This is a genomic window from Pseudobdellovibrionaceae bacterium, from assembly GCA_020635075.1.
Lineage (GTDB): Bacteria > Bdellovibrionota > Bdellovibrionia > Bdellovibrionales > UBA1609 > JADZEO01.
Window position 1 is genome coordinate 173,015 of sequence record JACKAM010000004.1, and the last position, 57,671, is coordinate 230,685.

Consider the following 57,671-nt stretch of genomic DNA (forward strand, 5'->3'; position numbering starts at 1 on the left):
GACTCCATCTTGGGGGATTCCAGTACGATAGATATGATCTTTGAGCTTTCGGCCACGCGGCTCAACGGGCAAAGGATCACATCATCTCTATTTCAACATCAGTTCAAACGGCTTTATGATTTCAAAAAACTGGGGGTACCAAAGTACAGTGGGACGATTTCGATGTATGGCTCCTACGCTCTCTATTCCTTGGTCAGGGAGGCGCAGAGAGAGTTTGCTGGTGACCCCTGGGCACCGCTGTGCAATGATGGAAGCAAGCCGTTTGGTGGAAGTTTTAGTCCGGATCATGCGGAGCATAGGGATGGGCTTCATTTGGATATGCGGTATTTTGGAGGTAGCCTTGCAGCCCGGAACAGCTATGATATCAGTCATGCAAATTTGAGGAGGTCGGATATTGATGCCTATCTTACTTGGGTGGGTGCCTGCAATGAAGCTGGCTTAGACCCCAAGCCCGAAAGTTGCCCAGGATACCCAGCTTCTGAGGTTACTCGGTTTTCGAACTGGGTTGTTAATCAACGAAACGGTTTGACCGCGTGGAACCAACTTGGGTGGTCTCACTCGATTCGTAACGTAATCATATCTCGTGGCGGATTTGGCAAAGGTAAATTGGCATCACCAGGCTTCGAAAACGCTCATTGGCAGTATATGAGTATAGTCGAGGGGAAGTGGCCAAATGGTGATCTAATTGAGAGTTCTGGAGCTCCAATTGGGATTTGTTTAGATGGTTTGATGGGAGAACTACCAGAAGTGGAGCCTGATGGAGGAGTCAATTATAGCTGCCATCCTCCAGCTTTTTCTTGGGGGATCAAGGATGTACATACCCATCACTTTCATCTTAGGAGTGTTGAGTGAAAAATCATGGTTTGGCGGTGCGGTCAATTTTAGGAATTTTGTGTTGGTTTTTGAGTACATCAAGTCTGGGAAAGACGGTACTTGGTATTTGTGATGGGGAGGCCCTAAAGGGGCGGATCGAGGATTTTAAGGAGGAGTGTCGTCACTGTCGTCCAGTCATGGTTGATGAAATCCCTAGGTGCTTGCCTCACTTCATGCCCGGTGACGTCACAAGTTTGACACAAGATCCGCTTTCCTCGTCTATCGGATTCACACTTGTCCGCGATACGAAACTATTTGGAGTCGAATGGCCGAAAGGGACTCAGTTCAAAACGTCTGTCTTAGGTGCAGACATTGGAATCGCTACCTTCAAAAGTCAATTCAAGCTAAAAGGGATACCTGTAAGCCAAGCCACCTTCTTTTCCTTCCAAGATGTGCATTTAGAGTATGCGGAAATAACTGAAGATTGTAAAATATCGGGGTATTTATGGCCTAAGGGTTTCGGGTTGAGCTTTTCTCCGGAATCGGTTGACCCGCCTAAGTTGTGGTATGTCAACCTGCTGCAGGACTTGGTGCTAGATGGGAAAAAGTATAGAAAGGGAGACTATGTCTGGTTTAATGCAAAGGGAAAGGTAGATCTGTCGGCTCCAAAACCAAAGCCGCTGCAATAGTCGGTCGAGGAAATTTGGATGGTCTCGTTCAATATTCGATGTGACTGTTTCTAGTGGCGGATCTGATTTGGGATCATTGAGCGCACCCTGTTTTGAGCACGCCCAATGGCAATACAAGAGTATTGTCGAAGGTACCTGGCCGAACGATGATTTAATTACTCGAGATGGAATTCCAATCGGGGTCTGCCTGGACGCCTGGATGGCGTCAACCAGAAGATGCGCCTGATGGCGGCATCGACTACAGTTGCCACCCTCCGAAAATAACATGGGATAACAGCGAGCCCCACACTCATCATTTTCATCTTTGGAGTTCAGAATGAGGAGTTCACTATTTTCATTGAGATTTCTATTGATCACAACCAGTATGGTCTTAAGTGGGTCGGCTTTTGGCAGGACAGTCCTAGGAACTTGTGATGGAGAAGATCTAAAACGACCGATTGGGGAGTATAAGGAGGAGTGTCGTCATTGTCGTCCAGTCATGGTTGAAAATATCTCGAGGTGCTTGCCTCACTTCATGCCCGGGGATGTCACGAACCTAACTCTTGATCCACTTTCCTCAACTATTGAATTCACGCTTGCCCGTGATACGAAACTATTTGGAGTCGATTGGCCAAAGGGAACTAAGTTTGAAACAGCAGTGTTAGGTGGTGATATTGGCAGAGCTAGCTTCCAGAGTTCACTCAAAATAAAGGGGGTTCCCGGTAAGAGATTTGAGTTCTCAAACTTTGGCAAGGTTCAGCTCGAATCAGTCAAGATCACCGATGATTTCTCCTATGGCGGATATACATGGCCAGAAGGCAGTGTGCTCGCTTTTGCTCCAGCGGTGGGTTCTGAAGACCAGAAGCTCTGGTATGTAGAGTTGAAGCAGGATCTGGTCTTGGATGGGAAAGAGTATCCTAAAAACTCATTTGTTTGGTTTAATACAAAAGGGAAGGTAGACCTTTCTGCTCCGATGCCGCGGCCACTACAGTAGGTATGGACACACTTTTGAAACCCGAGGCAGCTTAGTAAGGTGACCGGCTAGGTTCACAGTGCCAGTGCGACTTTTCTGTTAAAAAATACCTCGAAGGGTGTCCTAAATCCTAGGCACTTTCGAGGCCTGAAGTTGATCTTGTTCTCTATTATCTGTAGATCATTGGCTGTAAGCTTGTCTAGATCCGTGTTTCGTTTGATGTACTCTCTTAGCAATCCAATAGTGTTCTCCACAGTCCCTCGTTGTTGCGGCTTATAGGGTTCGCAGTGATAGGTCCGGAAGGGCAATGACGCGGAGTCGTTAAACTCAGTACCATTGTCATTGGTCATGGTAAAGACTCTCTTACCTAAGCCGCCCAAGGTATCTAGGGTTAGTCTAGATACTTCCTTGCTTGTGCGGATCTCTATTTTTCTGAGTTTTGTGTAACGGGTTTTTCTATCTGTGAGAACAAGCAGCTGTTTGCGGTTGGCTCCATACATTCCATCTCGCTCCCAGTCTCCGATGCGTCTTCTTTGTTCAACTATACTGGGGCGCTCATGAATGATGACTCTGTTTGTCCTGCGAGATTTCCTTTGAGTGGCACGTCCGCCGCTGCGACGCCGGTTTTTCCTAATGATCCGTTGCCTAAGGGTCTTTTCGCCAAAACTCCTGTATATCGTCTGACGACTTACGGCCGGGCTCTTCTCTTGTTTAAGACGTCCCGCGATCTGTTCTGGACTCCAGCCAAATTCGGCGTATACCAGGATCTTCTCAGCCAATTCTCTGGTCATCACCTTCCTCCGGCGACACCGCCGGAAGCGCTTAGCCGCCAGCACAGTGGCTCTCTCCGGGTCATAGCTAGAGCGATACTTGTTTCGTCGTATTTCCCTGTAAATGGTTGATGTATGGAAACCGAGAGCTATTGAGATTTCACGTACCGGAAAATTTGCTTGTAAAAATGCAGAGATATGGCACCTATCTTCGTAGGTCACCCTGCGGTAATTATGCATTATGCGACTCCTTTTTTTGGCGATTAAGGGGCTACCACAGGGTGGCTTTTTTCTTAATCACCGAGTCGCACTGGCTTTGGACACTCAGCCCGTCACTTTTTGGTATTGTACCGCAATACCAAAAAGTGACGGTCACTCTACTTAGTTGGGAGTGAAAAGCAAGGTTCCCTTCATTTGGGAGTCAGTTGATACTTGGGTTCATGCCCAAGACGATCTGGGGCGGACGATAGAGAGAAGATGGCTGTCCAATGTTGATCTTTATTCTCCCGTAGATGTCCTGCCGGATAAAGCGGAGCCCCTAGCTCAGCAGGTCTTTTTCAATCCCGGCCTCATTCAGAACCTGAATATCTCGTTGATTGAAAATGTTCAGGCCGAATACGTCATGCTTGAGTTTGTCCCAGTTGGCTCCATTCGGCATATTTCGGGTAATAATCTGCCAATTACGGGCACAGCGTTCAAAAAGAGGTTTGTTCCTTTTTACAATGGCAAGAAAACTCAGGCGCCGATGTACAGTCAAAATATCAGCATGTACGTGAAGAAGAGTCTTTATGAAATCCTGGATAAAACGACAAATCTGTTCCCGCATTTTCAGTTTAACGATGCGAGTTTACCCTTCGGTGGGGAATTTTCACTGTGTTGTGATGATGAAAACAAGCCTTTTGGAGTTCATGGCCAGCACCGAACGGGGATGGAAGTTGATGTTCGCGCTTTTGGATCTACAGATCCGGGGTATTATACAAGATGCACGGGAAATCATCATCCAAGTCCTTGTTCCGGAAACAAGCCTGGCGAAGTATTTAAGCCCGCTGATGGACCGCTTTTGGCAATTGATTTCAAGACGGTCGAAGGGGATGACGGTTCTTGTATCGACGATGCTTCGGGAGAGGTCGTTGCTACGCCTGATTGTGGAGAAGTCCTTCAAGCAGTTGATCGAATCTCTAGGTGGGTCCGGAAATTCCGAATGGAGGCGGATCGCTTTCGATTGTTTTCTGATCCGAGTTTAAAGATTCACGTCAGCTCAGGAGCAGATAATACCAATCAAGCTTATCTACCCTCAGCCATGAAGAGTAAACCTTGGGTTATGAACGCCCTTCTTTTTGGTGTTCTGCCCAACAATATTCCCATCAGGAACTCCTATGCGGCAGAGGGCGAACCAAGTAGCGAGGTTGGAATGTGCTGGGACGATGACCTTAGGTTTCTCGAAAGGGCTAGTCCGTTTGAGCTTACTCTGGAAAAGGCTTACAATTCAGTATTCAATTGTGACTTATCAAATGTGAGGTTTAAATCGGGATGGACAAATCATTACGGACATTATCACCTATGGTTGGTTCAATAGCTAAGGCCGTTGGCCTTGCCGTTTGTTTGATCTTAAATTTTTCTGCCGGTGCAGACACTATTCAAGAGATGGGCCCTCACCCTGTGGGTTTGACAGATTCGAAGGAAGAGGCAGAAGTGAAGCTATGTGGTCAAAGGCACGGCGTGCGCATTGATCGGCTTAAGTCATACCACTTTTGTTCGGATCAATGGCTGGACTTTGGGCCGGTAATTTTCACCATAGGAGACCGGGCGGTAACCAGAGGATTCTCAAAAAACAGCTCTCCAGTTGGGCGTTGGGAGTCGACTGCCTGGGCGGGTTTTTCCGCGGATTTTGGCGATGAAGGATTTCTCAATGGGGAGTTTCACTACTGGTACCATCCAGACCCCCAGCAGGAGCCAGACGGGCGAAGATTTGATTTGAAGCTTAGGTTTAATGATGGTCAGGGTCCATTGAAGCTGAAATGGGGAAAGCCAGTTGAAATCCTGCCTCCAACCAAAGGGAAGTCCTTGCTTAGTGAATCACTGACTGAGGAATCCCTTCATGGGTCATTTGAGAATTTAAACTTTTTCTGGAGATTCCCCGGGCCGTCGAGTCGGACAGGAGGTACTGAAAAAATAGTCCGCTATCAGCTCATTTATGAAGAGCCGAAGCTAGAGTCTCGGGTGATTGGTATTTATACGTCTCTTGGCTGGTGGTCAGCTGTTGGTGCCCTAGCTCCTGCGGGCCCTGGCCCCATGAAAAGGCCTGGTGCCTTTAATGTCATTGGAATGAGTGAAAAAGGAAATTTTCTTCGCGTTCAGTTTAAAGTAAGGGGTGGAGCAGGTTATTTGGTGGGATGGATGAAGTCCATGTACGATCGAATCGAATTTAAGGGGCAGTCCTACTGGGGCAGGGAGTTTGGTCCAGTTTCTTGTCCCTTTGCGGCCTATGAGTCGCCGGGGGGAAAGAAGGTGGAGTTTAAAATCTCTGGTGAGAAGGCCATAAGAATGGAGAGGCACAAGTCAAAAAGTTGGCGTGGCAAATTCCAGAAGGAAAAACAGTACAGTAGCAATGAAGTCATTTGCCACAGGGAGCCTCGTCCTGGATACACGGTGCGGCCTTCAGAGTCGAACTACTTTTTCTACCCCAAATATTCGACAACTCACAAGGGAAAGATCTGGCATTTTGGTAGTCTATTTTTGAGGCCCACCTGCCGCACGGAAAAATCGACCCACCCAATTGAAGAAGTGATTGCTCAGGATGTTTGGGTTCCTCATCTACGGGAGGATGGAGAAAGAACGATTGAGGTTAATTTTGAAAATGAAGATTGCAACATGTGATTTCCCAAAAGGTTTTTTTTGAGGAAGCTCTATTGGCTCGCTAGCCGAGGATGTTCGGTAAGAAGTCCTTGTCTACGTTTCAGTATGTGTGTCCGTTGACAGTGACCGAAACGGTCGACTGGCACGGCACCGTGAACGGGTAACGGGTTAGGTTGACCGAGAACTCTTATCGCTCGTAATCGGAGCTGAGCTTTTTGGCTTGGTTCTTTTCGTCGACAAAGACCAGGCGGGGTTTGTGGTGAGGGGCTTCGGACTCCTCGAACTCCGCGTAGCAAGCGATGATGACCAGGTCGCCGCGGTGGACGTGGCGGGCGGCCGCCCCGTTCAGGCAGATTTCACCTTCGCCACCATAGATGACATAGGTGGAAAAGCGGGCGCCGTTGTTGCAGTTGTAGATTTCGACTTTCTCAAACTGATGAAGGCGAGCCATTTCGCAAAGCTTGGGGTCGATGGAAATTGAGCCTTCATAGCTGAGGTCCGCGTCGGTGACCGTTGCCCGGTGAATTTTTGATTTAAGCATTGTAAGTCTCATAGCGATGTCTCCCTCAGATGTTCAGGTATTCATTTTCAGTGAAAGATTCAATCCGCGAAGCACCAAATCCGGTATCTCCACGTCAAATAGCTTTTCGTTGTCCAGCAGGCTGGAAAATCCCCCCGTGGCGATGACCTTGGGACGGCGGCCCTCAAAGGCCTCCTTGGTCAGCCGGGAGGTGATCTCTTTAATCATGCCGATCGCACCAAAGTAAAGGCCGGACTGGATGCTCTCGACTGTTGAGCGGCCCAGGCACTCCTTGGGTCTGAGAATTTCAACCGAAGGCAGCTTGGAGGTGCGACTCTCCAGGGATTCCATGGAAATTCTTAAACCGGCAAGGATGACGCCACCCAAATATTGGCGGGTGGCTGATATCGCACAAAAAGTTGTCGCCGTACCAAAATCGATGATCAGCAAATCTTGTCCCGGATAAAGATCAGAGGCGGCAATGGCGTTGGCAATGCGGTCAGCACCGACCTCTACTGGATTGCGGTAGTTGATCTTAAGCCCGGTCTTGACTCCTGCCTGCAAAATAAAGGGATTCTTGTGGAAGTATTTGAGGCAGCAGTTCTTGAGCGAGTGCAGGGTCTCGGGCACCACGGTACAGAGAGAGATGCGATCAATGGCATCGGGGTCCACTCCGTTTTCTCTGAGCACCGAGCGCAAAAACAACCCGTACTCATCGGATGAGCCTCCGCCCCTGGAGTTGCGGCGAAATTGAATCAACAATTTGTCGTCTTCAAAAACACCGCCATGAATTTGGCTATTGCCCACATCTAAACACAAGATCATAAAGTCACCTCCGGTCCAGGCTCCCGCCGTGATGGGGAAACAAAACTGGAACCTTCTTCAATTAATCGAATCAAAAAGCTGGCCATCTCAGACTTGGTTTTTCCAGATCCCACCAAAGAAGACGGGTTGTACACCTGAAAGGGATGCTGATGGTCGCTGATCTCACCCAAGTCGTTTGCCACCACGTAGTCGGGGCCGCTCTGGCTCAGCAGGCGCCGAACCGCCGCCTGGCGAGCGTCCTCAGATTTGGTATTGGTCAGTTTAAAGCCCACAACCTTAATCTCTTTGTTTGTGGACCAATCGCGCACCATGGAGATTAGCTTTGGATTAGGTACGAGCTTAATGTTGACGTCATGTCCGGACGGGATCTTGCCAGAAGTTTTGACAACAGTACCGTCAGGATTCTCCACATGATCGACAGAAAAATCGGACACTGCCGCCGCCTGAAGAATCACATCAAAAGATTTGGATTTCAAAAGATCGGCCATTTGCGATTTCAAGTCCGCAAAGGAGTCAAAGGTCCTGGAGGTCAGTCCGGCACTTGAGTGAGTCAGTGGAGACAGCCCACTCTTAAGCAGAGTCACCTGATGTCCCCTCTCGGCCAGTCTCTCAGCTAAATACACGCCAGTACGGCCGGTGCTGAAGTTGGTGAGAAAGCGCACGCCATCAATGGGCTCCCGGGTGCCGCCGGCGGTGATCAGAATACGCTGGGGAACAAAGCCGGCTTCCATCACTATTTCCCTTGTCTCGCCTTGGGTGGCCTTGAGGATTTCCCCGAGGATCACCTCTGGGTCTAAGAGTTTGCCCGCACCCACATCGCCACAGGCCAAAATCCCCGTGTCGGTGGGAAATACTTGGGCTCCCCAGTGTTCCAGTGTTTCCAGTGAGGACCGAGTGGCTGGATGGACAAGCATGGAGGAATTCATCGCCGGAAAGATCAAATAGGGCTTGGAAAAATTCTGCGCCAGAAACACCGAGCCGATGAGATCGTCACTCAAGCCGTTGGCTAAACGATTCAAAGTATTGGCGGTGGCGGGGCAGAGGACAAAGACATCGGCCCATCGGGCCCAATCAATGTGGCCCATCATTTCGCCGGTGGCAAAAATATCCGTGGCCACCGGGCGCCCGGTGAGGCCTTCCAGAGTGGCGTCGCCAATGAACTGTCTGGCGCCAGAGCTGGTGACCACCTGGACCTGATGACCTTGTTGCACCAACTGGGAAATCACCCCGCAGGCCTTATAGGCGGCAATCGAACCGGTGATTTGAAAGAGAATGTTTTTGCTAGTTTGTTGGGACATTGTCGATCAACCTCACTTTGCCAAGATTCACAGCCGCAAGTCTGCGGCCCCAAAGTTCTTCCACGTAGTCCACTTGAAAACCCGCCGCTGTGAGCATCTCCTTGGCCGAGGCAATCGAGTCCGCCATGGTGAGGATCTGCTGAAACTGAGGGGCCTTTTTTCGTTCACTTGCCGTCAGGCGTAAATTGCGCGAACTCATGGCCAGCCCATCGTCCTCGCGAACCAGCGGGCAGGCGATGATTTCAGTGTCCATAAAAAAGGCCTCGGCCATCCCCTGAATCAGTCGCAATTGTTGAAAGTCCTTCTCGCCAAAATAGGCTCTTTCAGCTTGAGCAATGTTGAGAAGCTTCATCACCACGGTTAAAACGCCATCAAAATGACCAGGGCGATGAGCACCGCAGAGGAGTTTGCTCTCTTCATTTTCTGAAACCTGGTAGCGGTACTTGTCTGGATAGATCATGTCGAAGTCGGGGAGAAGGACATATTGAACCCCAGCCATCTTGAGCTTGTCCATGTCCTCTTCAACCAGATTCGGATAGGCCTCAAGATCGGATTGATTGTCAAACTGGGTGGGGTTGACAAACAAACTCACCAAGGTTTTATCGTTTTCCTCAAGGGTCTTTTCCACCAAAGACAAATGGCCCTGATGAAGGGCTCCCATGGTGGGAACAAATCCCAGGCTGAGGTTGGCCTTACGGTCCTCCTGGCGCTGCTTTTTCCATGTGGGCAGGTGGCAGAATATTTCCATTACTCGTAACTCTCTTCAATATTGGGAAAGCTGACCTCTTTAACAGATTGGTCGTATTGATTGACGGCATTCAGAATCAGCTCGGCGCCATTTAAATATTCACGCAAGAATTTCGGCTTAAATCCCTGATTCAGGCCAAGCATGTCCTGAAGCACAAGCACCTGGCCGTCGGTGTTGGGGCCAGCACCAATGCCAATGGTCGGGATGATGAGTTCTCGCGAAATCCGCTCGGCCAAGGCCGAAGGCACACATTCGAGAACGAGTGAAAAGCAGCCATGATCCTGAAGAGCTTTGGCCTGTTGGAACAACAGTTCCGATGAGTCTGCATCACGGCCCTGGACGCGAAAGCCTCCGAGTTGGTGAATCGATTGGGGGGTGAGGCCTAAATGCCCCATCACCGGTACACCTGATTCTACAATGTGGGCCACGAGCTCCAGGTTTCCTGCCGCGCCCTCTAGCTTAACGGCATGGGCTCCGGTTTTCATCAAGGTCTCCACCGCATTCATGTTTTCCGACAAGGTCTTGCGATAGGACAAAAATGGGAGATCCGAAATAACAAATTTATCTGGCGCTCCGCGGACAACAGCGGCGGTGTGAGCCGCCATCAGATCTACCGAAGCGGGGAGTGTGGTGGGATGTCCGTGCATCACCATTGCCAGGCTGTCGCCAACCAAGATGCAGTCCACGGAAGACTGATTGAGAATGCGCGCCGACCAATAATCATAGCAGGTAATCATGGAGATTTTTTTGCCGGCCTTTTTCATCTTCTGAAAATCAAGCATGGACATCGGGACCTCCTGGGGAAGGTGAGCGAACCGCAGGGCTCATCTTGGGTGAGTGGAGTTGAACAAAGGCCTCATAGATGGGTCCAAGAGGCCTACCGCGAAGGGCGGAGAGGTTCTTTTGAATTGTTTGGCTGTCGCCCCGGGCAAGTGGGCCGGTCAGGGCGGACAGGGGATCTTTGACTAAATTCTCAGTTGTCTGCTGCAGATAGGGAATGAGGTTCTGCCAATCAATACCCAGACGAGAAAACTCAAGCAGGACCTGCTGCCAAAGAACGACAGTGAAGTTACTGCTGGCTACGCATAGAGCGTGATAAAGAGGCTTTAGCCTGGGCTCGATTTCCGCGTATGGGTTGGAGAGGTTTGGGCAGATGCAGTCTAAGCTTGGTTGACCCTCTTCGCCAACAAAGAGAATTCTTTCGTAAAACTCTTCCGTATAAAGCTCGCCGGCAAAAGTCATCAATGGGTGAAAGGACAAAGTGCCGGGAATCACCAAGCTACCGGAGCAATGGATCACCTGTCGGGTGGTCACCTCCGGATGGGTCTCAACAAAGGTTGCGATTTCTTTGTCTTGAATCAGGAGCCACACATACTGGCACTGCTTAAGACTTGTGAGGAGCCTCTCTTTATTGTTGGGAATCTCAGCGGGCGAAATGGAATTAAAATCAGGATCACGATTGCGCGACCAAGAAACTGTGGGAATGTTCTTAAGGTGAAAATAGTGTTTGAGGTGTCGGGCCAGGCGTCCGGAGCCTACAAGCAAATGGCAATGCTGCCCGTTCTGAATTTCAGGTACCCGTCCCATGGATCAAGTCCCGCCTTATCGGCATCAGGTTAGGAAAACGACTTTCACAAACAGTGGGTCACCATCAAATGAGTAAGTGCCCAACAGGCGGGAACATAGCAGAATTTGGGCGAGACACCAAGCTCTTCTCCGAGTTTGAAAAGCTCAAGAGGATCCTTCGATCGAAGGAGACTGCAGGTCTTTCGCCGACTTAACGTACAGCGTCGATCACAAATTCTGATGATCTTGTCTTCGAGCTAATAATTTTCGTTAGAAATCGGGCTGTGGGATAAGTGCCCCTGTCAGCGGGACTCACCCGCAAAAACTTAGGGGGAACCATGAAAAGACTCATTCAAAAAACAATTATCGCTGCAACCGTCGCCGTCGCTTTTGTCCAGGCCCATGCCTCGCAAATGCCATCTTGGACTCTGCATGCTCCGCTTGAAACCTTTAACCTTCACTCAGATCACGCCGCTGGCAACAAAGTCATTGGTGGAGACGTGGTGGTTAATCTCGAAAAGAAAGTGATCACCTTAACTGTTCAACAAACTATCGACTGTCCTCCGGGCATGGCCTGTATCGCCCTGGCTCCTGCCCCTCTTAGAGTTCACCTTCCACTGATTTCAGAGCAAGTCAGTGCCTGTGGCGATATCGTTTACATTGCTCAACGCAATGACCTTCCTGTCGATGGTGGTTTGGAAACTCTGACGGTTGTTGATCACACTCAAAACGAGTGCCCAACCCTGATCATCTTGCCAGCGACTTCAATTAGCTATGAGACCTATTATATGAGCCGAATTCCCGGACACCCGAACCACCAAGCGGTATCCACTTTTACTGCTGGACCACTCCAGGGGTTGAATTGGATCCTTCCTGTTGAGTAACCAGGATCGTGCATCAATTCGGGGAAACCACGGGTTTTGGGGGTTGCGAAAGCAGCCCCCATTTTTTTTGCCTCGGGTAGAATCAATCTTCCAGTTGCGGAGTGACTTCGTGAGGCATCAGGCGCTTGGCACTTCGGAAGTAAGTGCGCGGGCTTAATTCTAACAGATCGCGAACTTTGGCCATGTAGATACAGGCGTATCGCTCCATCTGGTAGGCAAAAAAGCTCTCTTCGATCCCCACCCTCATGACGTCTCCCCAGCGGGCGTTGAAAATTTCCTGCTGAGATTTGATGAGAGGAGCAATTTTTTTGTCGATCTCTGAGATCTGCCCAAGGTATCCGTTGATGGCCTCTTCCTTCTCGTTTTTGCCCGTCTCAATCTTGGTAGAAATCAACCGGTCTAACTCGATTTCAAGGGGAAGCTTCCTGGCCATTAAATCATTGATCTGTTCAATAAATGGTTGGGCACGAGTGATTTTGTCGATCTCGTCTTCCAGCTCCTCCACAACCAGAGCGGTTCTCCAGGCACAGTCCTTTTTCAAGCGCACCACATCGCCATAGATGTGGTCACCAATGTAGAGGATTTCATCGGCGCTTAGGTTCAGGTCTGAGGTAAAAATCGAGGCGCAGCCACCCTGATACACGCCCGGGCCAATCTTGCGCTCGAGGTTCGTCATCATGCCACTTTTAGGGTCTACCTTTAGAAATTTAAGATTGTCATAAAAGAACCGAGGCTTGTCGGCCGAGGTGATGACGATTTCAAAAAAGTCTTCCCAGGTCTGTCCCTGCAAAAAGGGATTGATAGAATAGTCGAGTAGCAATTTGGTGTAGTGAAAATCCGAGTTGGTAACAATGAAGACCTTTTTGCCATGGGCCTTGTAGCGTTCCAGACAGCGCACCACACTCTCATCTTTGAGGATATAGTCATCCAGGTTTTGCGCGACAACATCCTTTAGGCTGCCGTCGCGATGGGCTTTGTCCAGGCAGGAGTTGAGGTCGTCAGCAATCATGCCATAGTCCGGCAGAGTCTGATGTTCCGACTGATCTTTGAGGTCCACTAGCTGGGCAAACAAGCCACAGAAGGCGATGGAAAAAGTCGTATTGACGATGTCAAAGCCCGGATCACCCAAGTCCACATAGGCACTCTTATAGAGTTTCCTCTGTTGGGAATAAGTGATCGGGGTCAGACCGTGATAGCTTACGCGAATGGCGGCATGGCGACTTAGCTTTAGAATATTGCCCCGGTGGATGTCGATCACCAAGCCGCGAATGCTGCGGTCAAAATCAAATTTGAGGTGACGAATCAGATCCGGATAGCCCTTGTCAGCAATGAGCTTTTCAAGAAGAATTTTATGTGTCAGTTCTTCAAAAGCGCGGCTGTTGTAGCGGATCAGGGTGTGATCCATATCGAAGCCAATGTAGTTGATGCGTTTCAGATTTAAAGTGCGATTGACATAAACTCGACCAGTGTGTGCCTTCATTAGTCTTCACTTCTCCCTTCGGTGACGAGGCCGAGCTCATTCCAGAGAATCATGCCTCCCTTCATGTTGAACACAGAGGTAAACCCATTTTCGATCAAAAAGGCCGCGGCGTGGCCCGAGCGGTTGCCACTTCTGCAAATAAGAACAATGGTTTCATCTTTTGGCAATTGGCCGATCTGATTGGGCAGGTAATCCAAGGTCAAAAGTTCCGCTCCCGGGATGTGACCAAGCTCCCCCTCAAACTCATCTGGCCGCCGGACGTCAATGAGCATCACCCCATCTTTTTGTTGCAAAACCTCTTCTGGAGCCACGTCGTGGACGTCGCGGTGCTCTGGATTTAAGGTTTTGGACTGAAAATCAACAAATCCCTTCGGCATAGAGGTGTCCTTTCTGGTATGGTCGGAACTGCTGACCTTCGAGTCTATTACCTTCCATTGACAAAGTCGACGTCAATCAACTCAGGAGCAGAATGCGTGGAAAGTTTGACTGAATCCCAACAGCAAGCCTGGGATTTGCTGCAGGGAGAAAATCCTGTTTTTCTCACCGGTGAGGCCGGTAGCGGCAAAAGTTATTTGGTGCGAAAGTTCACCCGGGATCACGACCCGAAGGAGTTTCCGGTTCTCGCCAGTACAGGTGCCGCAGCCGTGTTGGTGGGAGGAAGGACCCTGCACAGTTTTTTGGGGTTGGGGATTTTGGAGGGCGGGTTGGATCGCGCCGTGGCCAAGGCTTTGGGAGATCGGCGGGTGGTCCGGCGAATCAAGAAAGCCAAAGGTCTCATCATTGATGAGATATCCATGATTTCAGGAGAGACTCTGAAGGCCGCAGAAATGGTGTGCCGCCTGGCCCGAGAGGAACAAATTCCCTGGGGTGGCCTCAAAGTCGTGGTGGTCGGAGATTTTGCCCAACTGCCTCCCGTCGAGCGGTTTCGCCAGGGAACCCCGGACTGGGCCTTTCGCAGTCGGACGTGGAGGGAGTCAGAGTTTAGCCCTGCACTTCTAAAGCAGAATTTGCGCACGGGGAATCCGGAGTTCTTGCAGGTTCTCAATTCAGTCCGCAAGGGTGAGGTGACTCCCTTGGTGCGCGATTTTTTGCGTGAGCGCAGCCAACCGGTGCCCGAGGATTTTGAAGGAACCCGATTGTATCCTCGGCGCATCCAGGCTGAAAAGCACAATGAGATGCGGTTGGGAAAATTGAAAGGGAAGCTTCATCACTTTCCCTCTGTCTACAGCGGAGAATCGCGCTATGTAACTGCCATGAAGAAGTACTCACCACTTCCGGAGGAGCTAAAGCTCAAAGAGGGCGCCTTGGTGATGCTTCGGCAGAATGATCCGCGCGGGCGTTGGGTCAATGGCAGCACGGGAACATTACGGGCTGTGGGAGATGAGACCTTGATTATTGATTTACTGTCGGGTCCAAGAATTGAGATCGAAAAGACCACCTTTAGTTTGTTGGATGCAGAAGGAAAGGTGCGGGCGGCAGTGACCAACTATCCAGTCATTTTGGCCTGGGCGGCGACGATTCACAAATCACAGGGAATGACTCTGGATCGGTTGGCCGTGGATCTGGGTGATTTGTGGGAGCCCGGTCAGGCCTACGTGGCCTTGAGCCGAATCACCAATCCCGATAATTTATGGTTGACCAGTTGGCAGGAAAAGTCTGTTCGTGCTGATCCAGTGGTGACTCAGTTCTATGAGGAGATGGGCTCCAGATAAAGAATCATTTCAATAGCCGTACACTGACAGGGTGGCTTTCCGCAGCGGGTGCAATCGTAATCCACTTCACTCCAAAACAGTGGGTGTTCGCCAATGGCCTTGAAGCCGAGCTTTTCCAAATACCGCATACTTGAGTTATTTGGAGATTCCTTCCAACTATGGGCAACGACCGCCTGGCAGCCCATGGCTCTCAGGTCTTGGAGAGAGGCCTGAGACAGCTTAGGTCCCCATCCCTTTCCTTGGAGCTGAGAGCTAATAAACAGACTTTTAAAGTAGGCCACGGATTCAGGAGGGACGTTCCATCGGTCGGTAAACAGAGGGGCCGTCTCCAGTTGGAGCCACCTTGATGGTGGATAGGTGACCCTCACGCCATAAATCTGACCATCGACTCGATTGACGAGGACATAGCAAAAAGAGTGACCGTGATGGCAGGAGAGATCATAGAGCTTGTGGAAATCTTCCGGCGAATAGTAGCGCGCACCGATGTTTTCATCGGTGAACTCCAGGAAGGCCTCCTGATGGCTCAAATTCAAAGGTTGTAGCACCAGCTCCATAACTCTATTGTAACTGATCGGAGTCTCTGCTCAAAATGGCCTCCCCCGTTATCTGGGTGATATGGAGAAATGTAAGAGTTTTCATGTGGTTATATGGATGTGTCGGCCTAGATGGGACTTGTCTATTAGACCAAAACGTGGTTTGTAGACTAGCAGGTCAGTGAAAAAGGAGGACTTATGAGTGCTACGGAAAACAATCCGATTGCTTTAAATGGAATGGAGTTTGTGGAATTTGCCTCTCCAGATCCAATGGCTATGGCCAACCTTTTCGAGGCTTTTGGCTTCAAGAAGATCGGCCAACACAGGCGCAAAAAAGTTTCTCTTTATCGGCAAAACGAATCGAACCTGATCTTGAACGAGGACCCGAACAGTTTTTCTGTGGCTTTTGCCAAGGAACACGGACCCTGTATTTCGGCAACTGGCTGGCGCGTGGATATAAATGGTAAAGAGGCCCAAGATGTGGCGGCCTCCCGTGGTGCGAAGCCCCTTGAGGGCGGAGATGCCTCGGGCCACAGTTTTCCGGGGATTTATGGAATTGGGAATTCAGCTGTGTATTTTGTGGATAAGTACGGTGGCGACAATATCTATGACGGTGACTTTGAGTACACGACTGACGACAAAGTTCCCTCGGGCTCCGGCCTTATGTATGTCGACCACATGACCAACAACGTCCCGTCTGGTGAAATGCAGAAGTGGTGCGATTTTTATGAACAGGTATTTGGCTTTCGCGATATTCGATTTTTTGACATCAAAGGTGAATCCACTGGGTTGATCTCAAAGGTGATGCGTTCACCTTGCGGCAAGATCACCATTCCGATTAATGAGCCAACAGATGGGAAGTCTCAGATCCAGGAGTACTTGGACGAGTACCATGGCTCTGGAATTCAGCATTTGGCCTTTCTAACGAATGACATTATTTCAACCATCAAGAGCCATCGTCAAAACGACATTCGCTTTTTGGATGTGCCAGATACTTACTATGAGGCGGTACCGGATCGATTGCCGAATGTGACTGAGGACCTGGGCGTGCTTCAAGACCTTAAGGTGTTAGTTGATGGTGACTCTGAGGGCTATTTGCTGCAGATGTTTACCGAGAACATCATTGGTCCAATCTTTTTTGAGATCATTCAGCGCAAGAACCATCAGGGATTTGGCGAAGGCAACTTTCAGGCTTTGTTTGATGCAATTGAAAGAGATCAGCGCCGTCGTGGATATTTGAAGTAGGGGGAGTTCATGTACCATTACAGTCAGGGTAAGGCGACCAGACAGGCCCACAAGGGAATTCCCGAGGGGCACTTTGAAGAAGAGCAGGGGACTAAGGGTTTTTTTGGTCCGGTCTCTCACTTGATTCGCAAGAACCCCAGCACCAACTGGGTTGAGATCGACGGCCCATTAAAGCCACGCATGTATGACCTGGTCGAACTGCCTCATCGGGCTGGAATGCAGAGAATGCTCTTTAATCAACACATGGGCATTTACAACATGTGGATGAAGCCGGGGGACGAAAAAGAGTTTGTCGCTCGACGTAACGCCGACGGGGATTTGCTCTACTTTTGCCATAAGGGCAAAGGAATCTTGTTCTCCGACTACGGCATGTTGGAGTTCGAGGCAGGCCACTACGTGGTCGTCCCCAAGTGTATCACTCATGCCTTTCACCCATTGGACGCCTGTCAGTTTTTCGTGGTTGAGAATCGATCGAGCCACTATGAGGAGCCGGATCGTGGGCCGGTAGGTCGGAATGCTCTTTACGATGCCAATGCTCTGGTGAAGCCGGACCTTGAAGGGCAGGAGAAAAAGTTGGCGGCTCTTAATTTGGATCCACGTATCATTGCTGTCAAACACCTCGATGAAATGACGACTTATAAATACAACACCAATGTCTTTGATGTGGTCGGGTGGAAGGGGGATTTGTACCCCTTTACTCTGCACGTGGATCACCTCATGCCTTTGATGAGCCACAAGGCTCACCTGCCGCCAAGTGCCCATATCACCTTTGTGGCCCGCGACTTTGTGGTGTGCACTTTTGTTCCCCGTCCATTGGAGACGGACAAGGACGCTCTTAAGGTGCCCTTTTACCACCAGAACATCGATTATGATGAGGTCCTCTTTTATCACGACGGTGATTTTTTCAGTCGTGATAACCTTCATCCGGGGATGATGAGCTTTCATCCTGCGGGCTTTGCCCACGGTCCTCATCCGAAAGCGATTAAGACCATCGATAACAAGACTGAAACCAACGAGTACGCGGTCATGGTTGATTCCCGCTGGCCTCTGCAAAGGGATCCTTCTTTAGATAGTGTTGAGCTCAGCGAATACTGGAAGTCCTGGCAGGGGTAAGTGTGGAGTATCGGCCTGGTGATATTTTAGACGATCAACAGGCCATGTCCCTGGCTCTTGACGAGGGCAAAAAGGGTTTGGGGCGGGTATCACCCAACCCTCCAGTTGGCTGTGTCATTGTCGATAAAGATCACAGGTTAATATCAGCGGGTCACCACCAGAGATGTGGCGGCCCTCATGCCGAAATCGAAGCGCTCAATCAGGTTGATGACCCGAACAGGTTGGAAGGAGCGCAGGTTTTTGTCACCCTTGAGCCCTGTTCTCACCACGGAAAAACTCCCCCCTGTGCAGACAAGCTAGCCAGTTTGCCGTTAGCCCGAGTCGTCTATGGTTTGCAGGACCCCAATCCTAAAGTTGCTGGTCGGGGAGCTGAAAGGCTTTCCAGGGCGGGAATCAAAACTCAGGTTTGGTCGGGTTCCCTTGGCGATGAGTTAGCCGAACTCATAGAAGTATTTCGCTGCAACATGGAGAAGGGGCGACCCTTTTTTGCTCTCAAAGTGGCCACCACTTTGGACGGTAACCTTGCTGAGAAGTCCGGAAAAAGCCGGTGGATTACAGGGGAAGAGTCACGCCAACATGTCCACATTTTGCGTTCTTACTACGATTCGGTTTTGGTTGGTTGCAACACAGTCATCGTTGATGACCCGAGGCTCAATATCCGTCTTGGTGACGATGTTCGCAAAAATAAGGTCGTTATTTTGGACCCACAAAATAAACTGGGTTTTCAGATGAGGACTTACGAGTTGTTTAAGTGCCGTGGCCCAGTCGATGTTTTTCAAATCGTTAGTCCAGGGTATGAGGGTGGCGCTGACACCGATTGGAACCAACTTTCGTTGCCACTTGGTCCTACAGGTCATTTTGACTCTCTGGCTCTGGCGCATTCGCTTTTTAAGGCCGGAATCAATTCTGTTTTTGTCGAGGGCGGTGCAGACACCTTTTCCCAACTGGTGGGTTCGGGGATCGTGGATCGCTTGTATTTGTTCATGGCTCCCAAACTACTTGGCGGGATTAATGGTAAGGGCTGGTTGAATGGCTTTGCCAGTCAGGGTCTCGACACCTGTCCCAAGATGAGTTCTCATCGCGTTACGACCTTCGGAGAGGATTTCCTGATTGAAGGGCTTCTGCAGATTGCAGACGAAGGCATGGCCTAGGGCTTGTCCATATCTGAGACGAGTTGTCGGGCAGTGAATCAATTTGTATCATTTAGACCTAGTGTCTCCATATTATTCGCGAAATTTTGCCGAGAAATTTCAATAAGTAGCCGATAAGATATGGCTTATAGAGGATATGTTAACTGGTTTTAGAAAACTCCAATCCCGGGGACGAGGCCTGCCTTGCCCAGGTGGTGTGTGCGGCCAACGGAAGTGCGACTGATGAGTGTTGATGATTTGATTCCAAAACAATGGCGAGATCGGGTAAAAGTGGTCGACCTAGCCTCGCCATCGACCTCTCCACAGGAGGGATCAGCAGTCCTTGGTTTGACTGACCAAACGGACGACTCATCAATTCTTGAGCATGCGATTGGTGGTCTGCAGCACATCTGCCAGGTTAACGGTGTCTTTTTTAACCAAGAGGTAAAGGCAGCGGCTCAAATCCTCGTCTCTCCTCAAGATTATTTGAACTTTCCGGTGACAGCCTTGTTGCGGCCGGGCTTCTGCAGTCAGGAAGTTGAAGACGAGATCTGTGTGTTTTCCAGGAGCTTTTCCGGGTCGGGAGAAAAGGATCAGGTATTGGCCGATTTTGTCGAGTGGTCGCAGACGATTTCCAAGTCTGGATCCTTTGTTGACGAGATCAAAAGTGTCGCAGACGAGTTGGTCATGAATGCCGTTTATAACGCTCCGTTTTTGGACTCCCAGGGAGTTCGCGAGGATGTCAGTCTGGAATCTGATGAAGTAAAGAGCGGCCGGGGTCGTCAGGCAACGTTGTTTGCCGGAGTATTTGAGAAGCAGCTTGTGATTGGTTGTCGGGACGATTGGGGTACCTTGAAGGTCGATAGGCTATTGCAAAGGATTAAAGGTACCTTAGATAAGGGAGTGGCTGAGAATATGAACATGGAGGGGCGAGGCGGTGCCGGTATTGGCTCCTACATGATCTACAACGCTGGTGTTTCGTATTACGCGGGAGTTGATATTGGTAAACGAACCGTTGTGTGTTGCAAGGTTCCCTTGGGAATGAGTAACCGAAAAAGGTCTGAGGAGCCTAAAAATCTTCATTTTTTTGAGATAGGCGAGTAACGCATTAGGAGGAACGTATGGGTGAATTTAACGTCAACAAAAAAGAAGATGGTGGGGCATTGGTGATGACCTTCGCCGGCCAAATAGACGAAGACGCCAATTTTTCGGGTGTCGATTTTGGCAGTGCTTCGTCCATTGTCCTCGATTTGGACAAGGTGGCTTCGATTAATTCTTGTGGCATCCGCGAGTGGATCAAATGGATTCGGACGGCGCCATCGGGAAGTGCCATTACCTACCGAAATTGTCCAAAGGTGATCGTTGACCAAATCAATATGGTCGCGGGCTTTCTGCCGGACAATGGTACTGTTGAAAGTTTTTATGTGCCCTACTATTGCGAAGAGTCTGGTAACGAAAAGATGATTCTCTTTAGAAAAGGCGTGGAATTTAAAGACGGTGGTGAAGTATTACCTCCGGGTGACGTCAAGTGTGACGAGTCTGGCGAAGAGATGGAAATGGATGTCATCGAAGCCAAGTATTTCAAGTTCCTCCAGAAGGGTTGATGGATTACAAGTTCTTCGATGCTCTCCTAGATGCGGTATTCATTGTCGATGAGCACCGCAAAATCGTTTACTGTAATGAGTCTGCAGCGACTTTCTGTGAGTCCTCCATTCGCCGGCTCACCAAAGGCGCAAAATTTGACAATGTATTGGATGTTGAGGATGCCTCGGTTTACAATTTCCCTCACCATACTGACGGAATAGGTGAGGCCACTCCCTACATAGAGACTCAGGTGACCCTGAAAGCCGGCAAATCGGGCCGGGTTCAAATTTCCGTCCAGCCCTATCCGAGCCCCAAGGATCAACCTCTTTGGGCCATCATCATTCGCGATGTTACATTGGAAGAAATGCTGGCCAGCAAGTACCGAGGGGAGCTGGAGCAAAAAGAGGAATTTATTTCTCAGCTTCAGGAAGCCAAAAAAGAGCTGGAAGCTTACTCCAAAAACTTGGAAGCCATGGTCGAAGAGAGAACGGCCGAGGTTAAGGCGGCCAACCAGATGCTCAATGCCATTATGAATAGCCTTGGCCAGGGCTTTTTGGTCTTCGATGAAAGCGGAACCTGTTCAGATGTATTTACCCGGGCCTGTATTGATATTCTGGAGACAGAACCTGGCGGCAAGTCGATTGAAGGTGTTCTTAAGCTTGAGGGGCCAGGCAAGGAACAATTTGAGATGTGGCGCAAGGCTGTGTTTTCAGAAACTCTGCCCTTTGATACCTTGATTGACCTGGCTCCGCGCCTGTTTAACCATAGCTCTGGTCGGCGCATCACTCTTGATTACTATCCCATTAAGAAAAACGGATCTGGGATTGATCAACTGGTACTAGTAGCGACTGATAAAACTAGTGAATACGAAACATCACAGGCCTTGGAAATTGAAAAAGAACATGCTCAGATGACTTTGAAAATATTCAAAGGCAGAGATCAGTTTGCCCAGTTTTTGAAGGCCACTCGAATAGCCATCAGCGCTCTTAAAAGACAGTTGGAGCGCTCAAGTCCGGAGAACTTTGACGCCGATGAGGCCTTTCGCCGTCTTCATACCATGGAGGGAGAGGCCGGGGCATTTTCTGCGGTGGAGCTGAGAAATGCGGCCCGAAGTTGCCAGGGTGATCTTGAGCCATTAAGAATGTTGGAGTCAGATGCGGATGCCCCGGCCCTGTTTGCCAAGTTTGTTAATAGTGTGGACGGCTTGTCGGGAGCACTTGATGAGTTCATGGGTCTTCATGGTGAAGTCCTAAAAGCTCTGTCTGTAGATGGAAAAACCAAGGTTGAGGTTGAGGAGCAGGAATTGCGCGATCTCCTTGCTCGGCTTCGTGAGCGGGGAGTGCCCCCGTCTGAGCTTGCACCCCTCCACGATAGGTACTTGAAAAAACCCATTCATCAAATCCTTGAGCACTACAATAACGTCATTCACCTGGTAGCAGAAAAACAGGGAAAGCATGTGGAGGCGATTGAATTTGACGGTGAAAATATCCGTCTCCAGTCTCAGTGCTATCAGAGCTTTTTTGCCTCTCTTGTACATGCCTTCAGAAATGCCGTTGATCACGGGATTGAAGAATCAGATGTGCGCTTGATGTGCAGTAAACCAGAGGCCGGCACAATCCGTGTAAGTACGAACTGGAAGGTCATTCACGGGGGTAAGTGGATAGAAATGATCATAGCGGACGATGGTGGTGGGATACCCGCAGATATTATTCGCGAGAAGTTGAAGAAATTCGTGGCCGAGGACAAGATATCCGAGATGAGTGATGAAGATGTTTTGCAGTATATCTTTCACCCCGGGTTAAGCAGTCGTGATGTGGTCGGTGAGTTTTCCGGACGGGGAGTGGGAATGGACGCGATCAAGACGGAAGTCTTGAATCTTGGCGGTGAGGTACACGTCGAAAGCTCACTGGGCGAGGGCACAAAGATCACAATACTAATTCCAGAAGTGGATGGTGAGCTGGACCTGGCCAAATCGGCCTGAGATTCTGTGGACGATCTGAGAGGGTGGCTGTTATTATGGATCAGATAGTGACGGCTGGGACTTAAAAATGTTCGGTAAAGAAACACACATTTTGGTGGTCGATGACTCGGTGAACATCCGTCGGGTAATTGTCGACAATCTGACCCGTCTGGGATTCAAAAAAGTGGCAACAGCGAGTGAAGCCAACGAGGCATTTGGCAAACTGTCGTTTTTTGTGGATAGCCCAACTCCGATTCAGTTGGTTCTGTCGGATCTCAATATGCCAGGACCAAGCGGTCTGGATTTTCTAAAGAAGGTTCGCGCCGACGAGAAGTTTAAGGACCTGCCGTTTATTCTTATAACGACAGAGAGCGAAAAAGGGGCTGTCATTGAGGCGGCGGTGAGTGGCGTCAGCGGATATGTGGTCAAACCGTTTAACATCGAGACACTCACCAAGCGGCTTCAGGACGCCTGGACCAAGCATCACGGCGGCGGAGAATAAGCCCCGCAGGTGACGCGGCGAGCATGGCTATTCCTTGGCCCAGTCGGACCACTTAAATCATCATAATTTTTCTCAAATTTCCGATAAGACACTTGGATGAAAAAGGGTGAAATTAATATTCTTGTTGTCGACGACGACGATAGTTCTCGCGCAGCGCTAGCTGAGGCCATTAAGCGTGCAGGATTTCGGGTTACCGAGGCTTCCAAAGTCGAGGAGGCTTTGAACGCCGTTCGCATTAAGCCGGTTCATGGCGCCATCCTCGATTGTATGTTGCCGCGGATGAATGGCATTCAACTGGCAACCGAGTTGCGCTCCAGTCGCTTTGGCAATGGCCCTCTGGTTTTTGTCTCAGGGATATTTAAGGATCGGGCCTTTGCTCAAGATGCGATTAAAAAGACTAAGGCTTTGGAGTACTTTACCAAACCAGTTCCATTAAACGCATTGGTTGAGATTTTTGAAGACAAACTGAAAGATCTTATCGACGCCCCTAAGGTTCCTCTTCACGCACTCTTGTCGAAACCCTATGCATCCAACCGTGAGCGTCTGAAGGCTCTCGAATCGATCGAGGAAATCACCGGCTTTGATTTGCCATTGGTCATCTCGATCATTATGGACTCGGAGAGCACAGGCTTCTTAAACGTGGTGACAAAAGAAGGCGATATCTCCGGGATCACATTTGTAAAGGGCGGCATCACCAAAGTGGACACTGCGGAAAGTGGCAGCATGGTGGGAGGGCTTCTTATCAAAAAGGGCTTTCTCACCCAAAAGGACTTTGAAGAGCTACCAGAAAAAAAGCGCAGGGGTGATGTGCTCAAGCACCTGATTAATGAGAGCTTGATCAGCCCCCATGCGGCTGACGTGGTCAAGGCTGAACAGGCGATTCACGGTCTTCGTGGGCTGTTTAAAAACGTGCCTCTGCAGATCAACTTTGTTCCCGAACGCATTAGGGACAAGTCGACGCCGGTTAACGCCACCCAGCTGACCCCGATGTTTAACGAAATCATACAACAAGAGATTTCGCTTCCCTGGTTTGAGAAGTTCTATCATGATTGGCTCGACCATCCCATGCGTATGGGCCCCGACTTTTCCGACGATCATCAAGTGCTTAAACTTGGGGTGGCGGATGATCTGCCCAATCTTGTGGAGAATCTTCACAAGGAACTTACAATTAACGAGGTCCTTGACGAGCAAGGCTATGACAAGGAGAAGTTTTTTAAAGCACTTCACTTAATCGCCTTACGCCGTTTGATTGTATTTGATGATGCGAAGCGGACCAAGAACCTTGAAGAGCAGTTGGCGCGTTTAAAGGTGATTTTAAAGGAAGTGGAGAAAAAGAACCCCTTTCAGATTTTTGAGTACTTCGGAACCGGCCCGAATCCCCACGTGAAGGACGTGGAGCGGATCTACAAAGAATTTGCCCGCGCCAACCATCCGGACATTTTACCTCCGAATGCCACTGAGGAAGTAAAGCAGACCGTTCACAAGGTGTACGCCATTGTTTCTGATGCCTATGATATTTTAACCAATGAAGGCAAGAGAGAGCGATTCGTCAGCGGTCAGCGCCAGCAGGAGGCGGAAAAGCAACTGCGCGCAGAAGGGATTGCCGAAGAGGCCCTTGTTCAGCTTCGGCGGGGTCGTGCCAGTGTGGCTCTTGAAAAACTGGAAGAAGCTTATAAACTTCATCCCTGCACGGCGAACGTGATTTCCCTGTGTTGGGCCAAGCTTAAGGCCCATACTGGGGATGTGCCCTATGAGGTTCAGAAAGAGGTCGGTCATCTATTGGAGCAGGTGACCCACGAGGATCGTCGTTCGCCCAATTATCTTTTTGTCAGCGGTTTGCTCAAAAAGGCTGGGGGAGACTATGAAGGTGCTCATGCTCAGCTTGATAAAGCTTTGGCTCTAGACCCGAATTTCCTCGATGCTCGGCGGGAGATCTCCTCACTCAAGCGGGCAAAGGCCACTAGTGCTGACAACACCTTTACCGGTGAGCTCACGTCAATCGTCGGTCGGTTGTTTAAGAAACAAGCCAAGAAATAAAGGCCCCCTTAATTTTTGATCTGCAAAATCCTTCATCAGTGAAATCGGTCACTCAGCCTCCCGCCATGCGCGACGGCAGAGGATTCGGATTTACGGAAATGGCTCGGTACCCAGACCTTCTTCTCCGATAAAGGAGGTCCCAGGTTTTGCAGATCAATAATTAAGGGGCTGAGTGCGATGGAATTGGAGAATCATTTTTCGCGAAGTTTGCGGATGTTTTGCTGGAGGATGGCTTCGAGGACCTTGAGTTCGTTGTCGGTGGGTAGATTGTGTAACAATATGCGCTTGAGGGTGATATAGGCACTAGAGCGTCGCTTTTCCAGATCAAATCCCATGGCCACCAGCCAGTCGCGAATAGATTGGTCAGGAAAGAAAAGCTTGCGCCCCTTTTCATTGTCGTCCACGCCACCTGACTCCACGGGCTGAGAATCTTCACTGGCGCCATCTGCTTCAATTGAATGGGCCCACTCCTGAGCAATGTAGGACGCCAGGATGGCGGCGTGACTGAGGTTGATACTGGGGAACTCCCCAAAGGTGGGAAGGCTGGCCCGGTAGTTCACGAACTTAAGATCCTCGGCAGAGAGGCCGTCGTCTTCAGGGCCCAAAATTAAATATACAGGTAGAGGCACAGTCTCCGGCGGATCAACAGGAATTCGCGACAGGACTTCAGGAAGAGGTAGGGCACTGCGGAGCTTGCCATCCCTGCGCGTGAGGCCGATTCGAATGCCTCGGCCTTCTTGCGAATAAAACTCCTCCCAGGAAGAATAAGTGAGACGTCTCTCCAAAAAATCTTGGGCCCCGGCAGCGCCTTGGCGAGCCTTGGAATTAACCTCGCACTGGGGATCGACCAAAATAAGTCGATGAAATCCCATATTTCCCATGACCCGGGCTGTAGCTCCCAGATTGGTAGGGTAAATAGTTCGCACCAGTACAAGGTTGAGTTCGACTAACATGGCATCGTTTTAGCCAGTCGGATGCCTTCGGCTATACAGCTCTGCACGTCTTCAGAGCGGGGGGGGTTCTCAACTAGATTTTTTTCTATTCGTTTTGCAATGTCATGTAGGTCGAGCTGTAGAGCCAGCTCCAGAAGTTCCACTCCCATGAGCCACTTGCCGGCGTAATCCTCCAAATATCGAGCCACAAGTCCCTGGAGTTGATCAGCCCGCGCAGTGCCGGTGCTTGTGTTATTTCGGAGGTCTCGAATACTTTGGTAAAAATCAAACTCTCTTAGGCGCTCAGGACTTCTTTCCTTTGATGGCACACGTTTGGCGACAAAGTCATCCAGATTGCCGTAGGAGGTTCGATCGGCGGGTCCGCCAAAGACAGAGGGAATGGTACAGCCAACGGCCATATCGAAGACCCCCCAGCCCGGCTCAAACAAAACCTGGTCTTTATTTTTAACAGTACAATCATTGAAGGCGATGACTACAATTTGGCCATTGCCTCGCAGGATACTCTTGATCTGCCCTTCGACCCAAATGCCACTTGCAAACTCAAGGCGAGTTTTTTGGCCAATCACAATTCCCAAGCGAATTAGGTCCTGGCTGTCCATGGCGGATAGGCATTTAGCCTCGTTCTTAAGTAATCCGACCGGTGATCCAAATCCTTCTTTGTGATAGGTCGTACCATGCCCATCCAGTTCTCGGCGATTAAGACTCAGTTGGGCGGGCCCTTGAAAGCGAACATATGTAGGCTCATCCTGTCCCGCAACCTGACCATGCAGATACTCAACCAAGACACCTGAAACTTGTAGGCCCGAATTGAACTCTACCGTATTGACAGTCTTGGCCTGTACAGCCTTTTCCAATCCAACCAGGCCACCTTGGCGAAACGCCATGCGATGAGCAAGTTCGCCAAGAACGGTCTCAAGAGTTTCAAAGGTGGGTGTCACAAACAGCTGTGGCTGCTGTTCGGTGATGTCGTATGAGTAGTCCAAACAATGAACGGTGAGAGGAATTTTTTTGACCTTGGGCTTTAGACATTCTTTAGATTCACCAACTGAGGACAGCAATCCTGCGCCAAAGATTTTTGGTTCATTCACATCACCAATCAATCCGTACTCAGCCGTCCACCAGTTCATTCGTCCTAGATAAGCGGCTTCGCTGTTGTAGGAAATGGCTGAAGTGGCTTTATCCAAAAGGCGGCCCGCCTCAGCGACCTGATCAGGGGTGCTGGTGGGGTCTTCTTTAGTGTCACTGAGAACACGGATGGCTTCGTACTGATCCATGTCCTCTTTACTGATAATGGCTTTACTTGCGACCTCTCCATATCGCTTAAGATATCGAGCAAAGGCCGGATCGACCAAAATGGGCGCGTGACCTGCCGCCTCATGGACGATGTCCGGAGCGGGAGTGTAAAGAACGTGATCGACGGTGCGCATATCGCTGGCGATCGGCAGAATACCCAAGGACTGAAACTCCATAAAAGCTGCTGGTGGAATAAATCCACTCACCGGCAGAGCCGACCAACCGAATTCCCGCAGTTTTGCATCCATGTCTGAAATGCGTGGGATTTCTTCACTGGTAATGCCGGTCTTGGCAAGGCCATCAACATAGCAGGGGTGGGCATACTCGGACAGGTAGTCGATGAGTCGACGCATAATGTAGCGCCACACGGACTGGTCCTCTGACGTGTATCTCTCGTAATCTTGATCTACCACATACTTTTTGAGGTGATCAGGAATTCTGACATTCTTGACCTTGGAACTGGACACCACAATCTCCTTTTTCGCCCTTATAAATACGGATCAGATTGAACCAGATAGTTTTCTACATAATCGGCAACACCTTTTTCCAGGGACCATTGGGGCTGACTCAGGCCTTCGGCAAAAGCCTTTTCCATATTAGCTTCTGTGAAATACTGGTACTGGTCGCGGATATCAACAGGAACATCTATCCACTCAATTTTCAGCTTCTGTCCCAAGGAGGAAAAAACTGCTTGAGCGAGGTCCAGCCAAGTCCGTGCTTTGCCAAATCCCTGGTTGTAAATCCCGTTGCGAATGCCGCCTTTGGACTCATAGATTTCAACCATCCAACGAGTGATATCTTTAACATAAACAAAATCGCGGAGTTGTTTGCCGTCCTCATAGTTTGCATTGTGCGATTTAAATAGGCGAAGTTGTCCGGTCTCTTCAATTTGCTGAAATGCCTTAAATGCCACACTTGCCATCGGACCTTTGTGATACTCGTTCGGTCCATAGACGTTAAAAAAGCGCAGTCCTTGCCAGTGGGGGGGGTGGCTTTCCTGTTTTAGAGCCCAAATATCAAAATCAAGCTTGGACTTTCCATAAAGATTAAGGGGGGTGAAGGACTCGGGGTCTGTTCGGTCGCAAAATCCCTGGGAGCCGTCCCCGTAGACAGCGCCACTACTGGCATATTGAAAGGGAATTTGGTGTTTGGTGCAAAACTCAAATAGGTGACGGGTGTACTCGGTATTATTTTTTCTTAAGTATTCGGCATTTTTCTCGGTAGTTGAGGAGCAGGCGCCCATGTGAAAGACAGCCTCAAGATCTTTGGCTACGGTCGAGAGATGTGAGGTGAGGTGATCGGCCGGGACAAAGTCCTTAAAGGTTCGCTTCCGCAGGTGGTCCGATCTGTCTTTGGGCTCAATATGGTCAGAGACGAGCAGGTCCGTACGTCCTCTCTGGTTGAGTTCCCATACCAACGCACTACCAATAAAGCCTGTGGCCCCTGTCACCAGAATCATAATCCACTCCTTGGGGGTAGCCTTATCATTATTATGGGAGAATGCGAACTAAATATCTTCCTTGTGGCCGTCAACTAAGGTCAGGAAGGACTCAATCAGATGACGATTTCTGCCGGGGATTTGGGGCTCAGTGGCAGAGGAGGCCTGGTCAGGTCGAATGCTCTGATTAATGATGAACTCGTCCATGACCTGCTGAATCTCAGAGTTGGAAAACCCAGCTTTCTTAGACTCCATGATCTCGCCCACAATGTGGATGAGGGCATTGCCCGTAATGCGGTCCTCGCGGTTGAGCACGGTGGCCCGTTGGTAGAGCTGATCAAGTAGGGCCTTTTTACCCTTTCCTGATCGGCGGATGGAGATCGTGATCAGGTGGAGATAATCGTGCTTGAGTGTGTCGAGGCGGCGGCGGAGTGCGGGGGTCAACTTGGAATCCTTTCGCCCCGCATACTCCGAAAGCATGGATTTGAACAACTCGGAGGTCGGATACTCAGCCGTCTCCATATCTTCCATGTGATCATGATAAAACTGGATCAAATTACGAACCAGAGTCCTCATATTTAAGACGGCAGGACGGTTAACCCCATCGGCCACTTTTTGTGCCTCTTTTCGGGTTTTAACTCTCTCCAGGGCGGTAAAGTTCAAGTAGAGCTTCTCCACATCCCGGCCATAACGCTTCATCAAATTTTCAATTTCCTTTTCTGGAAATCCAAGTTGATGGAGGAATTCTTGGCGCAGATTCTTCTGAACCTGATGATCAAACCTTCTGATAGCGGGGTGGCGGTGAAACCTCTCTAGGGGGAGCCGCTTTCCGGTTTCCAAGTAATGGACGATTTGGGCAAATGCCTGCATCATCAGTCGGGCCTTGGGGATTTGCTGATTCAGATTTGTTGAAAACCTCTCCACATCATCATAGCGATACTGGTCGTGGCGAATGCCAAACTGGCGTACGCTTCCGTAGTCAATGATTCCACCGTTGGCCAGAACATTGTCTCCATCCCAATCCAGCCAGGCAAAAATATAGTGGCGATCGAGTCGAGCCACGAATTTGGCGAAAGCGGAACAGACTTCCCGTAGCATCAGCCTGTATTTGTTTTTTTGGTGAATACCAAATTTCCATTCGCGATTTCGATGCTGTCTGACAATCAAGTAGTCCACCGCACGCCTCAGAGCTGCTCGATCTTTTTGCTTTAAAAACAAAAACAAGTGGGCCGGTCGAATGAGATTGGGGGCCGCTCGTACGCCGATTCCCAATCCGTCGCCAAGATCAATAACTGTTAACATTCGTTCTGTAATCAAGCCCTGGCGGTGAAAAATTTCGGCCATTATCGATGCGCCATAGAGCTCATCTATCTCGGCCATGCCGCATCCGTAGCCAAAATCCGTTGACCCACTCTGTAGAGGCTTGCCAGCCTCTACAGCTCCTGGAGCCAGACGGGTAACTCCAATTCCCCGGCTACTTACATCCCAGATTCGATTTTTTCCTTTAAACACTCCATTCCAAATACATCGGCCGTCACCGCTAGTTTTGCCCTGTTTGTTCTGATGTTGGAGCTGCAGATAGCGGGTGGCCATGTGCGGGTAGGGTTTAATTTTCGACTTGGGAAATTGCACACCTTGTTCCTGGTCATACTCATTGATGATTCGAATACTAAAAGTTTCAATGATCTTTTTGCGCAGAGCCGGAGTGAGCTGATTAGGATGATCTTGTGCAATGAGCCCCATGTCTTTGGCCAAGTCAAAATTGAAATAGGCAACTTTGCCATCCGGGAGAACACGAACATTGTAAGGCACGTATCCCTCAGGAACCTCATCCATCCAGGGATGTCGGCCGTCGAGTTGATCAAAGGAGGAATAATCAACATCTGATGATTCTACGGGACGAACTTGCTGCAAAGTCTTGAGGCTTGTTCGTGAGAGCTTCTTTTGGCTCAAGACGAAACACTCCTTTGGTTGAGGTCCATGTCACATCACGAACCACTTATCGGCACAAAACCGTGAGGGCTTCATATCTTGAGCGATATTAAGTGCTTAAGATGAAAATTGCCTTCCTCTGATGCTCTATCAGAGGAATTCCACTGCGGCGAAACCACCGAAATCAGTGGAAAAATTGGTTACCTGACCTTTGTAGAGGCGAGCCACGACATTTTGGATTTTATCCTGGTAGACATAAAATCTGAGATCAAACTTCCACCCCTTGGGATCGACGTCCTTTTGGCGAAATTTAGGCTCCGGAGCGGGCGCAAACTCCTGAACCAGGAAGTCCTCATCAAGTGCCCGCTGAAACACCGTGCGGGAGATGCGTTCCCCTCGATAGACAGACTTCCCACCATACTGGTTTTTGGGTTTGAAAAACAGTCGCTTACGTTCCGCCCAAAGGGAATCAGGGTTTTCATAGCTGCGCGCCTCACGGGTCGGCAAGACGAACTGATTGATTGCATCCCAGTCAGCAGAATCCGATCCGATCCCTTGCTGAAAGCTTTGGGAACCCAGTTCAATCATGCGGTACTTGTCGGCCAGGACAAGATACTCATATGGGTTGGGACTAAACAGACACCAGCCTTGCATGAAAGCCTGGCGAAGATGAATTGACTCTGGACGATTGAGATAAAAGTCACAATATCGATTATAGAGGAAATCAATTTTTTCTCCCCCAGGAGTAAGGAGAGCCTGCCGGTCCTTATCAATCTTCAGTTTTTCAAATGATACAATCTCTGGTTCCCATTTCCACTTGGTGAACAAATCCTTGTACATAAGGAATTCGATGTAACGATTTTGCTCTTCAATCTTCTCATCTGTGATGACAATTTTGCGAGGTTCTCCGTTGCCTCCATAGAAAAGGCGATACTCCTCAACAAAGGATTGTTTCAGTTGGTCCAGTGAGGGCGGGGTTAGTCGGTAGGTGTCGCCGTGGCAACGGTGTATGACGTCAGTGATGAGGTACATTGCCGCATTTGTATTAACCTCGATCAGGCTGTCTTTTGTTTCGCCGGAGTGAAAATCATAGGCCATTAATACTGAATTGTTTTTGGTTGGGTGAGTGAGTAGTTCGGAGTCTTTGGTTGCAATTGCCTGTCGAAACTTAGCGGACCGGGAGAGATGATAGAGTTGGTGAACTGCCTCCCGGGCCCGGTCGAGAACTTTGCTAGGAAGTTGAATAACATATGGAGATACGGTCTTCCGTAAGTCCATATGTTGGGCAATAGGTAAAGAGGAGGGGTACTCCTCTTTCATTATCGATTCAAAACACTGGTAAAATTCAGAAGGCATTTAGCCGGCAGTTACGTGCTTTTCGCCTGGCTTCCAGCCAGCGCCGCACAACTCTCCCGTCTTAAGGCCAGTCAGCACCCTCAGGATTTCATTGGCGTCACGACCCACGTTGAGATTGTGAATACCCATGTACTGAATCACACCTTCAGGGTCGATGACGAAGGTACCGCGAGTGGCAATACCGGCATCTTCCAAAAGGACACCATAGTCGCGAGAAATCCTCTTGGTCACATCGCCAATGAGTGGGTAGTGAAGGTCTCCCAAATCATCCTTAATCCAGCGACGGTGAGAATGAACAGAATCAATAGAGACACCAATCACTTCTGCGCCAGCTTCCTTGAACTTAGGCAAAAAGTCGCGAAACTGGGTGATCTCAGTTGGGCAAACAAAAGTGAAATCAAGAGGGTAAAAATAGAGCACCACCCATTTACCTTTGTAATCTGAAAGACTGATATCTTTAAAGTCTCCACCATCGACAACGGCAGGCGCTTTAAACTGGGGTGCAGGTTGACCGATCATTGGCATTTGAACTCCTCCTAATTTAACGCTTAACACCAAAGTACAACTCAGATATAGAGCAAATTTTTGCCACAAAACCGGAAAGGCTGCAAGGTATCAACCACATGGAAGCCGCTGGAATGCATGGAATCTTACGTACTGCATCGTCGGGCGTTGTGGATTGTAAGCACCTATTTGAAGGCCCTCTTCACAAAATTGGATTTCGGATAGGCACTATGATTAACCTGTGGGATAGAGCAGAGAGCTTAGGGGGTCAAATTTGAAGCTGGTGACTTGGAATGTGAATGGAATAAGGGCCTGCGCTAAAAAGGGTTTGCTCGAATATTTGGAGCGGGAAGACCCGGATATCTTGTGCATTCAGGAGACCAAGGCTCATCCCGAACAGCTGGACGAGAGCCTTCTTCATCCTCCCGGCCGCTCGGCCTATTGGTCGTCCGCCCTCAAGCGTGGCTACAGTGGAACGGTCACCTACACCAAAAGAGAGCCCGACTCCATTCAACATGGGATTCGCGTGCGAAAGTTCGACTCTGAAGGGCGTTTTGTTGTGACCCAGTATCCGGACTTTCTTCTCTACAACGTTTACTTCCCAAACGGGGCGGCCAGCGAAGAGCGACATGACTTTAAACAGGAGTTTTTGGAGAAGTTTCGCCGTCATTTGGCGAAAAGGATTGCTGAAGGATTGGAAGTCATTGTTGTTGGCGATTATAACGTCGCCTACAGGGAGACTGATGTCTTTGATCCCGTTCGTCTTAGCAAGGTCAGCGGATTTTTACCCGAGGAAAGGGAATGGTTTGGCCGCTTTCTGGAAACGGGCTTTGTCGATTTGTTCGTCCATTTTCATCCGGAAAAAAAGGACCAATATACATGGTGGTCCTATCGGGAGAACGCGCGCATTGCTAACCGGGGGTGGAGAATTGATCATATCTGTGTCACTCCCGGACTCGTGTCTCGTGTTCAGGACATTGAAATTCAGGATCAACAACTGGGCTCGGATCACTGTCCAGTTAAAGTTGTGATGGAGCTATAAGTGTTATTCTATTTGATTTTTATATTTACCGTTATGCCCCTTGTGGAACTGTTCTTCTTGATCCGTGCCGGGCAGATTATCGGTCTGTGGAATACCATAGCCGTCGTCATGGTGACAGGAATACTGGGGGCTTCGTTTGCCCGCAGTCAAGGGAGGTTAATTTGGAAAGAGGTGAATGAAAAATTGGCCCGAGGGGAAATGCCAGCGGACACGGTGTTTCATGGCTTTCTAGTTTTTGCTGGCGGGCTCCTTTTGATCACTCCGGGCTTTGTAACTGACTTCATCGGTCTTTCCATGGTGATGCCAGGTCCTCGCCACGTTATCCTACGGATTCTCAAGCAGGCCGTGGAAAAGAGAATGCAAAGCGGCCAAATTCGCTTTTATCAATCCAACATCCATTCCCAGACCATTCATCAAAATGTGAGAGATGAAAGTTCTCGGCCAGTTCGGGAAGTCATCGACATCGAAGCTGAAGAAAAAGAGTGACCTTTACTGGGAAAACCACAGCTGGGCGACATAGGCCACGTATAGGGCCAGAAAAACGACCCCAATGGGGCGGGTGAGGGTGCGTTTGCCAATGAAGTAAGCGGGAATCAGAGCTACCGTCACTCCCAGCATCCACAAGAAATCCATTTGTAGCATACGAGGATGAACCTCTAGGGTTTTAAAGCTGGCGGCCGCACCTGTGACCATAAGAGTATTAAAGATATTTGAGCCGATCACATTGCCGACGGCGATTCCGCCTTTGCCTCTTAGTGCTGCTATGGACGAGGTGGCCAATTCCGGCAGACCTGTTCCCACCGAAACGATAGTGAGGCCGATGAACCTTTCGCTAAAACCAAAAAACCGGGCGATAGAGATACTTCCCTCTAGAGCCAAGTGCGCTCCACCCATTAAGGCGAGAAGGCCAAGACACAAATAGCCCAAATCCCAACCCAAATGCTTAAGCTGTTCCATGGTTTCTTCTTCGTCAGGATGAACATCGATGCCAAATCGACGACGAGACTTTATGACGGAAAAAACCATAAAGCCGACAAACAGGGCCAAGAACAGAGCCCCTTCCCATTGGTAAATAAGGGAGTCACCACTAAACACCCACATCAGGGCGCAAACTATAATCAAAAAAGGGATTTCCAGGCGAATTTGACTGGGAATAATGCGGTTCACACGAATGAGGGAGGCAACCCCTAAGATGACTAAGATGTTAAAGATGTTAGAGCCAAGCACGTTGCCAATGGCGATGTCAGGGGATCCACGATGGGTGGCCATGACCGACGTGATCATCTCGGGAACGGAAGTGCCGGCGGCAATGATAGTTAGGCCAATGACAGCGGGGCTCACGCGAAACCGACAGGCCAGACTAACAGCAGAGAGGACCAGCCAATCTCCGCCAAACAACAAGAGTCCAAATCCAAGAATGACTGAGCCCGCGGGGAGAAGAAGTTCCATTAACATTCCTAGCCAGAAAGCGTTCCTTTGCGGCAGATATAACACAAAGGCCTGCGGGTCTCACATAAAAGTGGTCTCAGGATAAAAAAATGGGCCAGGTTTTCTTGGAGAGAAATGGCCAAGGTTTGCTCCAATTGGTAGGATTTGAATAGGAGATGAAATCGATAATGAATAGAGGCCTAACATGCCTGATTGTTTTATCTGTTATGATTTTGAGCTCACAGGCTCAAGCACTTTGTGTAAGTGCCTTTGAGGCCAACCTACGTAAGGGTCCTGGGGGAAAGTTTCCGATTTCTTGGGTGGTCGGGCGCTACACGCCGCTGATAAAGTTGGAATCTAAAGGACGTTGGTATCGAGTGGAAGACCAAGATGGTGAGAAGCATTGGGTGTCCGCAAGTCTGGTGACGACCAGTTACCAATGCGTTTCAGTAAAGGGAGCAACAGCTAATCTTCGGTCTGGTCCAGGTACTAACTTTTCTGGAATTCATTACGGGTTTGCAGACAAGTACACTCCCTTCAAGCGCATCAATTTAAAAAATGACTGGTACCAGGTCGAGGATGAAGCAGGATATAAATTTTGGGTCCACAACTCTACGGTATGGCGCCCCGTAACCGTCAGCAAGATCGGTTTCTAACCTCGCGTACCTATTAGAATACCATTTAAATATAAACACTTAGGCTAATAGTGCTCAATTTTTAACCAGACCGAAGGGGTGGTGTGTCTCAATGTGAAACACAATGGGGAATTGCGTTTAAAAAACCTGAAATTAAATTTAAGATTAGATGCTTTTGATTTTAGGCAACCCGCGCAATGAGACAGAATTTTGTTGCAAGTCAAAGGCTTAGAGGATTTAAGAGGTTTTAAGAAAAATTCTTGCCAAGGCCACGATGGCTATGTGTAAATAGTTCAGTTCCATTTTGGCACTATGAACACAGCAAGGGGAGGGAGCTAGAATGAGCAACTTGCCAAATGACTTGATTACCAAGTGTCGACAAAAGCTTCTTGATGCCAAAGCCGAATTGCTCAACCGGGTTAAGGAAGCGCGCATGGATTTGCATACTTCTGAAGATCGCGGGGGAGACGAGGGCGACCAGACGATGAGAGCACTGGCTGAAAGTGAATTCCTCAGCATGACAGAGCGTTTGCGTAAGCAGCTGATGGAAATCGAAATTGCGCTTTCCCGAATTGAAAATGGCAATTACGGTATTTGTGAAGAGACCGAAGAGCCCATTGAGCCGGATCGCTTGTTGGCGATTCCCTGGACCCGCCTCAGTATTGAAGGCGCAGAGATTCGCGAGAGCCTTAGGAAGAAGTACGCTCGATAATCATCCGCTGCTCAGATTCTTTTTGTTCCAAAACTTGTCTTTTGATCTCAAGGGCCGTGTACAAGCGGCCCTTGTTTGCACCAGGACAAAAGTCCACCACGTCCTTGCGCCAGGCCTTGGGGTTCATGACTTCGGGCCAAAAGGGCCATGTTCGACATTGGGTGGGTCGTCCCTTGTAAACCCTGCATTTGTTGTTCTCTAAAAACAAACACTCCGGACCATCAGGGTTTTCTTTTAGAAAGTAAAAGCCGTCTTCCTTGCCCGTGTATCTGCGGGTGAACTCCTGGGTCGTCATCTTAAGTTCGCGGGCCAGATCACGACGGTCCTGAAGAGTCAGGTAGACATAACCCCACTGCCCTCGAGAGATGCAGCAGCGGCCGCTATTCTGACAACTAAATCTTAATCCATCACGATAAAAGGGTTTATGAGCCATTGTATAATCCTACCCGTGTGAGATGGGTTTCGGGTGGAGTCCATTGGTGATCGCCGACCATCCGCACATGCGATAGAGAAGGCGGGCGCCGACATTTCCATCCCATTCGTCACCATCGGGGCCTGGAGCCACCTCACAAAGGTCAAAGCCGACGATTGTTCGTCCCGACTGGCCAAGGGCGTTTAACAAAAAGAGCATTTCTGAAAAGTGCAATCCCCCGGGCACTGGAGTGCCAGTGTGAGGACAAAACTCGGGAGATAGTCCGTCAATATCCAAAGAGAGGTAGATGTACTCGGGAAGTCCGTATAGAATATCGTCACAAACGGCCTTCCAGGTCTCGCCGGAGTAAAGACGGCGTTTGATGTCCTCACCGAATACCGGGCGAATTCGGTCGTCCCGCTGAATGAAATCAGCCTCTTCCCAACAGAGGTCACGAATTCCCACTTGCACCAATTTTTGTGGGGCGAAGTCAGAAGTCATCACATTGTACATGATAGAAGCGTGGGAATAGGTAAACCCCATGTAGGCTTTGCGAAGATCAGCATGAGCGTCGATATGGATGATGGCGTAGTCTTTGCCGAGATCCTCAGCGACAGCTTTAATCGCACCCAGCGGAGAGGAGTGATCTCCACCGACGATACCCAAGAGCTTGCTTTCATCACGGATAATTCTCTTAGCCCCTTGGTAAACCCACTCGACCATCTCTTTGCATCCTTCATTGACCCGGTGTTGGTAGCCCGCCCCATGGTCGGACAGCACTCCGTCCTCCAGCTCTTCCCGCACTCTTTGTGCGAAAGGCTTGAGTTCGTTGTTGAGAGCGAGGATTTTCTGATTGATCGACTCCATGTAAAAACCAGCGATATAGGTCTTACCGAGTTCCACATCGAAGAGATCCAGTTGAGAGCTGGCCTGACGAATGGCATCGGGGCCACGAGATGTCCCGCCTCCATAGGAAGTGGTCACCTCCCAAGGGACGGGTATGAGAATCACTTTGGCGTCGTGACGCTTGATCGGCAAACCAAAAATACCGAAGTCGGCTGACAGAGGTGCACTGGGATTAAAGGGTTCCATGTTTTTCCTCTCTTTTATCCTGTGAGTCCTCGATAGAGGACAAAGCCAACAATTATTAGGACTCCAAAAACAAGGGTGAACCGCTCCAAATACTTGTCCAAAAGTTCACGGACTTTGGGGCCGAAAAAGTACAGGCAAATGCCAATGATTCCAAACCTCATGCCTCGGCCTACTAGTCCGCCCACAACCATCGGTGCAATGCCAACATTTGCGATTCCCCCAGCGATGGCAAAGACTTTGTATGGGATTGGGGTAAAGCCAGCCAGAAATATGGCCAGGTAGGCGTTGTCCTGGAACTTTTCAAGGACAATATTAAGCTTTTCCGGGGCAAACACATAGGCAAAGAAAAAATCCTGTGTAGCCTCCCAAAATAGCCGTCCCAAAAGGTACCCGCCCAGGGAGCCGAGGACAGAAAATAAAGTGGCTATGACTGAAAACCACAGAGCCTTTTTAGGTTTGGCCGTTCCCATGGCAGCCAACAGAGGATCAACTGGGAGGGGGAAAAAAAAGGCCTCGATAAAAGCCAATCCGGCGAGAGCCGCGCTGGCGTGACGGTGATCGGACCACTTCATCAGCCAGTCGTACATACGTCTGACCCATCCCATTCCAGGAATGGATGAGGAAGAAGAGGTGGTTGAACTCATTGTGCAGTCTTTCCAGTTGAGGGGGTCACATCCGCCCTTTGTATCAGAGTCTTTACACGCCTCCATTGTTTCTTGCTCGCTATCTCGAGTCACCGAATCAAGGCGCTGACGCACAAAGACCAACGTGAGGTTTGCACCACCTTGAGAACCTAATCAACTTGAATAATTTTTTTACTCAGATAAATTGAGGAGCTTGAAGATGTTGGCGCGTAGCATCGGCGCGCGCATTTCAGTCGCGGGGTAGTAGAGGGGTCACTCCTTCACTGGGGCGACAGATACAAAGGGGAGAAATATGAAAATGATGAAACTCGGTCTTGTTGCCGTGAGCTTGGCGAGTGCCATGTGGGCAGGGGCTGCACCGAAGAAAATCGGCAACCCAATTATCGGTAACGCTAAGGCCCCTCAGGGGGGGACTTTCTATTACGTGCTCAATGCGGAGCCGGAAAAACTCAATCCGCTGACAAGTACTGATAACTACGCTTCGCACGTCCATCAATTTGTAATTGATGGCTTGATGACCACAAACATTGAAACCTACGAAATGGACCCTGCCTTGGCCACATCCTATGAAGAGGACCCAAAAGGCCTTTGGTACATCTTTCATTTACGAAAAGATGCGAAATGGCATGATGGTAAGCCGGTTACAGCTGAGGATGTAAAGTTCAGCTTCGATGCTATTGCAAACCCCGATTTGAAGTTCGACACAGCTCACATTCGGCCCTACTTCGAAAATATTGAGAAAGCGGAAGTGATTGATACCCACACCGTTAAATTTATCATCAAGAAGAAGTACTTTAACAACTTTAAGGTACTGGCCAGCGGTGGCTTCATGGCTATTGTCCCCAAGCACGTCTACGGTGATGCCAGTAAGAAGAACACGAAAGTTCTGGTCGGCTCAGGCCCCTATATGGTGGACCGCTACGACAAGGGCAAGGGTTTAGTTCTGAAGAGAAACCCCAACTGGTGGGGGAACTCAGATCCCATCTATTCAGGGCATTTCAAGTGGGAAAAAATTCAATTTCGATTTGTGAAAGAGGAAATGGCCCAGTTGGCTCGCCTGGAAAAAGGCGAAATTGACTTTCTTAGCGAAATGACTCCTGAGGCCTACATGCAAAAGACCAATCACGAACCCTGGGGAAAGACGGCGCTCAAGAAGAAGGTGGACCACAAGGGTCCCCGCCCCTATGGCTTTGTGGGTTGGAATTTTAAAAACCCCATTTTTGCCGAGAAAGACGTTCGTATTGCCTTGGCTCACCTGATGAACCGCAAATTGATGATTGAAAAATTCCGCTTTGGAATGTCCATGGAGGCCACGGGCCCCTGGTACCAGCAGAGCCCCTATGCGAATAAAAAAGTGAAGCCCATCTCTTTTAACCCCAAGAAGGCCCTTTCATTGTTAAAGGCCGCTGGCTGGGACGATAAGGATAAGGATGGAGTCTTGGAAAAAGGAGATCAGAAGTTCAAGTTTACCCTGATGATGGCCTCCAAGGACGCGGAAAAGTACATGACGATTTACAAAGAGGACCTGAAAAAGGCCGGAATCGACATGGAAATTAAGATCGTCGAGTGGAACACCTTTGTGAAGGCTTTGGACGACAAGAAGTTTGATGCAGTCATGCTTGGTTGGGGTGGCGGAAGTGTGGACAACGATCCCAAGCAAATTTGGCACTCCTCCAGTGCTCAAGCAGGGGGTTCGAACTTTATCTCATACGCCAACCCGACAGTGGATAAGTTGATTGATGAGGGTCGTCAAGAACTTGACCGCAACAAGCGGATTCAGATCTATCAAAAGATCTACAAGGAAATTGCCGACGACGCTCCTTATGCCTTCTTGTTCAATAACAAGTACTTCCTCTATGCACATACTTCTAAAATGAAGATGGACAAGCCGACCTACTCTTATGGTGTTGGCTATGAAACTTGGTGGATTAAACAGGATTGATGTTTGATTAAGAACATCTGGTCGCTTAAGAGGCGGCCAGATGCTAAAGGGCACAACAAATGTTTAAATACGTACTTCGTCGCTTGATTATGATGATCCCCACTCTGATAGGGATTACCATCCTGTCTTTTGTTATCATCAACCTGGCGCCGGGAAGTCCCATTGAGCAGAAAATCATGCAATTGCGCTTTGGTGGGGCGATGGGCGCTGGAGCTGCCGGTGGCCAGAGTGACATGGGTGTGTCCACCGATGTTCTAGAGGCCCTTAAGAAACAATATGGTTTTGATAAGCCCATGCACGTTCGCTACGGGATTTGGCTTAAGAATATTGTTACACTGGATTTTGGCGAGAGTTTTAGCTACGAGGAGCCGGTTGTCGATGTCATAGCCAGCAAGTTCCCCGTTTCTCTTCAGTTTGGGGTGATATCGCTGCTGTTGACCTATCTGGTCTGTATTCCCCTGGGGATCGCTAAGGCAGTTAAGGACGGGTCCACGTTTGATATGGCGACCAGTGTTTTTCTCATGTTCCTTTACTCCATACCTCCTCTGATTTTGGCAATCTTATTGCGGGTGTATTTGGCGGGCGGAGCCTTTTTGGACTGGTTTCCTTTGGGTGATTTGTACTCTGATAATTACTACGACATGAGCACTTGGGATCAGATTGTTGATCGGATTCACCATTTCGTCTTGCCCTTGATTTGTTATGTGGTGGGCAACTTTACCGTTTTGACCTTCCTGATGAAGAACTCACTGATCGAGGAAATTAAGCTTGATTATGTGCGCACGGCCCGAGCCAAGGGTCTTCCAGAGAAGGTGGTCTACTACAAGCACGCTCTTCGGAATGCTTTGATTCCCATTGCCACCGGTCTTGCGTCCTTCTTGGGGTTCTTTTTTGCCGGGTCAGTAATCATTGAACAAGTATTTAATCTCGATGGTATGGGCCTCTTAAGTTACAAGGCCGCCCTTGACCGGGACTACAATGTCATCATGGGTTTGATTTTCTTTCAGAGTTTATTGATGCTAGTGGGGCGATTTCTAAGTGATATCAGCTACACCTTGATTGATCCGAGGATTGACTTCACATGATCGAAAGAATGATCAAAAATGACCTGACCTTAAAACGCTGGCGGCGTTTTAAAAAGCTTAAGCGGGCAGTGATCTCTGCCTGGGTTTTGGTATTTTTGCTCTTCCTGAGTTTGACTGCTGAGTTTTGGGCCAATTCCAAGCCCATCATCATGAGTTATAAGGGTTCCATTTACTTTCCTGTGGTCCGAACTTATCATCCGACAATATTTGAACAGACGGATATCTTTGTTACCAACTACCGGCGCCTCGAATTCAAGGATGGGGATTGGGCAGTTTGGCCTTTGGTCAAGTGGGATCCGCTGGAATCCAATAAGGAAGTGGCCACCTATCCAGGATCTCCCTCATTGGTGAACTGGTTTGGTACTGATGATCGGGGGCGCGACGTGCTCTCCCGGTTGATCTATGGATTTCGCTACAGTATTGGCTTTGCGGTTCTGGCTTGGTTTTTTTCCTATTTCCTCGGAGTCATCGTTGGTTCGATTATGGGATTTGTCGGTGGACGGACAGATTTGGTGGGCCAAAGGGTGGTGGAAGTATTTGAGTCCATGCCAATTTTTATTTTGTTAATTACCCTGGTCTCCATATTTGGTGCGGGCCTGTGGACACTGGTGATTTTTTCGTCGATCTTTGGTTGGATGATGATTTCTCTCTATATTCGCGGGGAGTTTTTGAAGCTCCGTAAGAGGGAGTTTGTTGAGGCTGCTCGGGCACTAGGGGTGTCGCGCATGCAGGTGATTTTTAAGCATGTACTTCCTAATGCCCTAAGCCCGATTGTGACCTTTTCCCCCTTTTCCATAGCGGGTTATATCTATTCACTGGCGGCTCTTGATTACCTGGGATTTGGTTTACCACCGCCGACGCCTAGTTGGGGAGAGCTCCTTCAGCAGGCAAACAACTACTTTACGATTGCTTGGTGGTTGGCTGTGTATCCATCTGTGGCGATGGTCCTCACTCTGACGGTTCTGAATCTGATCGGTGAGGGAGTTCGGGATGCTTTTGATCCTCGGAAGCTATAATTTCCTGAGCCGATCCGTCTGCTAAATCGGGCTGGGGCGTGCCGCTATTTTCCAAATAGGCTTTAAACAATGACTCTGCTTTGCGGCGAAAGCCCTCGCGTTCACTCAAACTGACAAACAAGGCGGTGAGAAAGATTGTCATGGGAATAGTGGCAAACATCGCGTTCTGCAACCATTGGCCACCTTCAATTCCTTTTTGTAGGGGAAGGGTAGCCAAAACGGCACAGGCAAGCCCACGGGGTCCCATGGATGTGATCACCATAGCATCAAGGCGCGGCCATTCTTTGGTGGAAAACAAAAGGCGAACGGCAAAGTATCTGGTGGCAAAAATGGCGGCGGTCAAAGCGAAGGCAATAAGAACAACCTGCAGGGACGAGAACTGAATAAGCAGACCCAAATAGATGAAGAAGAAAGTCCTTAAGATGAAAGTGATTTCACTAAGAATGCCCAGTTCATTTACTGAAACGGGCTCTCGACTGAGGAGGCTCTGTAGCCACTCGGGGAGCAGATCCAGGTTGGCGAGAGTAAAGCCAAGGGCCAATACACCAAGAGCTCCGTTGTACCCTGTGGCTTCAAAGACACCATAAGACAGTAGTGCCCAAGCCTCTCCAGCGAAAGTCATGGATACCACGGGGCCAAAGCGGCGACGTAAAAAAGCCCATAGGGTTCCAGAGCCTATGCCCATTAGAATGGCGAGCAGAGGTTTGGGACCAATGCCAACCAAGACTTCACGAGGGCTAAAGACGCCTGAGGCAATAGAGTCGGTGAGAACCAAAAACAGAACAATGATAATCACGTCGGTAAAAGCTGACTCCAGAGACAAAATGGTTTTGGTGTCATCGCGAACACTCAGGGGTTTAACCATGGGAATGACAATGGCCGAGGAAGTGCTGCCCAAACCAATTCCCAACAACAGGGCAATGTGCCAGGGCTGAAAGCCAAGCAAAAAGGCAATCGCGAATGCCGAGGTGGCTATCATTAGAAAACCAAGAATGGCGATCTTAAATGCGGGCAAACTGGAGCGCAAAAGATCTCGGGCGCTCAAGTGTAGACCACCCTCATAGAGAATCACCACCAGTGCCATGGTGGAAAGGATGGGTCCCACCTTGCCAAAATCGTCGGCCTTAAGGACTCCGAACACCGGGCCGGCCAGATAACCCATGATGACAAGGATGAGAAGATCAGGAATTTTGGTTTTTATGAATAACCAATTGAGGGCGTGACCGAGAAAAAACAAAACCGCCAGGCCAATGATCGCGTATGCCATGCAAGTCTCCCCTGTGAATCCCTGTATGTTAATTTAAACTAAATTAGGGGAAGTATCGAGGCAATCTTTTATCGTCTTCGGGCCAGGATCTATTCTGGGTCTTCTAAGTATGTGTAGCCAGACAGACCAACCTCAAAGTTTTTCATCAGCTGCCTAGCCTCTTGACGAGAAAGGCGACTTTCCGCAATTGCACACTCGGTCGCCTTGCGCATACTCTCCACCAATTCGCCTTTTTGGTATTCGACGTAAGAGAGTACTTCGGCAACCGTGTCACCCTCTACTACATGGTCCAGGGAGTAGCCATTTTCATTTACCGAGACGTGGACAGCGTCCGTATCTCCAAAAAGATTATGCAAATCGCCGAGAATTTCCTGATAAGCGCCGCACAGAAAGGCACCAAGATAATAGGGTTCGTCCTCTTTCAAAGAGTGAACTTCCAAATAATTCTGGATTTCACCATTACTGGTATCCGTAAATTTGGCGATCTTCCCATCTGAGTCACAAGTGAGATCAACAAGAGTGGCGCGGCGATCTGGTCTCTCGTCTAGGCGGTGAATGGGCAACACGGGAAAGATCTGATTGAGTGCCCAGGAGTCAGGAAGGGACTGAAAGACTGAGAAGTTACAGAAGTAGGTGTCCGAAAGTTCCTTTTCTAGTTCCCAAAAAATATCGTCTTCGCCAATCTCTTTGGCCATAGCAGCCATTTTGGTGGTGATCGCCCAACAAATGTCTTCCGCCTTGGCCCTTTGTTCGAGACTTAAAACTCCATAGGTAAAGAGTTGAAGGGTGTCGCGCTTTTTCTCGATGAGATCGTTGTAGCTTTCGTTGAAGTTTTTGGGCGTCAGACTAGAGAATATATCGATCAGGTCGCGAACCAGCCGGCCATCCTCAGCTGATTTTTCAAAAGGGATGTCCTTCTTGGCCAGCTCATTAAAGCCAAGGACATCAAAGACCAAAACGGCGCTATGAGCGACAGAGGCGCGGCCGGATTCGGTAACGATATTTGGGTGTGGCACACCTTTTTCGTCGCAAACACTTTGGAGAATGGAAACGATGTCATTTGCATACTCCTGTTCGCTGTAATCAGTCGAGCTTTCGCTACGTCCTGAGCCGTCGTAGTCCACCCCTAAACCACCACCTACATCGATATAGGTGGGCTTGGCGCCTAGGGCGTAGAGTTCAGTGAACAGGCGGGCTCCTTCCTTCATTGAGGCCTTAATGGCCTGAATAGATGGGATCTGCGACCCAATGTGGTAGTGAAGGAGAGCCAGACAGTCGATCATGTCTTCTTTTTTGAGCCTATCGACACAATCGACGATTTCCGAAGGCGTCAGGCCAAACTTAGAGCGGGCCCCAGATGATTCCACCCAACGTCCTGAGCCTTGGGTGTTGAGCTTGCCGCGTAAACCAATTTTGGGGCTAATTCCCAGGTTCTTGGCGACGGCTATAATCGTGTCCAGCTCGGATTTCCTGTCCACAACCACGATGGTTTCTCGTCCCATCTTGCGGGATAGCAGGGCTGTCTCGATATATTCCCAGTCTTTAAAGCCATTGCAAATTACCAGGGCATCCGTGGTGTCCATCAAAGCTAGGGCAACGAGGAGTTCGGGCTTACTTCCACACTCCAGTCCTAGGTGAGTGGCGCGGCCAAATGCCACCACTTCTTTGACCAGGTGACTTTGCTGGTTCACCTTGATTGGGTAAACACCGCGAAACTGTCCTTGGTAGCTGTGGTCGCTGGCGGCCTTTTCAAAGCACTGCGCAATCAGTTGAATGCGGGATTCAACAATATCAGGCAGACGAATGAGAATCGGTGGGCGAATACCCCGCTCGCGCAGATCCTGGACAAGGTTGTGCAAATCGAGGCGCGGTCCATTGGCACCCTTTGGGGAGACCTCAATGTTGCCCTTTTGGTTAATGCCGAAATAGGAAGATCCCCAAAGGTGGACCCCATAGAGTTCACTGCTGCGCTCAATTGACCAACTCATGACAACCCCCCAAGTAACAGGGCCCGCCCGGCTTACTTCGCTATCAGGTTGAGGATCTTGCCCGGCTTGTAAATAATCTTAACCAAAGCCTTTCCATCTATCGCATTTGCGACTGGTGTCAATGCTTTCGCAGCCTCAACGGCTAATTCTTCGGAACAATCGGGGGCGAGCTCGACGGTGCCCCTCATTTTTCCGTTTACTTGGACCCCCATCGTCACCATATCGTCCTTACACTGGGCTGGATCATACTTGGGCCAAGGCGCCAGCGAGACGAGGCCTTGCTGTCCCAGCTTTTGCCACAGCTCCTCGGCAATATGGGGAGCAAAGGGCATCAGCAGTTGGGCCAGGTTTGCCAGTACAGCCTTTGGACGGCTGTTCTCTTTATACATCTCGTTAACTAAGATCATCATGGCTGAGATGGCAGTGTTAAAGCTCATGTTCTCGATGTCTTCGCCCACCTTTTTGATTGTCTTGTGCATGAGACGCGTGAGGGCCTCAGAGGGGGTGCTGTCCTCTGCAATCAGTTTCCCCTCATCATCCACCGTCAGTCGCCAGGCCCTGTCTAGGAAGCGGCGTACGCCTTCGATACCCTGGTTGGACCAGGGTTTGGCTTTGTCAAAGGGGCCCATAAAACAAATGTAGACGCGACAGGCATCCGAACCAAACTCCTCACGAACGTCGTCTGGGTTGACCACGTTACCGCGGGACTTGGACATACGGCGCCCATCTGGCCCCAGTACGTCTCCCTGGTGGGCTAATTTCTGAAAGGGCTCGTCATAATCGGTCAGGCCGGCATCAAATAGAACTTTTTGCCAAAACCGGGCATATAAAAGGTGACCAACGGTGTGCTCGGGTCCACCGACATAAAGATCAACGGGCATCCAATATTTCTGGGCTTCCGGGCTAAAAGCCTGATCATTATTGTGAGGGTCCGTGTAACGTAAGAAGTACCATGACGACCCTGCCGAACCCGGCATGGTGTCCGTGCAGCGCCGACCCTCATTTCCTGAACGAGGGTCCACATACTTCACGAACTCCTGCACACGTGCCAGTGGTGGCTCCCCTTGCTCTGAGGGCTCATAGTCTGCAACCTCAGGGAGGAGAACAGGCAGTTCGTCTTGGGAAATGCCCCTCAATTCGCCATTGGGATACTCGACAATGGGAAAGGGCTCACCCCAGTAGCGCTGGCGGCTAAACAGCCAATCGCGCAGTTTGTACTGAGTTTGTCCCTGTCCTAAGCCCTTGCCTTCAAGGTGATCAATCATCTTTTGAATGGCCGATTGCTTGTCCAAGCCATTGAGAAAATCAGAGTTGACCAATTTTCCGTCGCCTTCAAAGGGCAGGTCTTCCTGGCTGTCCAAAACACGCAGAACGTCCAGGTCATATTTTTGAGCGAAATCAAAATCTCTTTGGTCGTGACCAGGAACGGCCATGATGGCACCCGTTCCGTAGTCCATCAACACATAGTCGGCGATCCAAATGGGGATCTTGGTGTTGTTAACCGGATTGATGGCGTAGGATCCAGAGAACACACCAGTCTTTTCTGCACCAACTTTTCGGTCTACTTCGGACTTGGATAGGGCAGTCTTACAATAGACCTCGACATCCGCCTTCTGTTGCGCAGAGGTTAGGACTTCGGTGAGTTCATGTTCAGGGGCGATCACCATGAAGGTGGCGCCAAACAAAGTATCAGGTCGAGTCGTGAAGACTTCCAGCTTGTGGCCTGAGCCATCAACTGCAAACTGAACCTGAGCTCCCATGCTCTTGCCAATCCAGTTACGCTGGCCTTCTTTGGTTCTGTCAGGCCAATCCAATTTGTCCAAATCCTGGAGGAGCCTTTCGGCATAGGCCGTGATCTTTAGCATCCACTGTTTCATGGGAACACGAACCACTGGGTGGCCACCTCGTTCGCTCAAGCCATCGACGACTTCCTCATTGGCAAGCACGGTTTTTAAAGCGGGACACCAGTTAACCGGGACTTCCTTTTGATAGGCGAGTCCTTTTTCGAAAAGCTTGAGGAAAATAAACTGTGTCCACTTGTAAAAGTTGGGCTCGCAGGTGGAGACCTCGCGATTCCAATCAAAGCTATAGCCAAAGGACTTTAGCTGGCGGCGGAAATTTTGAATGGCGTTTTGTGTGGTTTCTGCCGGGTGAATTCCCGTTTTAATCGCATATTGCTCTGCCGGCAGGCCAAAGGCGTCGTACCCCATAGGATGGAGAACATTGAAGCCTTGGGTGCGTTTAAAGCGCGCGACAATGTCTGTGGGAGTGTAGGAGGCGAGGTGGCCCACGTGAAGCCCGGCACCCGAGGGATAGGGGAACATATCCAGAGCATAGAATTTAGGTTTGTCGGGCGACATTTCAGCTTTAAAGCTGGCTTCGCTTTCCCAGACGTTCTGCCACTTTTTGTCGATTTCATTATGATTGTAGGCCATGTCGTCACTCTATCAATTTTACAGTCGCGAGACCACCAAAAGGCCCTCTCGCTGGATCTACGAATTGTCGTTATGGTTGCACCCAGGAAATAGTCTAGGCAGCCCTCTCAGTCAACCCAATGGATGGGCGGCTTAGGGCCAGTCGGCCAAAAATCCCTCTACAAGGGTGATTTCCCAGGGGTATGATAAAAGAATGAGTTCTAGTCTCGCGAATACAGACACCAGAATTCTGGTTGTTGACGATGATCCTGCAAGTGCCAAGTTGGTCCGAGTGGCTCTTGAGTGCGAGGGCTATCAGGTTTTGGTAGCTGGATCCGGAAAAGAGGCGATCAGGGAAATGTCCGATTGGAACCCTCACCTGGTTCTTTTGGATGTCAGTATGCCAGGCCTTAATGGACTGGACACACTTAAATACTTACGCGCCCGAAATCACTATGTCTCGACCATTTTTGTTTCGGGTCGGTCAGACACCGATGATGTGGTCAGGGGGCTTGATGCCGGTGCCGATGACTACGTATGCAAGCCATTTGATGCCAAAGAATTGCTCGGTCGGGTGAGGACACAGCTGCGTATTAAGCAGCTCAATGACAGTCTCAAGGCAGCAAACAAAAAGCTGAAAAGTCTGGTCGACAAAGATGACCTGACCGGACTGTTCAATATGCGCTCCCTCTATGAGAAGCTGGACAACGAGCTTAACCGTGCGCGGCGCTTCGGCCGTTGCGTCAGCGTACTGATGATGGACATGGATCACTTTAAGAGTGTCAATGACTCCCATGATCACCTTTTTGGCAGCTTTGTTTTACAGGAAGTGGGAAAAATCATTCGTAACAATATCCGTAGTGTGGACTTTGCCGCTCGCTACGGAGGTGATGAATTTCTCATTGTCCTCACGGAAATTGGTGTTGAAGGGGCTAGCGTGTTTGCGGAACGCCTGAAGAATCTCATTAAAGAATATGAATTCTCTCAGGGAACTCACAGTTCCCATCAGACGGTAAGCATTGGCTTGGCGGTCACTGAGAAGGGAAATCCCACCATAGACGCAAGAAGTCTGGTGAGATACGCCGATCACGCCCTTTACAAGGCTAAGGCTGAGGGACGAGATTGTGTTGTCATCTACGATCTCAAGAAGCAAAAAGGGGCCCTGGACGAGCCTATGGAGCCAAATCTACTACGTAAGGCCCGATAGGGCCAAACCCCAAAGGCTGGACAAGTGGCAACCGGAGCTGTCTCACCTAACCTTGATCTCTTGCCCTTAAAAGAATTTAAGATCAAATCCCTGATCGTCCAAAGTCAGGTACTCAAAAACAATCCTTGGAAGGATCCCACCCAGCGCCACCATGTCCTTCTTATGCCCAAAGGAGAGGTGCCCAGAGTCGGGTATCCCTTGGTGGTAGTCTTGGCTGGATTCACCGGCAACAGCCCCTCTTATCTTTCGCCCAAAAGCTTTGAAGACAACTTTGCCCAGATTGTGGATAAGGCTGTCGGAACTGGGGGTTGTCCACGGGCCTGTTTTCTGTTTGTTGATGGGATGACTTTTTGGGGGGGGTCGCAATTTATCAATTCAAGGGGGATGGGTAATTATGAGGATCACCTTATTGAAGAGGTATTACCCTTTGTTTTTTCTGAGTTCCGAATCGCCAAAGATCGCGTTTGTGTGATGGGTGGTTCCAGCGGTGGTTACGGGGCGCTTCACTTGGGGAGCTCCTACCCTAAGATCTTTCCTTGGGTAGCGGCGGTTGCACCTGATTGTTTCTTCGAACAGAGTCTCTTGCCTGAAATCTATACGGCATTGCCGATCATCGCCCGTTACGGTGGTATTCGCGAGATTGCCGGACTTCTAAGGGAAGGGCGCTTTCACCAACGTCGGGAGAGTCACTCGGTGTTGAACGCTATCGCCATGGGCCTGTGTTACAGTCCACACCCGAAAGCCAAAAATCAGGTGTTATTTCCAATTGATGAAAAGACGGGAAAAGTGCAGCTCAAAGTCTGGCAAAAATGGCTTGAGCACGATCCCTTAATTTTTCTGAAAGCGAGAAAGAAGAATGTGGTGCGTTTAAAGGGCGTGTTTCTTGACGTGGGTAGGGAAGATCAGTTTCATTTGCAGTGGGGGGCTCGCCAGCTGCGTGAAATTCTAAAGAAGCAAAATGTGAGTCATCATTATTCAGAGTATGACGGAAACCATTTTGATATCAGCACCAGGCGGCCTCAGGTTTGGTCCTGGTTAATGAAACAGTGGAAGTAGGGTGCATTGACAAAGACCAAGGTTAGAAGACAGTCGCAAGACGAAACGTCTCTGATAAAATCAGCGGCCCTGACCTCATTGTTTGGCGGTATCATTTTAATGGTCGTCAAATTTTGGGGTTACACTCAGTCAGGCTCTCAGGCTGTGTTTTCAGATGCCATGGAGAGTATCGTCAATGTGGTTGCGGCTGGCCTGGCTTTGTTTGTGATCTATTACGCCACCAAGCCCGCTGATGATGATCACCCCTATGGACACGGCAAGGCCGAGTACTTTTCAGCGGCCTTTGAGGGCGGATTGATTACCTTTGCCGGTCTCGTCATTGTGATTGAGGCCATCACAGCACTGGTGCAGGAGCGACAGCTTTATAATGCCTATCTGGGAATCATGGTTGTGGCCGGAGCCGGGGTGGGAAACCTCATTTTGGGATTGGCTCTTTTGCGAGTGGGCAAAACCCGGAAGTCAATCGCCTTGGTAGCGAGTGGCAAACATCTTCTCTCTGACTTTTGGACCAGTGTTGCCGTCATTGGCGGATTGGTGCTGGTATGGCTCACGAATCTCACGTGGCTCGACAGCGCCACGGCCATTATTATTGGAGTCCTATTAGCTCGTGAAGGCTTCAAGCTGGTTCGAGGATCTGTCGGTGGACTGCTGGATCAGGAGGATTTGGATGTTCTTCAGGAGTTAGAGTCTATATTTTCACCTCTGGCAACAGGTGGAATCATTCAAATCCATCACGTTAAAGTAATTCGCTCGGGTGCTTATCACCATATCGACGCCCATTTGGTACTGCCCGAGTTTTGGGATATTGCTCAGGCCCATGATCGCACGGATGAGTTTGAAACCTTGGTTATCAAAAACTACCCTTACGGCGGGGAGATGAACTTTCATCTCGACCCCTGTCGAAAAGCTTACTGTGCTGTCTGTGACTTGGAAAACTGCCCCGTCCGTGCCGAGCAGTTTAAAAAGAGAATGCCCGTAAAATTGGATCACCTTCGTTCACGGGAAGAGCCCAAAGAGTTTCGCGTCAAGGGAACTTCCCGTCCGACCTAAAAGGTTCCAGGTCCTATTCGTGGTCACGCCGCATCCAACCTTTCTGCTATGGCCTAAATTTGTCTAACGATCAAATCTGGTCTTACCCGCCGACAAATCAATGAAGGTCAAGTTAGCTGCGGTGTGACCACGAATAGGACCTGGAACCTTTTAGTAGCCGCCGGAGGCGCCTTCGCCGCGTAAGTCGTGAGCGCCTTCGAGAATGCCTTTGTCGTTAAGGCGAACTCCGTACACCCGGCCCATCCAGCTTTCTTCTACATCATGCTTCTTATTTTTCAGGCCGGATAGGGTTTCGGGCGCAAACTTCATGGTGTCGGTAAATAGCTTGTGCGGCAAAAACTGGTGATGAATACGGGGCGCCTGAATGGCCTGGTCTATATCCATTCCTGATACCAGGCTACGGTAAAGCACCTGGATGACACCACTGATAATCCGCGGACCACCGGGGGAACCAACGGACAAAACGATCTTACCGTCCTTTTCCACCAGAGTGGGACTCATGGAGCTTAAGGGGCGTTTACCAGGCTGTACATAGTTGCCCTTTCCCTGAATCAATCCATACATGTTGGGCTCGTTGGGCCGAGTGGTGAAGTCATCCATCTCGTTGTTAAGTGCAACACCGTACTTCTCGCTGACAACAGCCGAGCCATAGCTGCCGTTAAGTGTGACGGTCAAAGCCACACTCCGTCCTTCGCTATCCAGCACAGAATAGTGAGTGGTGTTGGCGCTCTCTTTTGCGGGCTCATCCGATAGGGGATCGAGTTTGGCGCTTTTGCGGGAAGAAATACTTTTGGCCATTTTGCTCAGGTAACTGTCTGAGAGCAGGAGATCAAGGGGATTCTGGTGAAAGTCGGGATCTCCGAGGAGAGCACGGCCCCGGAAAGAGCGACTCAGCACTTCGCCCAGGACATGAAGCTCATCGACACTGAAGGCTGGGTACTGATCCATCTTTGTTTGCTCAATGAGGTTGAGAGCGCTTTTTATGACGACACCACCACTAGAGGGAGGTGGCATTAGGTATAAGTGATAGCCCTTGAAATCAGTTTCAAGGGGCTTCATCCAGCGCACTCTGTAGCCAGCCAGGTCTTCCATCTCGATAACCCCGCCCGTTTTCTTAACTGTGTCGACGATATCGCGAGCCACGTCACCGGAATAGAATCCCTTAACATTCTTGGAGCGAAACAATCTGAGAGCTTTTCCAAGACTCTGCTGTTTGAGAATTTCGCCAGGCAGGTAGGGCTTGCCGTCCTTTTTAAAGAAATACTTTTTGCCACCGGCATTAAATCGAGTTTCCGATCCTATGGTTTTGCGGTGCCATTCTCCTGACACGCGAAAACCATTTTGCGCCAACTTCAGTGGTTCTTTAAACAATCGCGACCAGGGAAGCTTGCCATATTTTTTATGCATTTCCCAAAGGCCGGCGGCAAAGCCAGGCACTCCAACGGCACCTCCGCCGGTGATTGAAGAGTCCTTTTCTCTTTGAACATAAAAAGTAGGAGATGTTGCTTTAGGCGCGATTTCGCGAAAATCAAGAGCGTGGACCTCTTTGTCCATCTTGATGAGAGCAAAACCACCACCACCGAGAGAACCAAAATAAGGACTGGTCACGGCCAGGGTGAGACCGACCGCTACAGCGACATCAACGACGTTTCCCCCCTCTTCAGCAATGGCTTTGCCAATTTCCACGGCGTGGGGGGAGGGGCCAGCAATCATGATCTTGGTTCCTTCAGCGGGAACCGCTGTGGCTGACCAGGAAAGTGAAAGGGCAAAAATCCCAACCAAAAGACGATAAGCCATCGTTTTCATTTGTTTCTCTCCTTATTGTGCGAGTCCTCAATTTGTCACTTTTGGAGGCTAAGTTCAACAGAAAGGCCAACTGAAGTCCGGGGCTTAGAGAAATTACCTGGTCATCTTGTTGCCCGACCCCCGGTTGGTTTGATACAGAGAGCCATCATGGCAGGCAGCGCGCAACTTCGGGTCTCTAAGACCAAAGACATTCCGAATCCTAATTATTACGTGAAAGCACTGGGCAGTGAGTTTGCGTCTTGGGCCTATGATGAGGAAAAGGCCCCCTCCTTTAAGGGTAAATGGCGCTCAGAGGTCTTTGCTGTCGATGAAGATGCCTTCTTGGACTTGGAGATCGGCACAGGCAACGGCTATCACTTTGCTCACCGTGCGGAGACTCAACCTGAGCGCTGTCTCTTAGGTATCGAACTCAAATACAAGCCCCTTATTCAAAGCGTCCGTCGTGCTGTGAATGCCGAATGCAAAAATATGCGGGGTATGCGCTACAATGCCCGGCTGATTTCAAACCTTTTTGCCCCCGGCGAACTCGATGATGTCTTTATACACTTTCCAGATCCTTGGGAAAAAAAGCGCCAGCGCAAACATCGATTGATTCAGCCTGACTACATGAAGCTCCTCTTTGAGATGCAGCGTCCGGGTTCCACTATTGAATTCAAAACTGATAGTCGCTCCTACTTTGACTGGGCGATCGAAGTGTTTGAGTCCTGTCCATATACATTAGACAGGACCAGTTTCGATCTCCATCAATCAGAGTATGCGGCGGAGAATTTTATTACCCATTTTGAGCGGCTTTTTCTCCGCCAAGGCCTGCCTATTCATTATGCTCGTCTGATTCGCTCTTGATCAGGATTTTTCAATTTCAGACTAGCGACAAATGTCCCTTTTTACGTTTCGCCTTTGTAACTCTGAAACAGGGAGATCGATAGACTGAGTGAACCGGGGAGGAAGATTTCCCAACCACCTTGCCGGAGAGTCCATCCTTTGGAGCAAATTGGCAATTGAGAAGGGTAGGTCACCCGGCCTTGACGGCAAATCAGTCAGCTCGACGGTGGTGGCCTGGACGCTCTCTAGGTGTAGGTAAAACCCGGCTTCATAGTCGGTCCACGGGCTTGGCAAGACACGACCATCTGTACTGAGCTGGCCGTAATCCTGACATTGGCAACGCAAGTCGATTCGGTAACTGAGCTCACCCCGTACCAGCGCTTTGGGGCCAAGCCGTACAACAATGTGAGTGTTTAAGTCTTGGAGTAATTGGGCATCACCGCTGGTGGCAAACTGCATGGAGATTAGGCGCCTGAGGGTGGCGCCCTTGTCCTCCTTCACGCATAGAGGGTGAAGTGAAAGCCAAAACTCTCGATTTATTCGCAGAGTGATAGGAAAGAGGTGGGGGTTGGAGACCTCCAGCTGAGCGATGGGCAAGGGTGGGTTTTCTTGTCGTCCTCGGTAATTGGTTTTGTGTTGGTAATAGGTCCAATTCACTGAGGGTGGGGGGACGGGGCTTTGTAAAACAAAGGGCAGTGACCAGGAAGAGAGCCCCCTTTGGTTGAAGCCCAGCACCCGACAGTGCTGTCGTGGGTCTTCCAACATGGGGAATTGAGACAAGATATGGGGGCTTTTCCAGATTGGATCTCCAAGGGAAATCCGATTTTGTTCCAGTGACAGTGGGCTAACAAAACTCTCACAGTGGAGTTCGAAGAACGAGGACCGGGACGAGAGAATTTGCATCTGAGGAAATTGTTCGGGCGAAAAGGGTTTTTGATTCAGCAAGGGCCTGAGGAGAAACTGACCCTCAAACAGACTGAGGTCCCCTTCAAGAGGCATCTCAACTTCGGCGGTGAGATTAAACTCATGTCGTGCCCGAGTTTGAGGTTGAATGGCCACAAACTCAAATCGGCAGGTCGCTTCGGTGAGGTGGTGATTGGGCGAAGCGAAGAACTCAGTTGGAAGAATCTCAGAAAAGTAAATTTGGTTCTCCATGGGCCGGCGGTTTTCAAAGCTGTACTCCCGTCCTTCGAATTGGCAAATGGTTTTGGAATTGAGCTTCACCACACTGTCCGAACCTCGGACGGAGTACCCGTCAAAAGATAGGGAATCCAGACTCGATATTTTGAGATTCTGGTCCAAATCGGTCAAAATCTGAACGCTGTTGTCCTTGGCATGAACAATACTTGGTGCCCGTATTTTAAGTTCGGGTGGGGTCGCCAGGCTTGCTGACGGGTCGCTTTTGTCCGAAGTACAGGACTCAAGTCCGAGACTGAGTCCGAAAATCAGGAATATTAAGGTCGATTTCTTGCTTAGTTTCATAGTTCACCTCCATTGAAGGTCAACCTGAGCAAGACTAAGGCCAGCTACCAGTAGGGTGCGTCCACAGAAACATCTCCTAAAACATACGCCTGGCAACTCAGTCTTTCCCCGGCCGGAATGGCAAGTTCGTTCTTGCGACGGGTCTCGACCATGGTTTCGGCCGAAAGATTCTCGCTGCCGGAAACGACTTGGACTCGACACCTGCCACAGACACCCTCGCCACCACAAGAACTAGCTACTGGACGTCCGGCCGAGAGCAAGGATTCCATTAAGGTGGCCTTTGCCTGCGAAGTGATCTTAAATTGGCTACGAGCGAGCGTAATTGTTGCCATGAAACAAGCCTATCAGGTGTGAAGGCCGGGTCTACCAAAATCAATGGGCAACAGTTGGCCGGGTGAAATCAATGTGCTAGGCTTTTCTATATGGGAACCGGTGATAAAAGCATGGCAGTACTTGGTGCAAGTCGCGGATTTGGTCGCGCCTTTTGTCATCGCATTTGGGATGATTCGGAAGATCGCAAACTTCTCCTCATGGCACGTAAGGCGGAGCTCCTTCAGGAACTCAAAGACGACCTCAACGATGCAGAAAAACACCAAAATACTAAGCCAAATCTGGTGGAGTATTTTGCTTGCGATTTTTCCAGTGAAGCAGGACAGATTCAGGCCTTTCACCAATTGGAGCTTTTTCACCCGCAACGGATTTTTTATTTTGCCGGCGGCGGACCCTATGGGGCATTTGAGAAAAAGTCCTGGAAGGACCATGTGTGGGCATGGACGGTCACATTTGTGTTTGCAGCGCGAGTCGTTCACTGGGCTATGCAACATGAAGTGGAGCAGGTGGTCCTGATTGGCTCAGCTATTTCGGAGGCGCAGGGAGATCCGAGAGCCGCGAGTTACAGTTCGGCCAAGCATGGCCTATTGGGTCTGGTGCGTTCTATCCATTTGGAGAACCCTGCATTTGATTTAAGGGTATTCAGCCCTGGCTACATGGACACGGACCTGTTGCCCGCACACGCACCCCCGCGTCATTCGGAGGAAATGAAATCCCCTGAAGAGGTGGTGGAGGTTTTGTGGAAATGGGTCAATGAAGAAAGCCAGACCTACCACTACGTCTTTGCCTGATGACTCTCTGGACATTGCTTTTTCCTTTTGATTGGCTAAACTAGCCCGACCTAATTTTGCCTTTGCGAAGGAGATCACGTGAGTGAGACGAACGTTAAAGATGTGGTGATTATTGGTTCTGGTCCTGCCGGCTTGACTGCGGCCATTTACACGGCACGGGCGAATTTGAATCCTCTGGTTATTGAGGGTGAGGAATCTGGCGGCCAATTGATGACCACAAACGATGTGGAGAACTTTCCTGGATTTCCAGAAGGTGTGACTGGGCCAGAACTCATGTCCTTAGTCCGCAAGCAAGCGGCAAGATTTGGAGCTAAGTTTGTTACTCGCAATGTATCGAGTATCGACTTGTCTAAACGACCCTTCAGAATGACGGTTGGCAAGGAGGAGTACTTAGCTCATTCGGTCATCATCTCGACAGGGGCCAGTGCCCGTTATTTGGGTCTGGAAAATGAAAAACGGTTGTTGGGAAAGGGTGTGTCGGCGTGTGCGACCTGTGATGGAGCTTTTTTTCGCGATCAAAATGTAACGGTGATCGGTGGGGGTGACACCGCTATGGAAGAGGCGATGTTTCTCACCCGCTTTGCGACGAAAGTATGGGTCATTCATCGTCGCGATTCATTTCGTGCCTCGAAAATCATGGCAGATCGGGTTCTCAACAACCCCAAAATTGAGGTACTATGGAATTCTGAGTTGAAAGATGTATTGGGTGACAACGAAGTGACGGGTATTCGCGTCTACAACAGCAAGACGGATGAAA

Annotated in this window: 54 protein-coding genes (2 of these 54 running past the window's edge); 28 read left to right on the plus strand and 26 right to left on the minus strand. The window is 49.6% G+C overall.

Annotation, left to right across the window (positions count from 1 at the left end):
* The 3 genes from H6624_18285 to H6624_18295 form a co-directional block, all read left to right on the plus strand.
* Positions 1-852: the 3' end of a hypothetical protein gene (locus tag H6624_18285; GenBank protein ID MCB9086293.1), read on the plus strand. 909 nt of this gene lie to the left of the window's left edge; only the last 852 of its 1,761 coding nucleotides appear in the window; its start codon lies beyond the left edge, outside the window; it ends in the stop codon at positions 850-852.
* A complete protein-coding gene (locus tag H6624_18290) occupies positions 849-1,502 on the plus strand; it encodes a hypothetical protein (GenBank protein ID MCB9086294.1) in 654 nt (217 codons plus the stop codon). Before H6624_18285 ends, H6624_18290 begins: the two co-directional genes overlap by 4 nt.
* A gap of 478 nt (positions 1,503-1,980) precedes the next feature.
* A complete protein-coding gene (locus H6624_18295) occupies positions 1,981-2,475 on the plus strand; it encodes a hypothetical protein (GenBank protein ID MCB9086295.1) in 495 nt (164 codons plus the stop codon).
* A 53-nt stretch (positions 2,476-2,528) separates the two neighbouring features.
* On the opposite strand, the gene H6624_18300 is transcribed toward H6624_18295, so the two are convergent.
* Complete coding sequence (locus tag H6624_18300) at positions 2,529-3,464, minus strand: IS30 family transposase (GenBank protein MCB9086296.1); 936 nt, start codon at positions 3,462-3,464, stop codon at positions 2,529-2,531.
* 151 nt (positions 3,465-3,615) lie between these two features.
* Here H6624_18300 and H6624_18305 point away from each other — a divergent pair, with 151 nt between their 5' ends.
* Positions 3,616-4,800, plus strand: coding sequence for a hypothetical protein (locus H6624_18305; protein ID MCB9086297.1), 1,185 nt, complete (start codon positions 3,616-3,618; stop codon positions 4,798-4,800).
* A gap of 116 nt (positions 4,801-4,916) precedes the next feature.
* Entirely contained in the window at positions 4,917-6,101 is a 1,185-nt protein-coding gene (locus tag H6624_18310) for a hypothetical protein (GenBank protein MCB9086298.1), read from the plus strand.
* 166 nt (positions 6,102-6,267) lie between these two features.
* Here H6624_18310 and H6624_18315 read toward each other — a convergent pair whose 3' ends face one another.
* From H6624_18315 to H6624_18340, 6 genes are read right to left on the minus strand one after another with little or no spacing between them, the layout of a single operon-like run.
* Complete coding sequence (locus H6624_18315; protein ID MCB9086299.1) at positions 6,268-6,633, minus strand: aspartate 1-decarboxylase; 366 nt, start codon at positions 6,631-6,633, stop codon at positions 6,268-6,270.
* Between the two features lie 21 nt (positions 6,634-6,654).
* Positions 6,655-7,425, minus strand: coding sequence for a type III pantothenate kinase (locus H6624_18320; GenBank protein MCB9086300.1), 771 nt, complete (start codon positions 7,423-7,425; stop codon positions 6,655-6,657).
* A complete protein-coding gene (coaBC, locus tag H6624_18325; GenBank protein ID MCB9086301.1) occupies positions 7,422-8,723 on the minus strand; it encodes a bifunctional phosphopantothenoylcysteine decarboxylase/phosphopantothenate--cysteine ligase CoaBC in 1,302 nt (433 codons plus the stop codon). Before coaBC ends, H6624_18320 begins: the two co-directional genes overlap by 4 nt.
* Positions 8,707-9,471 (minus strand): pantoate--beta-alanine ligase, encoded by a 765-nt coding sequence (locus H6624_18330; protein ID MCB9086302.1) that lies wholly within the window; start codon positions 9,469-9,471, stop codon positions 8,707-8,709. The genes coaBC and H6624_18330 overlap by 17 nt, the downstream gene beginning before the upstream one ends.
* A complete protein-coding gene (gene panB, locus H6624_18335; protein MCB9086303.1) occupies positions 9,471-10,259 on the minus strand; it encodes a 3-methyl-2-oxobutanoate hydroxymethyltransferase in 789 nt (262 codons plus the stop codon). The genes H6624_18330 and panB overlap by 1 nt, the downstream gene beginning before the upstream one ends.
* Positions 10,246-11,058, minus strand: a complete 813-nt coding sequence (locus H6624_18340; protein MCB9086304.1) for a DUF2520 domain-containing protein — start codon at positions 11,056-11,058, stop codon at positions 10,246-10,248. Before H6624_18340 ends, panB begins: the two co-directional genes overlap by 14 nt.
* 317 nt (positions 11,059-11,375) lie before the next feature.
* Between H6624_18340 and H6624_18345 the strand changes: the two genes are divergently transcribed.
* The gene (locus H6624_18345) at positions 11,376-11,921 is read left to right on the plus strand and encodes a hypothetical protein (GenBank protein ID MCB9086305.1); all 546 of its coding nucleotides are present in this window, start codon (positions 11,376-11,378) and stop codon (positions 11,919-11,921) included.
* An 82-nt stretch (positions 11,922-12,003) separates the two neighbouring features.
* On the opposite strand, the gene H6624_18350 is transcribed toward H6624_18345, so the two are convergent.
* Both H6624_18350 and H6624_18355 read right to left on the minus strand, forming a co-directional pair.
* Complete coding sequence (locus H6624_18350; GenBank protein ID MCB9086306.1) at positions 12,004-13,401, minus strand: HAD-IG family 5'-nucleotidase; 1,398 nt, start codon at positions 13,399-13,401, stop codon at positions 12,004-12,006.
* Positions 13,401-13,778 carry a rhodanese-like domain-containing protein gene (locus tag H6624_18355; protein MCB9086307.1) on the minus strand — a complete coding sequence of 126 codons (378 nt, stop codon included), beginning with the start codon at positions 13,776-13,778 and terminating at the stop codon, positions 13,401-13,403. The genes H6624_18350 and H6624_18355 overlap by 1 nt, the downstream gene beginning before the upstream one ends.
* 96 nt (positions 13,779-13,874) lie before the next feature.
* Between H6624_18355 and H6624_18360 the strand changes: the two genes are divergently transcribed.
* Positions 13,875-15,113: an AAA family ATPase gene (locus tag H6624_18360; GenBank protein MCB9086308.1), complete on the plus strand. Its 1,239-nt coding sequence runs from the start codon at positions 13,875-13,877 to the stop codon at positions 15,111-15,113.
* Here the strand turns inward: H6624_18360 and H6624_18365 are convergent.
* Entirely contained in the window at positions 15,089-15,667 is a 579-nt protein-coding gene (locus H6624_18365) for a GNAT family N-acetyltransferase (GenBank protein MCB9086309.1), read from the minus strand. The genes H6624_18360 and H6624_18365 overlap by 25 nt on opposite strands.
* A 177-nt stretch (positions 15,668-15,844) precedes the next feature.
* Here H6624_18365 and hppD point away from each other — a divergent pair, with 177 nt between their 5' ends.
* The 8 genes from hppD to H6624_18405 all read left to right on the plus strand — a co-directional run bounded on the left by hppD (position 15,845) and on the right by H6624_18405 (position 25,217).
* The gene (gene hppD, locus H6624_18370) at positions 15,845-16,891 is read left to right on the plus strand and encodes a 4-hydroxyphenylpyruvate dioxygenase (protein ID MCB9086310.1); all 1,047 of its coding nucleotides are present in this window, start codon (positions 15,845-15,847) and stop codon (positions 16,889-16,891) included.
* A 9-nt stretch (positions 16,892-16,900) separates the two neighbouring features.
* Positions 16,901-18,004: a homogentisate 1,2-dioxygenase gene (locus H6624_18375; protein MCB9086311.1), complete on the plus strand. Its 1,104-nt coding sequence runs from the start codon at positions 16,901-16,903 to the stop codon at positions 18,002-18,004.
* 2 nt (positions 18,005-18,006) lie between these two features.
* Entirely contained in the window at positions 18,007-19,155 is a 1,149-nt protein-coding gene (ribD, locus tag H6624_18380) for a bifunctional diaminohydroxyphosphoribosylaminopyrimidine deaminase/5-amino-6-(5-phosphoribosylamino)uracil reductase RibD (protein MCB9086312.1), read from the plus strand.
* A 222-nt stretch (positions 19,156-19,377) separates the two neighbouring features.
* Positions 19,378-20,238 (plus strand): hypothetical protein, encoded by an 861-nt coding sequence (locus tag H6624_18385; GenBank protein MCB9086313.1) that lies wholly within the window; start codon positions 19,378-19,380, stop codon positions 20,236-20,238.
* 17 nt (positions 20,239-20,255) lie between these two features.
* The gene (locus tag H6624_18390; GenBank protein MCB9086314.1) at positions 20,256-20,738 is read left to right on the plus strand and encodes a hypothetical protein; all 483 of its coding nucleotides are present in this window, start codon (positions 20,256-20,258) and stop codon (positions 20,736-20,738) included.
* A complete protein-coding gene (locus tag H6624_18395) occupies positions 20,738-22,699 on the plus strand; it encodes a PAS domain-containing protein (protein ID MCB9086315.1) in 1,962 nt (653 codons plus the stop codon). Before H6624_18390 ends, H6624_18395 begins: the two co-directional genes overlap by 1 nt.
* Positions 22,700-22,766: 67 nt before the next feature.
* Entirely contained in the window at positions 22,767-23,180 is a 414-nt protein-coding gene (locus H6624_18400; GenBank protein MCB9086316.1) for a response regulator, read from the plus strand.
* Between the two features lie 96 nt (positions 23,181-23,276).
* Positions 23,277-25,217, plus strand: coding sequence for a response regulator (locus H6624_18405; protein MCB9086317.1), 1,941 nt, complete (start codon positions 23,277-23,279; stop codon positions 25,215-25,217).
* Positions 25,218-25,408: 191 nt separating this feature from the next.
* On the opposite strand, the gene H6624_18410 is transcribed toward H6624_18405, so the two are convergent.
* From H6624_18410 to H6624_18435, 6 genes are all read right to left on the minus strand, one after another.
* Complete coding sequence (locus H6624_18410; GenBank protein ID MCB9086318.1) at positions 25,409-26,170, minus strand: TrmH family RNA methyltransferase; 762 nt, start codon at positions 26,168-26,170, stop codon at positions 25,409-25,411.
* Entirely contained in the window at positions 26,164-27,930 is a 1,767-nt protein-coding gene (locus H6624_18415; protein MCB9086319.1) for an aromatic amino acid hydroxylase, read from the minus strand. Before H6624_18415 ends, H6624_18410 begins: the two co-directional genes overlap by 7 nt.
* A 20-nt stretch (positions 27,931-27,950) precedes the next feature.
* Positions 27,951-28,922: an ADP-glyceromanno-heptose 6-epimerase gene (rfaD, locus tag H6624_18420; protein ID MCB9086320.1), complete on the minus strand. Its 972-nt coding sequence runs from the start codon at positions 28,920-28,922 to the stop codon at positions 27,951-27,953.
* Between the two features lie 48 nt (positions 28,923-28,970).
* Positions 28,971-30,854, minus strand: a complete 1,884-nt coding sequence (locus H6624_18425) for a YdiU family protein (GenBank protein ID MCB9086321.1) — start codon at positions 30,852-30,854, stop codon at positions 28,971-28,973.
* 129 nt (positions 30,855-30,983) lie between these two features.
* Positions 30,984-32,153, minus strand: coding sequence for a hypothetical protein (locus tag H6624_18430; protein MCB9086322.1), 1,170 nt, complete (start codon positions 32,151-32,153; stop codon positions 30,984-30,986).
* A gap of 36 nt (positions 32,154-32,189) precedes the next feature.
* Entirely contained in the window at positions 32,190-32,714 is a 525-nt protein-coding gene (locus tag H6624_18435; GenBank protein ID MCB9086323.1) for a peroxiredoxin, read from the minus strand.
* Positions 32,715-32,967: 253 nt separating this feature from the next.
* On the opposite strand from H6624_18435, the gene xth reads away from it, so the two are divergent.
* Together xth and H6624_18445 are read left to right on the plus strand one after the other, a co-directional pair.
* Positions 32,968-33,735, plus strand: a complete 768-nt coding sequence (xth, locus tag H6624_18440) for an exodeoxyribonuclease III (GenBank protein MCB9086324.1) — start codon at positions 32,968-32,970, stop codon at positions 33,733-33,735.
* Positions 33,736-34,221, plus strand: coding sequence for an FxsA family protein (locus tag H6624_18445; protein MCB9086325.1), 486 nt, complete (start codon positions 33,736-33,738; stop codon positions 34,219-34,221).
* 3 nt (positions 34,222-34,224) lie between these two features.
* On the opposite strand, the gene H6624_18450 is transcribed toward H6624_18445, so the two are convergent.
* Positions 34,225-35,184: a calcium/sodium antiporter gene (locus H6624_18450; protein ID MCB9086326.1), complete on the minus strand. Its 960-nt coding sequence runs from the start codon at positions 35,182-35,184 to the stop codon at positions 34,225-34,227.
* 167 nt (positions 35,185-35,351) lie between these two features.
* On the opposite strand from H6624_18450, the gene H6624_18455 reads away from it, so the two are divergent.
* Together H6624_18455 and H6624_18460 are read left to right on the plus strand one after the other, a co-directional pair.
* Positions 35,352-35,819 carry an SH3 domain-containing protein gene (locus H6624_18455; protein ID MCB9086327.1) on the plus strand — a complete coding sequence of 156 codons (468 nt, stop codon included), beginning with the start codon at positions 35,352-35,354 and terminating at the stop codon, positions 35,817-35,819.
* Positions 35,820-36,138: 319 nt separating this feature from the next.
* A complete protein-coding gene (locus H6624_18460) occupies positions 36,139-36,510 on the plus strand; it encodes a TraR/DksA family transcriptional regulator (protein MCB9086328.1) in 372 nt (123 codons plus the stop codon).
* On the opposite strand, the gene H6624_18465 is transcribed toward H6624_18460, so the two are convergent.
* From H6624_18465 to H6624_18475, 3 genes are read right to left on the minus strand one after another with little or no spacing between them, the layout of a single operon-like run.
* Positions 36,488-36,943, minus strand: a complete 456-nt coding sequence (locus tag H6624_18465) for a YkgJ family cysteine cluster protein (GenBank protein ID MCB9086329.1) — start codon at positions 36,941-36,943, stop codon at positions 36,488-36,490. The genes H6624_18460 and H6624_18465 overlap by 23 nt on opposite strands.
* A 9-nt stretch (positions 36,944-36,952) precedes the next feature.
* Positions 36,953-38,014: an agmatinase family protein gene (locus H6624_18470; GenBank protein ID MCB9086330.1), complete on the minus strand. Its 1,062-nt coding sequence runs from the start codon at positions 38,012-38,014 to the stop codon at positions 36,953-36,955.
* A 14-nt stretch (positions 38,015-38,028) separates the two neighbouring features.
* Entirely contained in the window at positions 38,029-38,658 is a 630-nt protein-coding gene (locus H6624_18475; protein MCB9086331.1) for a DedA family protein, read from the minus strand.
* Between the two features lie 301 nt (positions 38,659-38,959).
* Between H6624_18475 and H6624_18480 the strand changes: the two genes are divergently transcribed.
* The 3 genes from H6624_18480 to H6624_18490 are packed head-to-tail and all read left to right on the plus strand — an operon-like array spanning position 38,960 to position 42,701.
* Complete coding sequence (locus tag H6624_18480; GenBank protein MCB9086332.1) at positions 38,960-40,600, plus strand: peptide ABC transporter substrate-binding protein; 1,641 nt, start codon at positions 38,960-38,962, stop codon at positions 40,598-40,600.
* A 59-nt stretch (positions 40,601-40,659) separates the two neighbouring features.
* Positions 40,660-41,685 carry an ABC transporter permease subunit gene (locus H6624_18485; GenBank protein MCB9086333.1) on the plus strand — a complete coding sequence of 342 codons (1,026 nt, stop codon included), beginning with the start codon at positions 40,660-40,662 and terminating at the stop codon, positions 41,683-41,685.
* On the plus strand, positions 41,682-42,701 hold the full coding sequence (locus H6624_18490) for an ABC transporter permease subunit (protein MCB9086334.1): 1,020 nt from the start codon (positions 41,682-41,684) through the stop codon (positions 42,699-42,701). Before H6624_18485 ends, H6624_18490 begins: the two co-directional genes overlap by 4 nt.
* Here the strand turns inward: H6624_18490 and H6624_18495 are convergent.
* From H6624_18495 to H6624_18505, 3 genes are all read right to left on the minus strand, one after another.
* Positions 42,634-43,968, minus strand: coding sequence for a cation:proton antiporter (locus tag H6624_18495; GenBank protein MCB9086335.1), 1,335 nt, complete (start codon positions 43,966-43,968; stop codon positions 42,634-42,636). The genes H6624_18490 and H6624_18495 overlap by 68 nt on opposite strands.
* Before the next feature lie 89 nt (positions 43,969-44,057).
* Positions 44,058-45,956, minus strand: a complete 1,899-nt coding sequence (gene speA / locus H6624_18500) for a biosynthetic arginine decarboxylase (protein ID MCB9086336.1) — start codon at positions 45,954-45,956, stop codon at positions 44,058-44,060.
* Positions 45,957-45,988: 32 nt separating this feature from the next.
* Positions 45,989-48,391 carry a leucine--tRNA ligase gene (locus H6624_18505; GenBank protein ID MCB9086337.1) on the minus strand — a complete coding sequence of 801 codons (2,403 nt, stop codon included), beginning with the start codon at positions 48,389-48,391 and terminating at the stop codon, positions 45,989-45,991.
* A 193-nt stretch (positions 48,392-48,584) separates the two neighbouring features.
* Between H6624_18505 and H6624_18510 the strand changes: the two genes are divergently transcribed.
* From H6624_18510 to H6624_18520, 3 genes are read left to right on the plus strand one after another with little or no spacing between them, the layout of a single operon-like run.
* Entirely contained in the window at positions 48,585-49,577 is a 993-nt protein-coding gene (locus tag H6624_18510) for a diguanylate cyclase (protein ID MCB9086338.1), read from the plus strand.
* Between the two features lie 24 nt (positions 49,578-49,601).
* A complete protein-coding gene (locus tag H6624_18515; protein ID MCB9086339.1) occupies positions 49,602-50,633 on the plus strand; it encodes an enterochelin esterase in 1,032 nt (343 codons plus the stop codon).
* Positions 50,634-50,639: 6 nt separating this feature from the next.
* Positions 50,640-51,683: a cation transporter gene (locus H6624_18520; protein ID MCB9086340.1), complete on the plus strand. Its 1,044-nt coding sequence runs from the start codon at positions 50,640-50,642 to the stop codon at positions 51,681-51,683.
* A 150-nt stretch (positions 51,684-51,833) separates the two neighbouring features.
* Here the strand turns inward: H6624_18520 and ggt are convergent, their stop codons facing one another.
* Positions 51,834-53,489: a gamma-glutamyltransferase gene (gene ggt, locus H6624_18525; protein MCB9086341.1), complete on the minus strand. Its 1,656-nt coding sequence runs from the start codon at positions 53,487-53,489 to the stop codon at positions 51,834-51,836.
* 147 nt (positions 53,490-53,636) lie between these two features.
* On the opposite strand from ggt, the gene trmB reads away from it, so the two are divergent.
* Entirely contained in the window at positions 53,637-54,332 is a 696-nt protein-coding gene (gene trmB / locus H6624_18530) for a tRNA (guanosine(46)-N7)-methyltransferase TrmB (GenBank protein ID MCB9086342.1), read from the plus strand.
* Between the two features lie 21 nt (positions 54,333-54,353).
* On the opposite strand, the gene H6624_18535 is transcribed toward trmB, so the two are convergent.
* Together H6624_18535 and H6624_18540 are read right to left on the minus strand one after the other, a co-directional pair.
* Positions 54,354-55,793 carry a hypothetical protein gene (locus H6624_18535; GenBank protein ID MCB9086343.1) on the minus strand — a complete coding sequence of 480 codons (1,440 nt, stop codon included), beginning with the start codon at positions 55,791-55,793 and terminating at the stop codon, positions 54,354-54,356.
* Positions 55,794-55,837: 44 nt separating this feature from the next.
* Positions 55,838-56,125: a (2Fe-2S)-binding protein gene (locus H6624_18540; GenBank protein MCB9086344.1), complete on the minus strand. Its 288-nt coding sequence runs from the start codon at positions 56,123-56,125 to the stop codon at positions 55,838-55,840.
* Positions 56,126-56,236: 111 nt separating this feature from the next.
* Between H6624_18540 and H6624_18545 the strand changes: the two genes are divergently transcribed.
* Entirely contained in the window at positions 56,237-56,914 is a 678-nt protein-coding gene (locus H6624_18545) for an SDR family oxidoreductase (GenBank protein MCB9086345.1), read from the plus strand.
* Between the two features lie 78 nt (positions 56,915-56,992).
* Positions 56,993-57,671 carry the 5' portion of a thioredoxin-disulfide reductase gene (gene trxB, locus H6624_18550; GenBank protein ID MCB9086346.1) on the plus strand. Its footprint extends 260 nt past the window's final position, so only the first 679 of its 939 coding nucleotides appear in the window; it begins with the start codon at positions 56,993-56,995; its stop codon lies off the right edge, out of view.

Bases quoted from the DNA above. Each gene is read 5' to 3' on its own strand.
- H6624_18295 (MCB9086295.1), top strand. From the start codon at position 1,981: ATGGTTGAAAATATCTCGAGGTGCTTGCCTCACTTCATGCCCGGGGAT.
- H6624_18300 (MCB9086296.1), bottom strand. From the start codon at position 3,464: ATGCATAATTACCGCAGGGTGACCTACGAAGATAGGTGCCATATCTCT.
- H6624_18315 (MCB9086299.1), bottom strand. From the start codon at position 6,633: ATGAGACTTACAATGCTTAAATCAAAAATTCACCGGGCAACGGTCACC.
- H6624_18320 (MCB9086300.1), bottom strand. From the start codon at position 7,425: ATGATCTTGTGTTTAGATGTGGGCAATAGCCAAATTCATGGCGGTGTT.
- coaBC (MCB9086301.1), bottom strand. From the start codon at position 8,723: ATGTCCCAACAAACTAGCAAAAACATTCTCTTTCAAATCACCGGTTCG.
- H6624_18330 (MCB9086302.1), bottom strand. From the start codon at position 9,471: ATGGAAATATTCTGCCACCTGCCCACATGGAAAAAGCAGCGCCAGGAG.
- panB (MCB9086303.1), bottom strand. From the start codon at position 10,259: ATGTCCATGCTTGATTTTCAGAAGATGAAAAAGGCCGGCAAAAAAATC.
- H6624_18340 (MCB9086304.1), bottom strand. From the start codon at position 11,058: ATGGGACGGGTACCTGAAATTCAGAACGGGCAGCATTGCCATTTGCTT.
- H6624_18345 (MCB9086305.1), top strand. From the start codon at position 11,376: ATGAAAAGACTCATTCAAAAAACAATTATCGCTGCAACCGTCGCCGTC.
- H6624_18350 (MCB9086306.1), bottom strand. From the start codon at position 13,401: ATGAAGGCACACACTGGTCGAGTTTATGTCAATCGCACTTTAAATCTG.
- H6624_18355 (MCB9086307.1), bottom strand. From the start codon at position 13,778: ATGCCGAAGGGATTTGTTGATTTTCAGTCCAAAACCTTAAATCCAGAG.
- H6624_18365 (MCB9086309.1), bottom strand. From the start codon at position 15,667: ATGGAGCTGGTGCTACAACCTTTGAATTTGAGCCATCAGGAGGCCTTC.
- hppD (MCB9086310.1), top strand. From the start codon at position 15,845: ATGAGTGCTACGGAAAACAATCCGATTGCTTTAAATGGAATGGAGTTT.
- H6624_18375 (MCB9086311.1), top strand. From the start codon at position 16,901: ATGTACCATTACAGTCAGGGTAAGGCGACCAGACAGGCCCACAAGGGA.
- H6624_18385 (MCB9086313.1), top strand. From the start codon at position 19,378: ATGAGTGTTGATGATTTGATTCCAAAACAATGGCGAGATCGGGTAAAA.
- H6624_18390 (MCB9086314.1), top strand. From the start codon at position 20,256: ATGGGTGAATTTAACGTCAACAAAAAAGAAGATGGTGGGGCATTGGTG.
- H6624_18395 (MCB9086315.1), top strand. From the start codon at position 20,738: ATGGATTACAAGTTCTTCGATGCTCTCCTAGATGCGGTATTCATTGTC.
- H6624_18400 (MCB9086316.1), top strand. From the start codon at position 22,767: ATGTTCGGTAAAGAAACACACATTTTGGTGGTCGATGACTCGGTGAAC.
- H6624_18405 (MCB9086317.1), top strand. From the start codon at position 23,277: ATGAAAAAGGGTGAAATTAATATTCTTGTTGTCGACGACGACGATAGT.
- H6624_18410 (MCB9086318.1), bottom strand. From the start codon at position 26,170: ATGTTAGTCGAACTCAACCTTGTACTGGTGCGAACTATTTACCCTACC.
- rfaD (MCB9086320.1), bottom strand. From the start codon at position 28,922: ATGATTCTGGTGACAGGGGCCACAGGCTTTATTGGTAGTGCGTTGGTA.
- H6624_18430 (MCB9086322.1), bottom strand. From the start codon at position 32,153: ATGAAAGAGGAGTACCCCTCCTCTTTACCTATTGCCCAACATATGGAC.
- H6624_18435 (MCB9086323.1), bottom strand. From the start codon at position 32,714: ATGCCAATGATCGGTCAACCTGCACCCCAGTTTAAAGCGCCTGCCGTT.
- H6624_18450 (MCB9086326.1), bottom strand. From the start codon at position 35,184: ATGGAACTTCTTCTCCCCGCGGGCTCAGTCATTCTTGGATTTGGACTC.
- H6624_18455 (MCB9086327.1), top strand. From the start codon at position 35,352: ATGAATAGAGGCCTAACATGCCTGATTGTTTTATCTGTTATGATTTTG.
- H6624_18460 (MCB9086328.1), top strand. From the start codon at position 36,139: ATGAGCAACTTGCCAAATGACTTGATTACCAAGTGTCGACAAAAGCTT.
- H6624_18465 (MCB9086329.1), bottom strand. From the start codon at position 36,943: ATGGCTCATAAACCCTTTTATCGTGATGGATTAAGATTTAGTTGTCAG.
- H6624_18470 (MCB9086330.1), bottom strand. From the start codon at position 38,014: ATGGAACCCTTTAATCCCAGTGCACCTCTGTCAGCCGACTTCGGTATT.
- H6624_18475 (MCB9086331.1), bottom strand. From the start codon at position 38,658: ATGAGTTCAACCACCTCTTCTTCCTCATCCATTCCTGGAATGGGATGG.
- H6624_18480 (MCB9086332.1), top strand. From the start codon at position 38,960: ATGAAACTCGGTCTTGTTGCCGTGAGCTTGGCGAGTGCCATGTGGGCA.
- H6624_18485 (MCB9086333.1), top strand. From the start codon at position 40,660: ATGTTTAAATACGTACTTCGTCGCTTGATTATGATGATCCCCACTCTG.
- H6624_18490 (MCB9086334.1), top strand. From the start codon at position 41,682: ATGATCGAAAGAATGATCAAAAATGACCTGACCTTAAAACGCTGGCGG.
- H6624_18495 (MCB9086335.1), bottom strand. From the start codon at position 43,968: ATGGCATACGCGATCATTGGCCTGGCGGTTTTGTTTTTTCTCGGTCAC.
- speA (MCB9086336.1), bottom strand. From the start codon at position 45,956: ATGAGTTGGTCAATTGAGCGCAGCAGTGAACTCTATGGGGTCCACCTT.
- H6624_18505 (MCB9086337.1), bottom strand. From the start codon at position 48,391: ATGGCCTACAATCATAATGAAATCGACAAAAAGTGGCAGAACGTCTGG.
- H6624_18510 (MCB9086338.1), top strand. From the start codon at position 48,585: ATGAGTTCTAGTCTCGCGAATACAGACACCAGAATTCTGGTTGTTGAC.
- ggt (MCB9086341.1), bottom strand. From the start codon at position 53,489: ATGAAAACGATGGCTTATCGTCTTTTGGTTGGGATTTTTGCCCTTTCA.
- trmB (MCB9086342.1), top strand. From the start codon at position 53,637: ATGGCAGGCAGCGCGCAACTTCGGGTCTCTAAGACCAAAGACATTCCG.
- H6624_18535 (MCB9086343.1), bottom strand. From the start codon at position 55,793: ATGAAACTAAGCAAGAAATCGACCTTAATATTCCTGATTTTCGGACTC.
- H6624_18540 (MCB9086344.1), bottom strand. From the start codon at position 56,125: ATGGCAACAATTACGCTCGCTCGTAGCCAATTTAAGATCACTTCGCAG.
- H6624_18545 (MCB9086345.1), top strand. From the start codon at position 56,237: ATGGCAGTACTTGGTGCAAGTCGCGGATTTGGTCGCGCCTTTTGTCAT.